This is a genomic window from Nonomuraea sp. NPDC049695, assembly GCF_040674955.1.
GTDB lineage: Bacteria > Actinomycetota > Actinomycetes > Streptosporangiales > Streptosporangiaceae > Nonomuraea > Nonomuraea helvata.
On the sequence record NZ_JBFANV010000076.1, the window covers coordinates 1 to 50363 of the forward strand.

Annotated in this window: 27 protein-coding genes and 1 pseudogene; 13 read left to right on the forward strand and 15 right to left on the reverse strand. The window is 70.3% G+C overall.

Translation table 11 applies throughout. The features are described from left to right. Positions 1-96: 96 nt before the first annotated feature. Entirely contained in the window at positions 97-2067 is a 1971-nt protein-coding gene (locus tag AB0J64_RS42850; RefSeq protein WP_364041139.1) for a right-handed parallel beta-helix repeat-containing protein, read from the reverse strand. 350 nt (positions 2068-2417) lie between these two features. Between AB0J64_RS42850 and AB0J64_RS42855 the strand changes: the two genes are divergently transcribed. Next, positions 2418-3206, forward strand: coding sequence for a hypothetical protein (locus AB0J64_RS42855; protein ID WP_364041141.1), 789 nt, complete (start codon positions 2418-2420; stop codon positions 3204-3206). A gap of 46 nt (positions 3207-3252) precedes the next feature. Here AB0J64_RS42855 and AB0J64_RS42860 read toward each other — a convergent pair whose 3' ends face one another. The 9 genes from AB0J64_RS42860 to AB0J64_RS42900 all read right to left on the reverse strand — a co-directional run bounded on the left by AB0J64_RS42860 (position 3253) and on the right by AB0J64_RS42900 (position 14261). Beyond that, positions 3253-4965 (reverse strand): right-handed parallel beta-helix repeat-containing protein, encoded by a 1713-nt coding sequence (locus AB0J64_RS42860; RefSeq protein WP_364041143.1) that lies wholly within the window; start codon positions 4963-4965, stop codon positions 3253-3255. Between the two features lie 13 nt (positions 4966-4978). Beyond that, a complete protein-coding gene (locus AB0J64_RS42865) occupies positions 4979-5170 on the reverse strand; it encodes a hypothetical protein (protein ID WP_364041145.1) in 192 nt (63 codons plus the stop codon). After that, positions 5167-6948, reverse strand: a complete 1782-nt coding sequence (locus AB0J64_RS42870) for an alpha-galactosidase (RefSeq protein WP_364041147.1) — start codon at positions 6946-6948, stop codon at positions 5167-5169. Before AB0J64_RS42870 ends, AB0J64_RS42865 begins: the two co-directional genes overlap by 4 nt. Beyond that, positions 6945-7808 (reverse strand): carbohydrate ABC transporter permease, encoded by an 864-nt coding sequence (locus AB0J64_RS42875; RefSeq protein ID WP_364041189.1) that lies wholly within the window; start codon positions 7806-7808, stop codon positions 6945-6947. Before AB0J64_RS42875 ends, AB0J64_RS42870 begins: the two co-directional genes overlap by 4 nt. After that, positions 7798-8859, reverse strand: a complete 1062-nt coding sequence (locus AB0J64_RS42880) for a sugar ABC transporter permease (protein ID WP_364041149.1) — start codon at positions 8857-8859, stop codon at positions 7798-7800. The genes AB0J64_RS42875 and AB0J64_RS42880 overlap by 11 nt, the downstream gene beginning before the upstream one ends. A gap of 36 nt (positions 8860-8895) precedes the next feature. Beyond that, complete coding sequence (locus tag AB0J64_RS42885) at positions 8896-10146, reverse strand: extracellular solute-binding protein (protein ID WP_364041151.1); 1251 nt, start codon at positions 10144-10146, stop codon at positions 8896-8898. Positions 10147-10169: 23 nt separating this feature from the next. Next, a complete protein-coding gene (locus tag AB0J64_RS42890) occupies positions 10170-11345 on the reverse strand; it encodes a hypothetical protein (protein WP_364041153.1) in 1176 nt (391 codons plus the stop codon). Between the two features lie 532 nt (positions 11346-11877). Beyond that, entirely contained in the window at positions 11878-12873 is a 996-nt protein-coding gene (locus AB0J64_RS42895; RefSeq protein ID WP_364041155.1) for a LacI family DNA-binding transcriptional regulator, read from the reverse strand. 551 nt (positions 12874-13424) lie between these two features. Then, positions 13425-14261 (reverse strand): helix-turn-helix transcriptional regulator, encoded by an 837-nt coding sequence (locus AB0J64_RS42900; protein ID WP_364041157.1) that lies wholly within the window; start codon positions 14259-14261, stop codon positions 13425-13427. Between the two features lie 128 nt (positions 14262-14389). Between AB0J64_RS42900 and AB0J64_RS42905 the strand changes: the two genes are divergently transcribed. Beyond that, complete coding sequence (locus AB0J64_RS42905; RefSeq protein ID WP_364041159.1) at positions 14390-15604, forward strand: MFS transporter; 1215 nt, start codon at positions 14390-14392, stop codon at positions 15602-15604. 849 nt (positions 15605-16453) lie between these two features. Here the strand turns inward: AB0J64_RS42905 and AB0J64_RS42910 are convergent. Further along, positions 16454-17083: pseudogene (locus tag AB0J64_RS42910) on the reverse strand (hypothetical protein). A 234-nt stretch (positions 17084-17317) separates the two neighbouring features. Between AB0J64_RS42910 and AB0J64_RS42915 the strand changes: the two are divergent. The 6 genes from AB0J64_RS42915 to AB0J64_RS42940 all read left to right on the forward strand — a co-directional run bounded on the left by AB0J64_RS42915 (position 17318) and on the right by AB0J64_RS42940 (position 24363). Next, the gene (locus tag AB0J64_RS42915) at positions 17318-18700 is read left to right on the forward strand and encodes a PLP-dependent aminotransferase family protein (protein ID WP_364041161.1); all 1383 of its coding nucleotides are present in this window, start codon (positions 17318-17320) and stop codon (positions 18698-18700) included. A 501-nt stretch (positions 18701-19201) separates the two neighbouring features. Further along, positions 19202-20530: a class II 3-deoxy-7-phosphoheptulonate synthase gene (locus AB0J64_RS42920; RefSeq protein ID WP_364041163.1), complete on the forward strand. Its 1329-nt coding sequence runs from the start codon at positions 19202-19204 to the stop codon at positions 20528-20530. A gap of 26 nt (positions 20531-20556) precedes the next feature. After that, on the forward strand, positions 20557-21732 hold the full coding sequence (locus AB0J64_RS42925) for an FAD-binding oxidoreductase (RefSeq protein WP_364041191.1): 1176 nt from the start codon (positions 20557-20559) through the stop codon (positions 21730-21732). A 51-nt stretch (positions 21733-21783) separates the two neighbouring features. Beyond that, entirely contained in the window at positions 21784-22716 is a 933-nt protein-coding gene (locus AB0J64_RS42930) for a hypothetical protein (protein ID WP_364041165.1), read from the forward strand. A gap of 49 nt (positions 22717-22765) precedes the next feature. Next, positions 22766-23944, forward strand: coding sequence for a cytochrome P450 (locus tag AB0J64_RS42935; protein ID WP_364041167.1), 1179 nt, complete (start codon positions 22766-22768; stop codon positions 23942-23944). Between the two features lie 131 nt (positions 23945-24075). Further along, entirely contained in the window at positions 24076-24363 is a 288-nt protein-coding gene (locus AB0J64_RS42940; protein ID WP_364041169.1) for a hypothetical protein, read from the forward strand. A gap of 73 nt (positions 24364-24436) precedes the next feature. Here AB0J64_RS42940 and AB0J64_RS42945 read toward each other — a convergent pair whose 3' ends face one another. The 4 genes from AB0J64_RS42945 to AB0J64_RS42960 all read right to left on the reverse strand — a co-directional run bounded on the left by AB0J64_RS42945 (position 24437) and on the right by AB0J64_RS42960 (position 39144). Continuing rightward, the gene (locus AB0J64_RS42945) at positions 24437-24796 is read right to left on the reverse strand and encodes a hypothetical protein (protein ID WP_364041171.1); all 360 of its coding nucleotides are present in this window, start codon (positions 24794-24796) and stop codon (positions 24437-24439) included. A gap of 487 nt (positions 24797-25283) precedes the next feature. After that, positions 25284-26249, reverse strand: a complete 966-nt coding sequence (locus tag AB0J64_RS42950) for a pyridoxal-phosphate dependent enzyme (RefSeq protein WP_364041173.1) — start codon at positions 26247-26249, stop codon at positions 25284-25286. After that, a complete protein-coding gene (locus tag AB0J64_RS42955; protein ID WP_364041175.1) occupies positions 26246-34447 on the reverse strand; it encodes an amino acid adenylation domain-containing protein in 8202 nt (2733 codons plus the stop codon). The genes AB0J64_RS42950 and AB0J64_RS42955 overlap by 4 nt, the downstream gene beginning before the upstream one ends. Beyond that, the gene (locus tag AB0J64_RS42960) at positions 34444-39144 is read right to left on the reverse strand and encodes an amino acid adenylation domain-containing protein (RefSeq protein WP_364041177.1); all 4701 of its coding nucleotides are present in this window, start codon (positions 39142-39144) and stop codon (positions 34444-34446) included. The genes AB0J64_RS42955 and AB0J64_RS42960 overlap by 4 nt, the downstream gene beginning before the upstream one ends. A gap of 688 nt (positions 39145-39832) precedes the next feature. Here AB0J64_RS42960 and AB0J64_RS42965 point away from each other — a divergent pair. The 5 genes from AB0J64_RS42965 to AB0J64_RS42985 form a co-directional block, all read left to right on the forward strand. Continuing rightward, positions 39833-40114 carry a hypothetical protein gene (locus AB0J64_RS42965; protein ID WP_364041179.1) on the forward strand — a complete coding sequence of 94 codons (282 nt, stop codon included), beginning with the start codon at positions 39833-39835 and terminating at the stop codon, positions 40112-40114. Between the two features lie 183 nt (positions 40115-40297). Continuing rightward, on the forward strand, positions 40298-41935 hold the full coding sequence (locus tag AB0J64_RS42970) for a hypothetical protein (protein WP_364041181.1): 1638 nt from the start codon (positions 40298-40300) through the stop codon (positions 41933-41935). Positions 41936-41939: 4 nt separating this feature from the next. Further along, positions 41940-42341, forward strand: a complete 402-nt coding sequence (locus AB0J64_RS42975) for a transposase (protein ID WP_364041183.1) — start codon at positions 41940-41942, stop codon at positions 42339-42341. 101 nt (positions 42342-42442) lie between these two features. Continuing rightward, the gene (locus AB0J64_RS42980) at positions 42443-45343 is read left to right on the forward strand and encodes an AMP-binding protein (protein WP_364041185.1); all 2901 of its coding nucleotides are present in this window, start codon (positions 42443-42445) and stop codon (positions 45341-45343) included. After that, positions 45340-50363: SDR family NAD(P)-dependent oxidoreductase (locus AB0J64_RS42985; protein WP_364041187.1), on the forward strand; the 5024-nt coding region annotated here is incomplete at its 3' end. The genes AB0J64_RS42980 and AB0J64_RS42985, both read left to right, overlap by 4 nt.

Genomic DNA, 50363 nt, shown 5'->3' on the forward strand with positions numbered 1-50363 from the left:
GGACCGGCGCGACGGGGCCAGTCAGAAGACGAAACCCCCGAACCCGTAGGTTCGAGGGTTTCCGATGTCCTGAGACATCACATTCAGGTCTTCTGCTCAGGCATTCCCGGGACGGATTGCCACGTCATCGATCTGGAACGCCGGTCCGGCGGTGCTCGCGTTCCAGACAAAGGTCCAGTCGACGCGGGTCGCGCCCGCGGGCGCGGTGAACGTGCCGGCCGCCTCGGTCCAGGCGGTCTTCCTAGCCAGGGAGATGGCGTCGGTACGCAGCACCGTGCCGGACTCGTCGCGCCACCGCACATTCCACGTGACGGCAGGCATGGTCGCCACGGCCTCCCGGTACCACAGCGACACGTGGTAGCTCGTACCGGCGACCACACCGCTGTATCCGGGGTAGTTGTCAAGCGCCACCGCGCTGCCGGACGCCTGGGCGCTGGTCATCTGCAGCGAGCCTGTGCCACCATGCGCGCCGCCGGTCTGGTGCGCCACAGCGGCCCCGTACCACGGGGTGTAGGGCGAGGTCGTCGAGCCGGACTCGAAGTCCTGCTCGGCGATCGCCGGCGGGGCGGGGGTGCCACCGTCGAACGTGCTGCCGGCGTCCTGGCCGTACTGGGGGCCGACCCACAGACCGGGCACGATGCGATTGCCCATGTCGGTGACCCTGAACTGCCACGGTCCTGTGTAGGTGTTGTCGTGCCAGGAGTTGTGCGACCCGTGGACGATCGACTGCTGGATCACGGCGCCCTTGTACGGGGACCAGTCCGGGTACGTACCCCAGTTGGACAGCAGGGCCATGTGCCCGCAGTACTGCGTCGGGCAGCCGCCGTTGACGGCGCTGGGGTCGAAGGCGAACGTGTTGTGGTGGATGTCGACGTTCTTCGTCCACCAGCGGCAGTCGGTGTAGAGCGGCTCGCTGGCGATGGCAGGAGCCGAGCACTGTGAGGTCTTGGTCGGTCCGACGATCAGCGTGCAGTCGCCGGTCGTCGAGGCCGGGCTGTTGCAGAACCGGTCGGCGTTCGCCCACGCGGTGATCCCGCCCCAGTTGTTCTCGAGCACGTTGCCGGTGATCTCGATCTTGCTGGTCCGCGCTTTCACGCGGGGCTCACCATCCGCCTCGGACAGGTAGATCGCCGCTTCGGGGAACGGGTCGCCCTTCGCTGCCCGCTCGGCACCGGAGGCCCAGGCGTTGCCGCGGATGGTGTTGTTCCGGATCACGACGTTGTAGCTGATCTCGTAGAAGATCCCGAGCGAGTCGTTGTCCTCGATGAGGTTGCCCTCGATGAGGAAGTCGTTGTTGTTGGTGTCCGCCCAGACCCCCGGCCCGTGGTTGCCGTGGATCCAGTTGCCGGTCACGTCGGCGCCGTTCACCGCCCAGAACTTCATGCCACCGGTACATCCGCACCCAGGGATCTGGTGCTCCCAGTCCTCGGTGTTGTTGCCGGTGAACTCGTTGTCCGCCACTACCAGGCCGGTGATGGTGTTGCCGTTTTTGTACGCGTTCAGGCCGTACTGCCCGTTGTCCTTGAGGCAGTTGCCACGGATCTTGTTCGCGGCCCCGGCCATCAGCCCCGCGCCGGAGTTGTTGCGGATCGTGTTGTGCTCCACGACCCAGCCATCGCCGGAGTCGTGGTTGACGACACCCTGATCGTGTGGCGCGACGAACCCGGTGATGGTCAGGTAACGGATCGTGACGCCGGTCGCCTGCTGGGTGAACGCGAACAGGTTCAGCCCCTGCCCGTCCAGCACCGCGCCGGGCGCGCCGATGAACGTCGCGCCGTTGCCGGGCATGATCTGGGAATACGTGTCGGTGCCCAGCGTGTGCTTGCCGGTCTCGAAGTAGTACGTGGTGTTCGCTTTGCGTAAGTCTAAGCCGCTGTTGTCGCCCGCAGGGACCACGACCGCCCCGGAGGGCGGTGTGGTCGGGCCGTTCAGCGACGAGCTGCCGCAGACCGCCGCCGTTGCCGTCGTCGAATTGGTTGCCCGATCGACCGCGCCACTCGCCGGCGTCGCGCCGCCCATGACAACCGTGGCGAGGGCCACCAGCGCCATTGGCCAGGTTCTTCGCATGCCTGTTCTCCTCCAGCCTTGGCCGCACTCGACTGCCAGCCGTCGCCGCTGTAGCCAGAGCTTGCGCCTATCATCAAGATCAAACGCTGAGAGAGTACTGCAGGGCCGATACCGGCGTCCTGCTGATCAGGGACAGCGATGGACATCACTGTGGCTCTTCCGGTGACCCGGCCATGATCCGGGCCGGCCGTCCACGAAACCATCCCTGATGGGCCTCCAGCTGAAAGTTTCCCCAGCCACAGCCCCTCCACCAGCGCCGTTAGCGGCGGCCATCGCCGCGCACCCTCCCCCGATCGCCGGATGGCGTACCTTACTCCCGCTCACCCACATCCGCGTCAAAGGGAGTCGTCGTGCGTACATGGTTGGTCCGCGCCGTTGTGTCTTTCCTGATGGTGCCGCTGACGGCCGCTCCGGCGGCCTCCACCGCCTCGGCTCAGACGGACGCGCGTACGTGCGTGAAGGCGAACCTGCTGTTCTGCGAGGACTTCCAGGCCATGCCCGTCGGCGGCGCGAGCAGTCTCCGCTGGGGAATCGACACCAAGCATGGCACGCTCACCGTCGAGCGTGGCGGGCGGCGGGGGCAGAAGGTGCTGCGTGTGCACACCGAAGGCAATGGCCGCGCGTTCCTGAAGGTGGACGAGTTCGCCGCGCCGGGCAACAGCTTCTACGGTCGCGTACGGTTACGGGTCGGCGCGTTCCCGACCGCGCCGGACTGGGCGCACTACACGCTGGTCGAGGCGACCGGCGACGGGCCCGAGATCGTCCGCCCGCTCGGCGGCCAGTACGCCCCGCCGCCCCACGGCGGAGCCGCGTACTGGGGCGTCGGCGCCGACGGCGGCCCCACCGGGGACTGGACGAACTGGCAGACCACCGCGCCCTCCGTCGCCGGGACCTGGACATGTGTGGAGTGGCACATGGACGCCCGCGACAACCGGATCTCGTTGTGGTTCGACGGGGTGGCCAAGCCGGAGCTCACCGTGTCCACCCGGGAGCACGGCGGCAACCCGGTGGACTTCGTCTTCCCGCGGTTCGACACGATCAAGCTGGGCTGGCAGCTCTACCAGGAGAACCCGACCCCCGCCGGCTACGACATGTGGATCGATGACATCGCGCTGAGCAGCCAGCGAGTGGGCTGCTGACCTGCGGGCAGCGTCCGCCCGCTGCCGGGCTCCACCGGCAGAGCCGTCATCCGAGCTCGGTGACCCTCAACGTCGGCTCATCGATGTCCACGTCCGTGCACGACCGGAGGACGACGTCCCATCCCTCCGGCCCGGAGCGCACGATGCTGTTGTCCCTGAAGCGAATGCCCTGGGTGCTCTTGGCGTAGAGCGCCGGGACGTCACGGAGCACGAAACGATTTCTTTCGACGACGACGCCGCGGTGAACCGGGTGCGCGGAGTCGGTCCGCGCGTTCCGCGGATCGACGAAGACGGCCGGCCCACCCGGTTCGATGAACTCGTTCCCGCGGACGATCAGATCGCGTACCGGCCCGGACTCCCACCATTCGTCGGCGTCGCCTGAGACGTAGACCGCGGCCATTCCCGGGCGTTCGAACCGGTTGTCCTCGATGAGCACCGGACGCCGCGTGGTCACGAGCACGGCGCGCGTGGGCACGTCCCGGAAGACGTTGCGGGCGATGTGCACGGCCGGCGTCCGGGTCACGTTCTCCACCGCGGCCCGCCCGGTGAGGTCGCCGGGAAGCTCGGAGCCGACGGTCAGGACGATGACCCTGAGCGGGTGGGCGCGGTCCCGCCCGCTCGGCTGCCGTACACGCTCCACCGTCGCGGTCGCGATCGCCTGGAGCGTCTCCCGCTCCACGATCTCGATCAGGTCGCCGGGCGAGAACTGCGGGAGCCCGGCCGTCTCCGGATGCGCGTACTCGAGCACCAGCGTGCGGCGATCAGGCTGATCGGCGATGCGGAGGTAGGTGCCGTGCACATTGATCGGGTCGTCGTGCGGCCCGTCAAAGAGGCAGTCGCGAACGGCCGCGACTCCCGAGCATCCGGAGAACTGGACGAAGTCGGCGAAACCCGCCGAGTGCCGCCCGCTGCCCGGTGGGCTTCGGAACTCGCAGCCCTCGATCGTGACGTCACGGCTCGCCTGCGCCACGACGCCGAAGCCGTGCAGGAACCGGAAACGCAGCCCGGACAGCGTCACGCCGGAGCTGTCGAGCACGAGCGCGCCGGGATGATCACGTGTCGTCAGGCGCATCTCATAGACGACACCGAGGTCGGCCGGTTCCTCACTGTGGTCGTAGTCGATCCGGAGCTCGCGGTCCCCCACCGCCTTGATCGACCAGACGTCGTCGAAGAGCGGGTTCGGGCTGCGCCACGTCCGGCCGGACGGATCATGGATCTGCGTGTACTCGAGCGCATCACGGCCCTCCCAGGCGACGGCGCCCGAGCCGAGGGCCTCACCGTGCCAGCGGATCGAGTGTCCTTCGACGGAGAACAGCGTGACCTCGGGCACCCGGATCACCCGGTATGCCCGCCCCGCCTCGACGCCCGCGTCCACGACCGTGGCGTCGACGACCGTCGGCACCGCGAAATCGAACTCGAGTCCCTCGACGCGCACCCGCCGCGAGTCGATGACGGCGAAGGTCGTCTGGAGCCCATGAAGGAGGATGCGAGCGCCCTCCCCCGAGATGACGAGATCGTCTATCGCCTCGACGAGTACGGCGATCGTCTTCTCGCGGTACCGCGGATCGTCCCCCACGGTGTTGGAGACGTAAAGCTCACGACGTTGTGCGCCGTCCGGCCAGAAGTGATAGTCCCCCGGAGGGAAACGGAGGACCACCGGCCCCGCCACGGCGCCGGCGGCCAGGAGGGCCGCCGCGACCGCGGGCGCGGCATCGGAGCGGCTGCCGGGAGCCGCCCCGAAGTCGGTGACGTCCAGCATCGCCGGCACCGGGCTAGACCCCCTCGCCGGCGAGATCGAGCACAAGCCGTGTGTGCGCGGCACGGCACTGCGCCCGCGGGCGCACGGCGGCCTCGATGCGCAGGCTTCCCTCGGGTACGGTCAGACGCAACCTGTTGCCGTTCTCCTGCGGGACGACGTACGGGGTCTGCGCCTCTGTGAACGTCGTCGCGGAGATCTCCGTCATGTCGAGGGCATCGATGAAAGGGCCCGGCGCAACCGGGCGAGCCCGCCGGAGGGAATGGCCAGCGCGTGGGGCCCGGAGGCCAGGACGATGTCCCCGTCGACGACCCGCCGCCCCCTGGCGTCCCAGATCTCCAGGCCGGCGCTGACCTCGTCCCCCTCGTTCAGCAGGATCGGGGAGCTGTCGTCGGCATTCGCGACCAGCAGTTCCGTCCAGTCGCCGGCCGGAATCAGGATGGCGTGCGGCGCGTACCTCGCGACGAAGTGCCGGCCGCCGTCGTGAACGCGGGCCACCGGGTACATCAGTTCGGGGCGCTCAGGCACCAGCCGGCCGTGCAGCAGCAGGTCGCGGTGCTCGCGCCAGACACCGAGCCAGAACGTGAGCGCCTCGGACTGGCCACCTGGAAGCCGCGTCAGGTCCACGGAAACCTGCGGCACGCCCAGCAGTGCGTTGATCAGATGATGGGCCACCCGCTCAGGGCTGTCACCCTCGGCCCACATGATCGGGTCGCTGTGGATCGGCGTGCCCGGCCGGCTCAGGCGGAGGTCGAGAATGCCGACGCGGTTCTGGACCGCGTTCAGCGGGCAGTCGCCGACGCGGATCATCGAGGCGTGGCGGGCGGGCTCCGGATGCACGTACGGCTCGCGGAACTCGATCAACGGCTCGACTCCGAGCCCGCGCAGCCTGTCGACGATCTCGGACACGGTGTCGACGGCCGCGGCCACGGACCCCGGCGCCCCCTGGTCCTGGAACTCCTCCAGGAAATCGAGCTTCAGGCCGTCGGCCGCCGTCCGCGCGATGATCTCCTCCATCCGCCCGACCAGGTAGGCGCGAGTGAAGGGGTCTCGCGGGTCGAGAACCTCCGCCTCCAGCTCGGGTCTGTCGCGCAGCGTCGAGAGCCCCAGGTCGCGGCTCTTCGCCCGATAGCCCAGGAACGGTGTGCCGATCCACCACACGGTGCGCAGCCCTCGGGCGCGTAACGCTTGGACCAGGCCGGCCGCATCGGGGAACTTGTCCTCCGCGACCTCCCAGTCGCCGCACGATCCGTATCCCCTGCCGTGCGAGTTCGTCTGCCAGCCGTCATCGACGATCACGGTGCCGAACCCCATCGCGGCCGCGCGATCGGCCTGCGCGAGTACGGTGGCGGCCGTGACGTGCTGGTGCGCGAAGTACCAGGTGCACAGGACCGGGTCCTCGGCCCCCGGCGCCCCGCGATGGCCTGCCTCCCCCTGGAGCCAGCGCCCCGCCTCGGGAACGGCTTCCGCGAAGGTGCGGCCGGACACGTCCAGGAGCAGCCGCACGTCACCCGTCGTGCCAGAGCCGCCGACGGCGATCTTGATCACAAAGTCGGCGGTCTCCTCCACCAGACCGGCCAGCACCTGGGTCTCGCTACGGCCGGTGTCGGCCGCGTAGACCAGACGGGCGACGTCGCGCGAGCCGAGCAGAGCCCCGAGCGGAATGCCCCGCAGGGCGGTCACGTCGACCGCCTCCCCCCACGATGGCGGGATCGTCGCGTGCGGCACGGTGCTGCCCGGGCGCCACCACGCGCCCGCATCGGTCGCGGGGATCGTCACGGTGAGACTGAGCGGCTCGCCCAGCGTGCTGAACACGACCTCGAAGACTCCGCCCCGCAGTTCGCGCACGTCACCCGGCCGCGTCGCCCGCAGCAGGAGCCCTGCGCAGGAGTGATCGGCGCCCAGGGGGACAGGCGCCTCAGGCTCCGAGTGGGTCCACCCCGGTAGCCAGGAGGCACCCGTGGCGGGCATTTCGATTTCCGTCATTTGATCCCCGTGAATGATATGCCGCCGATGATGTGACGCTGCGCGAAGAAGAAAAGAAGAACGCACGGAAAGGTCACCACCAGGGTGGTGGCCATCAGCAGTGGAGTGTCCGTGCCGTGCACGGACTGGAAACCTGCCAAGGCGAGCGGAAGCGTCTTCCACCGATCCGTCGAAAGGTAGATCGCGGCCTGGAAGAAGTTGTTCCAGTAGGACATGAACTGCAACACCGCGGTCGCGATGACGATGGGCCGGGAGAGCGGCAGGTAAATCGAGAACCAGATGCGGAACCAGCCTGCGCCGTCGATGAGGGCGGCGTCCGTCAGCGCGTCCGGCAATCGCAGATAGAACTGCCGGTACAGGAAGATGAAGAACGAGGAGCCGAAAAAGGTGGGGACGATGATCGGCCACAGCGTGTCGATCATGTCGAGGTTCTTGAAAAGAATGAACTGCGGAACGATCGTCACCTCCCCGGGAAGCAACATCGTCGACAGCACGATCGCGAACAGCACCCCGGAGCCCCGGACCCGGATCCGCGCGAACGCGAACCCGATGAGCGACGACGAGAAGACCACCGCGACGACCGGGACGAGCGTGCTCAGCAACGAGTTGCGCAGGTAGGTCCAGAACGGGAACGAGCCGAGACCGTCGGAGAAGTTGGACCACTGCCACTGGACGGGCCAGAGCGACACCCCTGCCTGCGACACGCCCGCCTGCGTCCGCAGCGCGGTCGCGATCATCCAGAGGAAGGGGTAGACGAAGACGACGGACCCGACCACGAGCAGCGTGACCGCGAAGACCCTCGGCCCGAGCGGCCGGGGTCGCGCCCCTTCCGCCCTCACCGCTCCCGCGCTAGCTGACATGGACACGCCGCCTCCGCTCCCTCGGCCGTTGCGATTCGTAGTAGACCCAGAAGGCGCTCCCCCGGAACACCAGCGCCGTGAGCACCATGATCATGCCGAACAGGATCCAGGCCAGCGCGGATGCGTATCCCATCTGGAAGAAGGAGAACGCGTTCTGGTACAGGTACAGGACGTAGAAGAGGAGCGAGTCGGACGGGCCGCCCCCGTTGTGCGTGACCACGTAGCCCTGGGTGAAGGTCTGCATCGCACCGATGAGACCCGTGACCACGTTGAAGAAGATGACGGGGCTCACCTGGGGAAGCGTGATGTGCCACAACGAGTGCCGGCGCCCGGCGCCGTCGATCTCGGCCGCCTCATAGAGGCTCTTCGGCACGTCCTGCAGCCCGGCGAGATAGATGATCATGTTCCCGCCGACCGTCCAGAGGCTCATGAGAATCACCGCGGGCAGAGCCCAGTCGGCGTCGAAGAGCCACTTGGGTCCCTCGACGCCGAACAGGCGGAGCAGCCCGTTGACGAGGCCGTAACTGGGGTTGAAGACCCAGATGAACAGCACGGCCTGGGCCACTCCCGTCACGAGCGAAGGCAGGTACCAGATGGTCCGGAACACGTTGACCCCGCGGACCCGGACGTTCATCAGGAGCGCGACACCCAGGGAGAGCACCGTCTGCAGGGGGACGCTCACGACGGCGTACGTCAGAGTGACCTTGATCGCCTGACCGAGCGCGGGGTCCGAGAGCGCTTGCTTGTAGTTGGCGAGCCCCGTGAACTTCGCCGGATCGATCAGGTCCCAGTCCATGAATGACAGGACCAGGGAGTACACCATCGGCCCACCGGTGAAGATCAAGAAGCCGACGATCCACGGAGAGACGAAGAGCCAGAACGCGGCGGTGTTCCGCGAGATCCAGCGCGCCCGGAGGGCGCCCCACAGACCGGCGCCGATGAGGCCGAACACGATGGCCAAGATGATGACCAGGGAGAGGATGGGCCTGAGCCCCTCGTCGACGTGCAGCCGTTCGAGGAGTCCCGCAAGCCCGTCCACGATGCCTGACATGCCGCGATCCCCTCTACGCAATCCGCTCGGCGACCGTCACTGCGCCGCGTCCAGCAACTTCTGGCACTCGGCCTGGAGCTGCGGCAGCACGACGGCCGGATCCTCGGTGCCGGAGCCGATCGCGGTGCGCGAGTTCAGGTCTTTCGAGAAGGCGCTCTCGATCCGCACCTTGTCCTTGACGGCGGGCGTGGTCACCGCGTTCGTGACGGCGTCGATGAAGGCCTGCAGGTTCACCTTCGGGGCGATGGCTTTGAAGGCGTCGAGCGATCCCTGGATGACGGGGATGCCGAGCGCGGACGTCGTCGTCGCCAGCAGGTTCTGCGCGTCGGGGGTCGAGCTCATGAACTTCGTGAACGTCTTCGCCGCGGCGGTCTCCGCCTCGCTCGCGTCCTTCGAGATGCCCAGGCTGTCGACCTCCATGGGCTCGCCCTTGCCGGGCATCGGCACGATGAGGAACTTCGAGGTGTCCAGCGCGGCGATCTTGGCGATGTTCCACGGACCGAAGTCGGGCAGCATCGCGACCTTGCCGTCGGCGAGCCACTGGAACATGTCCTGACCCTGGGCGTCGGCCTGGTTGGGCGCGAAGCCGCCGCTCTTCACGGCGTCCACCACGGTCCGGGCGGCGCGGATCCCGTCGGGGTTGCCCATCGTGCACTGCTTGCCGTCCGCGCTGTAGTACGAGCCGCCCTCCGCGATCAGCCAGCCGTCGTACCACAGGGGCGCGGAGCCGTAGACCTTCTTCGAGTCCGATCCCGACGTCAGCTTCTTGGCCGCGGACACGAAGTCCGCGGTCGTCATCGGCGTCGTGCCGGACGGGACGGCGATGCCGGCCTTGTCGAAGGCGTCCTTGCCGACGGCCATGACCTTGCTCTTCGCCACGAAGGGCACCGCGTGGTCGGCCCCGCCGAACGTCCCCGCCTTCTGGACGGCCGGCGAGTAGTAGACGCTCTTGTCGACCTCGACCTGCTTGAAAGCGTTGGCGAAGCTCGGCAGTGAGGTGTCGGAGATCTCCGCCACGGTCGGGGCGTCGCCGCCGGCGATCGACGTCTGGAGCTTCTGCTCGTAGTCGCTCTGGATCCAGTTGGGCTCGACCTTGATCGTCGGGTTGGCCTTCTCGAACGCCGCGATCATCGCCTTCATGGTGGCGGCCTCGTCGGTGGTCCCCCAGAAGGCATAGCTGATCGTGGTAGTCCCGGCCGAGCCTCCCCCAGCACCGGTCTCACTGCTACACGCGGCGAGCGCGAGGAACGAGGCGGCGGTGACGGCGGCGAGTGCCTTTCGGTGCAAGGGGGGTCTCCTTTTTCAGTGATCTATCGCTGCGCGCGGAGCACGACGACGCTGCCGTCGGCACCTGCGCGTACGCGTGAACCGTTCGGCACGTCAACCGTGGTGACGTGCCCGTTGTCCCAGGTGGACGTCCAGGTCACGCCCGGTCCGCCGGTCACCTCGAACTCGGTGGCCTCCCTGGCCTCGTGCCGCAGCCTGACGACGGAACCACCGACCGGAACTTCTCCGACCTCGATCCACTCCCCGGCCGGAAGATGCGAGCGGGTGTGGACGACGCCCTCCTGGGCGCCCGGCTCCAGCCCGGTCAGGCCGACCGCGACGTGGGCGACGTGCGTGAAGGGGACCTCCGGATAGTCCGCCCTGGAGCCCGCCAGGTATCGCATCCACCGCAACGCCTCGTCGTCCCACCCGTACCGGAAGAACGCCTCAGGAAGGTAGGTGAAAGCCTCGATATTGGACGGCGGCGTCGCCGCGAGGCCGGATCGGAGGAAGCCGAGATGCGCGCTCGAGCGCTGGTCGTCGCGCATGATCCCCTTGAGCGCGGGGAACCAGGTGCTCTCCAGCCGGAACCCGCCGGTCGGCCCATCGGCGGTGAAGCCCGCAGCGTAGTGCTGGTCGCCGGGCAACCACCATGATGTGGAGAAGTGCTCATCCAGGTGCTCGGCCCGCGCACGATTCCACGCGGCGAACTCCTCGTCGAGCACCGTACCGGTGACGGAGCCGAGCGCCAGGTGCGCCGCCCATTGGCTCGCGATCCCGTCGGCGGCGACCAGGAGGTGCGGTGGCCGCTCCACCTCGTTGTAGGTCGCCGTCCCGCGGAAGATGTCCCCGCTGCCGCCTTCGCCCGCGACACCCGTCCCGAGGGGATCATGGGCGTCGACGAACGACGTCATCGTGTTGCGCACGAACGCCGCGATCTCCGGAGCGAGCAGGAATCGGTCGTCCGCCGTCCAGCGATATTGCTCGACCGCCTTCTCGACGAGTTCGAACGGCGCCGGGACCTCTCGTACGAAGTCGTCATCCGAGTGGTAGTCGATGGCGGCCGGCGTGCCGTCGAACTCGAACGCCCACAACGGATACCAGCCGCGGGCGGCGTTCGACGATCCGGCGAAATGCCGGAGCATCGAAAGGTTCTCCGCGTCCAGTCCCAGCAGATGCGCGCCGAGCATTTGGTGGGCGAGGTCTCTCGAATAGAACATCGGCCGGTCCGTCAAACCGGCCCAGTAACTCGGGAGATATCTCGGATCCCGTCCGGTCTGAACCCACTCATGCGAACGATGTGACGCCCAAATGAAAGATTCGACAAGATCGTGCATGCTCGAATCAACCTGAAGGTGCCATGGTGGGTGATTTTGATCGGCCCGTTTGGCGCGCTTCGCAGGCGGTGACTGCCTCGTCATGAAAACCGAGTGTTACATACACGTCATAAACACGTCAACAGCAAGGCAAAACAGGGCGTCACAAGACGGCAACACGCTCAAGGAGCCCGCGTCACGGGCGACAGGGCGGGCCGATCGTGGTCCCGGCACGAGTCACACAGCCCGCCAGGGCGGCAGGCAGCCCCCATCGTCCGGGCAACCAGCAGCGGAGGACACATCCCGCGAGCAGGTACGATCGCCGCCGATGCCATCACGCTGGCGGCATCGGGCGAATCCGGTGCATCCGGGGCATCCGGTGAATCAGGCGATCAGCGAGCGGCAGCGGATCAGCCTGTTGAGCCGCGATCGGCGACTATGCGCGTGGGGCGGCCGTCGAGCCGCGAATGATCAGCTCGGGGTCGAACATCAGCTCCCCCGCCGGCACCGGCCGCCTGTTGACCAGATGCACCATGGTGGCGGAGATCGCCTGCGCGATCCGCTCGATCGGCTGCCGGACCGTCGTCAGGGGCGGATCGACGAATCCCATGATCTGGGAGTCGTCGTATCCGACGACGGACACGTCGCCGGGCACGGACAGACCGCGGCGCCCTGCCGTACGGATCGCCCCTAGGGCCATGTAGTCGCTCGCGGCGACGATCGCGGTCGCACCCTGGTCGAGCAGGGTCTCGGCGGCCGACATTCCACCCTCGACGCTGTACACCTGGCGCGCGACGAGTCGCCGGGGGTCATTCACGCCATGTGAGCTCATCGCCTCGACGAAACCGTCGAGGCGCCGCTCGCTGGGCCGGTTGCCCACCGGGCCGACGATCATGCCGATGTCGCGGTGACCGAGGTTCCACAGGTGGTCGACGGCCAGCGCCGCCGCCACTTTGTCATTCGTGGAGAAGCTGGGGGCCGGGACGCCCTCGATCGCGCCGTTCATCGAGACGATCGGGATCTGGCGTTCCATCAGCAGCCGGTACGGCGCCGGGTCCGCGCCGATCAGGGTGTTACTCGCCGAGGCGAAGACCGCGCCCGCGATGCCCAGATCCATGGTGGAGGTGATGAAGTCGATCTCCTGCAACCCGCCCACCGTCGTGGAGCACACGACGGCCTTGAACCCCTGGGGTGCCAACGCCGACTCGATCAGCTCGCAGAGCCGTCCGAAGAAGGGCTGGGCGAGGCCCGGGGTCAGGACGATGACGAGCTGGCTCTGTCCTCCGCGGTCGTATCCCAGCTCGCGGATCGCGTCCTCCACGACACGGCGCGTGCTGGCGGCAACCACACCCCGACGGTTGAGCACACGGCTGACGGTCGCTTCGCTGACCCCGGCACGAGCGGCGACGTCACTGATTCCGACCTTGGCCATAGCTCCCTTTTGATCGATACCGACGACGCGTGATGTCACTATACGGCCAGACCTACTGCGCAGGCAGTTCGGTCACACCGCGGCGATGATGTCAATCCTGGACCTGCCGTGACGGCGTGCCCGCTGACCAGGCAGAGATGCTGTTGGCCGGCCGAGGGCCGTTTCCGTGGCACGGCGGCGGTCGCAACGGGTGGCCGGACTCCGGACGGCGATGCCGAGGAGCAACGCCGGGACGGGTGGCGGGTCGACCCTATCGGCGCCTACATCAGGGCGCCACCGCCTGTTCCCCCTGTACCGGTCCATCGAGTTGCGCGGGCTTCGCCGGGGCCAGGCTCGTGGAGACCGATCCCTTCAAGCCATCCGGCCCCGCAATCGCCACCTTTCGCGGCGAAGCGGGGCCTCTGCTCTTCCCGCAGCAGCCGAGGACAGCGAATGGATCATGGCGTGTGCAGGGTTGGACACGCGAGCACGCACGGAGCACGGCGGCGTCCTACGGGCGCACCGTGGCTCCTCTTTCTTCGTGCGAGGAGAGTGCCGCGCTCGCCGTGTTGTCACGAGATGGACCGGAGCCGGCCGTGGGATTGGCGCCGGAGCTGGTCGATGGCCTGGGCCGTCTGGTCGTCGGCCGGGAGAAAGACGACGATTTGCTGGGCCTCCGCGGGCAGCTCAAGCGTCTCACGAAGCAGTCGCAGCTGGTGCCCGGCCGGGTGGTTGAGCCGGAGAACGCCACGTCGCGGCAGCACATGACGCTTCAGGCGGCGGGTGAAGTCAGGCCCGGCGATGGGTGTGAGCTCCGCGGTGAGCCACTCGAGATTCTCGAGAGATGGTGCCTGCCACAGGTCGAAGGCCTGCTCGTCCGCGATGTCGTCCCAGTCGACGAAGAACGTCCGGGCGCGGGGGTCGGTGAACAGGAAGCGGTTGAGGTTCGGACGGGCGGCGTCGAGCAGTCCGGTTCCGCTGGTGACCAGCTGGTAGCCGCTGGTGTGGGCGAGGACGTCGCCCAGCCGGTTGGTCACGATGGCGACGCCGGGTTCGAGGAGGTGGAGTGTCTGCAGGACGGACGGTCGTACGCGTCGGGACGGCGGCACGGGCCGGATGTGGACGGAGCACTCGTCGCGGGTGATCTTCGCGAGATAGCGCAGGTGGTTGCGCTCCGAAGGGCTGAGGCGGAGCGCGTCGGCGAGGGCGTTGATGACCGCCGGCGATGGATTGCGGTCGCGGCCCTGCTCGATGCGGGTGAGGTATTCGACGCTGATGCCGGCCCACGTGGCGAGCTCCAGTCGGCGCAGACCCGGTGACCGGCGGCGGCCGCGGTCCGGCAGTCCACGGGATTCCGGCTGGATGCTGTCGCGCTTGGCCCGGATGAAATTCCCCAGTGGTGTCCCCACGCCGACAGGGTACCGGGCCGTCCATTGACAGCACAGTGCCGCATCGCGCGGTGCGGAGGGTGGCCCTCCGGGGGCTAGCCTGAGCACGGCCTGGCTGTCGGCCACGGTGCGGCTTGATCGTGGTGTGCATGGAAAATACGTCGAGGCGGCGTTCCGGTCAGGCGTTGCTGATATGGGGGCTGCTTGTGGTGGCAGCGAACCTGCGGGCGAGTCTGACCGGCGTCGGGCCGTTGCTGGATCAGGTGCAGGCTGATCTGGGTCTGGCCCCGGCCGTGGCGGGCCTGCTGAACACACTGCCATTGCTGACGTTCGTGGTGCTGTCCCCACTGGTGCCTCAACTGGCCGCGCGGTGGGGAGCCGAGCGGCTCCTCGGGGGTGCGCTCGTGGTGCTGACGCTGGGGATCGCGCTCCGGTGGGTGCCGACGGCAGTCGGTCTGTTCGCGGGAACCGTGCTGATCGGGGCGGGCATCGCCGTGGGCAACGTGCTGCTGCCAAGCCTCATCAAGCGGGATTTCCCCACCAAGGTGGGATTGCTGACCAGCGCCTATGCCACTGTGATGGGCGGTGTCGCCGCAGTGGCGTCCGGGGTGGCGGTGCCGATCAGTGAGGTCGCCCCCGGCGGTTGGTATACCGCGCTGGGTTGCTGGGGCTTGTTCGCGCTGGTGGCTGTCCTGCTGTGGCTTCCTCAGATGCGGGCTCCGCGGCGTGCCGCGCAGGCGATTCGCAGCCAACGGTTGCCGTGGGGTTCTGGGCTGGCGTGGGCGGTCACGGCGTTCATGGGACTGCAGTCGCTGGGCTTCTATGTCGTGGTGACGTGGCTGCCCCAGGTTTTCCAGGACAACGGCATGAGTGCGGCCACCGCGGGATGGCTGCTCTTCCTGTTCCAGGCGGTCGCGGTGCTGACCAGCCTGGCGGTGCCCGGCGCGATGCGGTGGGCGGGTAACCAGCGCGCGCTGGCGACGATCTGCTCGGCAGTCATGCTCCTCGGCTACCTTGGACTTTTCGTGGCGCCGGGACTGGCGTTGCTCTGGAGTGTTGTCCTCGGGTTGGGCGGCGGAGCCTGCCTCGTGCTCGCGTTGGCCTTCATCAGCCTGCGCGCCCAGGACGCGAGCGTGGCGGGCGCGTTGTCGGCGATGGCGCAGTCGATCGGTTACCTCCTGGCCGCCGTGGGGCCGGTGGTTTTCGGGCTGCTGCACACGGTGAGTTCCGGCTGGAAAGCACCGATCATGTTGATGTGCGTGGCCGCGGCCGGCCAGACGATCGTCGCACTGGTGGCCGGCGCGGGCACGGTGCGCTCAGCCTCCGGCCAGATGGCTGAGCGCGTCCCGACTCCCGGGCACTGATCCATCCGGGCAGGGAAACTGGGTACGCCATGAACTCGGGGCAGGGCGTTGTCAGATAAGCATGCTCACCAAGATCATCGATGGAGCTCACACAAACCCGCGGGCGCGAATGGCCGAGGTGAACCTGGAGGCTCTTCGGCGTCGGGCCGAGCCGCGTGTACCCGGACGGCACCCGGCGGCGTCCGGCTGATCGCGGACGTGAAGCACGTCCGGCAGCCGGATCATCGGGGTGAACGTACGGGATCCGGCCACGTCCCGTATCGATCGGCACACCCGTGCCCGGCTGGCCGTCTGGACACCGGGCGATGTGGTCATCGCCGAACATGGCGTACGGGGCCCGGCCGATGTCGAAGCGTACGCCATGGCCGGCGCCGGCGCGGCTCCTCGTCGGGTCGGCGCTTGTCATCGACGCTCGGCCCGCCGATGCGGTGGCCGCGATGCTGGAGCAGCGCGGCGGAAGAACGTGACGCGACCGGGCGCGAGGACTACCGGACGGTGGTGGCCGACGCGTTCGTGAGCGAGCCACCGGACCACACCGGCCACTTCGCACGATCCGGCGGGCTGGTCGTGCCCGAGGCCATGCCGGCCGCGCTGTCCGAGCCGAGGACCGCCGCCGCGGACGAGGCCGGGATGGCGTTCGTGCGTCACCTGCTCCACTCCACGGGCCTGACGGCGGTGGCCGGGTTCGCCGGGGATCTCGCCGACGGCCTCCGTTCACCCGATCGGTGGTGTCATGCTCTCGGCCAGTTCGGTGGTCACCATGACTTACAGGTTGAGGATCACCGCGGTGGACAGCAGGACGGTGTCAGGGACGGTGCCGCGTGTGCCCGCGACGATCCCCGGTGTGATCTACGCGTTGTGTGCCGGCCGGTGGCCGCGCGGGGAATCCGGCGCAGCCGATGGAATGCCGAGATCACTCGGGTCGGATGTCTCCTGGGGCAGGGTCCCGGCGCGCACAGTCCGCACCCGGGACGTGGTGGTGACCGTCAGTTCGCCGAGCCCGTCATCACCATGGAAGACGAGCACGGAGCGCCCACGACGGGCCAGAACTCCGGCGACGATCGGAGCCATCCGGGCGACGCCGGCGGCGGCCGTGCCAAGGGCCGCGGGCGTCAACGGGCCGATGAAGATCGTCGGCACGCCGAGTTGTCCGCGTGCCGCGGCAGCGTGGCGCATCGCGGAGATCTAGAGGGCGAGACCCATCTCGGCGAGCACCCGCCGCACCGCCGCCGGCCGAAGATCGACGGCAATGCTCGGCTCCTTGAGCAGGTCCGCCGAACCGTACGCCGAGGACGCGGAGCGGTTGCCGCGCTTGACCACCCGCGCGTCCGCCACCGCGGCGACGATCGCCGAAACGGTGGAGATGGGTGCGCTGATGCCGACGATGTCCAGCAGCGGTCGGTCGGCACCGGCCCTGACCCTGGTTGTCCGTGAGCGCCGAGAGAATCTCCGCCCATCGGTCTCCGAGTCGTGTCGAATGTGCGGTTTCCTGGCCGGTCAGCGCCGCTCCATCACAGTTTCTTCGCTGTTCTTTCGCTGTTCTTTCGCTGTTCTTTTGCGTCAAGGTTCCAGCCGGCAATGGCGCCGGACGAGTCCATTTCACGCCCCGTGGCGCTCAAGAGGTGAGCGCCCAGGGAAAGTCAACACGGAAGGAAAATCGCGGGGCTCCGTGCGGAATACGCGCTGAACGGAAAGTAAGCGCCGGGGGGAAGAATGTTACCGATCACCATCGACCGGAAGTCGCGGCTGCCCATGACCGCGCAGATCCAGTCAGCCATCCGCGGACGGATACAGGACGGCACCCTGCATCCAGGTGTCCGGTTGCCATCGAGCCGCGATCTCGCCGAAGACCTCGGGGTCTCCCGCAGCGTCGTGGTCCAGGCCTATGGACAGTTGATCGCCGAAGGCTATCTCCGGGCCACTCAGGGGTCGGGCACCAGGGTGGCGACCCATCTGCCTCGTCTTGGCCGAGCCGCACTCGAGCCGATCAGAAGCGCGGAAGCCCGTTTCGACCTGCGGGTCGACGCGACAAGCACGGTGTTGTTCCCCTCACGTGAATGGCTGCAGGCCTACGAGCACGTGGGGCTCTCGATCGGTGAGCCCGGTCCGCAGCGGCACCCCCTCGGCGTCCCCGAGCTCCGAGCCGAACTCGCGGCATACCTTGGCCGTTCGCGGGGAGTCCTGGCCACCGCCGCGGAGGTCGCCGTCACCGCGGACTTCGACCACACCGTCGGCGTGGTGTGCCACGTCCTGCGCGAGCTCGGGGTCGACCACATCGCCGTGGAGAACCCCGGCGCGCCCTGGCAGGCCAGGCTCGCCGAACATGCCGGCCTGGCCGTGACCGGTGTCCCCGTGGACGGCGAGGGCATCGACGTCGACGTGCTCGAGCGGTCGGGGGCGCGCGCTGTGCTGGTCACACCGGTGTCGCAGGTGCCGACAGGGGTCGCGCTGTCACCGGACCGACGGGAGGCGCTGCTGCGCTGGGCCGCCGACGTGGACGGCTGGGTGATCGAATACGACCGGGACGGGCATCTGTGGATCGGCCCCGGCAGTGGCCCGCTCGCCCTCCAACGGCATCGTCCGGAACGGGTGATCTACGTCGGGGCGACGGGGGCCCTGCTCGGTCCCTGCATACGGCTCGGCTGGGCGGTGGCGCCGGCCTTGGTGGTGGACCGGCTGGGCCGGATGCAATTGGGCGCCCCGGACCCGCTCACCCAGCTGACATTCACCCACTTCGTCTCGTCAGGCGTGCTGGACCAGCACGTTCGACAGGTCCGGAGCGTCTTCCGGGCACGGCGCTCCGCGCTGCGGGACGCCGTCGAGCAGCACCTGCCGGGCGCCAGGATGAGCGGCGTGCCTGCCGGTACGCACGCGTACATCCAATGGCCCTACGGAGTCGACGACGTCCGGCTGGCCGCTGCCGCGCGGGCGAGGTCGGTTCTCGTGCATCCCGGCAGGCACTTCCAGCTCGGCCGTCGGCCGTCCGCCCCCGGGGTGGTCGTCGGCTACGGCGCGGTGCGCAGCGGCCGGCTCCCGGAGGCCATCGGTGTGCTCGCCGCCGCGATGCGCCAGGTCACCGGGTTGCTCGCGTCGTGAAACGTCATTGTGACGATGCTCTCCGGAGGGAACCGCACGCCCCCGGTGCGCAGGCCCGGTGACGCGGCCCCATCAGGTGGGCGGCCCCCATCGTGGCCAGGATTCCGTCCCGTTCCCCCTTCGCCTCTGACAGGGTGACCGGCTCCACGTGGAATACCGGCGGTCGCCCGGCGACGGCGCGCGGTGGCTGATCGTACGGACGCGCACACAGCACGTCCTGGATGTGCGGTCGGCGGCTTCGTCCGCGCCCGTCGGGCCGCGGCGCGTGGCGCCCCGGTCGCCGGCACAGCTCCGTTTCGCACCAAGAGCGCGTTCGCGGTGGTACGCGCGGGCACCGTGACGTCCAGTAATTACGCCATTCCGGAGATCGCACAACTCCTTTGTCGAGTGCAAAGACAATTAAACTCCGCCATAGTTGACCAGACCAGTTGATGCCCGACTGACCGGACCACTCGGCACATTCATTGCCAGCCGGTGAGACATTGTGATGACCTGCCGTCCGTGACGAATTCCGAATTACTCGTCTCCTGGCGTGACGCGCCCGCGACGCATCAGCCGGAGTGGCCGGACCGTGCAGCCCTGGGGGACGTGCTGGCCAGGCTCTCCGCCGCGCCGGGTCTGGTCACGCCGAGCACATGCGACAGCCTGCGCTCCCGCCTGGCGGCGGTGGCCGACGGCGAGGCGTTCGCCTTGCAGGGCGGCGACTGCGCGGAGACGTTCGACGGTGTGACTCCGGACGCCATCCGCAACAAGACCAAGACCTTGCTGCAGATGGCTGTGATCTTCACCTATGCGATGGCGAGGCCGGTCGTGAAGATCGGCCGGATGGCGGGGCAGTACGCCAAACCGCGCTCCAGCCGCAGCGAGACCCGGGATGGCGTGACGCTCCCGGTGTATCTGGGCGACGCGGTGAACGGCTTCGACTTCGACCCGGCGGCACGCGTGCCGGACCCGGCTCGGCTGTGGCGGATGTACGAGGCTTCGCGCTTCACCTTGGACGTCGTGGCAGGCCACGCGCGCGACGGGTATGCGGGCCTGGATCAGTTGCACCGGTGGAACAGGGACTTCGTGGCGAGCTCGCCGGCAGGCGCCCGTTACGAGGAGTTGGCCTACGAGATCGACCACGCGCTGCGGTTCATGGGCGCCTGCGGGGTCCAACTCGACGAGCTGCGTTCGGTCGAGATCTTCGCCAGCCACGAGGGTCTGCTGCTGGACTACGAGGACGCGCTCACCCGCGTCGATCCCGACAGCGGGCTGACGTACGCCACCAGCGGCCACATGCTCTGGATCGGCGAGCGCACGCGCGCGTTGGACGGCGCGCACGTCGCCTACTGCCGGAGCGTCGCGAACCCCATCGGGGTCAAGCTCGGCCCGACGACGACGCCGGCCGAGGTCCGCTCCTATGTGGACATCCTCGATCCCGAGCGGCAGCCGGGGCGGTTGACCTTCATCACCAGAATGGGCGTGCGGCAGATCCGCGACCGGCTGCCGGAGCTGATCCGTGCCGCCCAGGAGGCCGGCGGGAAGCCGGCCTGGATCAGCGATCCCATGCACGGCAACACCTTCCTCGCGCCGAGTGGCCACAAAACCCGGCGCCTCGCCGACATTCTCGAAGAGGTGCGCGGATTCTTCGACGTCCATCGCGCGCTCGGCACCCATCCCGGCGGCATCCACGTCGAGTTCACCGGCGAGGACGTGACCGAGTGCATCGGTGGCGGCGCCGAGATCCTGGCCAACGACCTGCACCACCGCTACGAGTCCGCGTGCGACCCGAGACTCAACCGCAGCCAGTCTCTCGACCTGGCCTTCGACATCGCCGAGCTCCTGTGACCGTGAACCGGCGCGGGCCGGATTCGATGCCGCGATCGTGCTCCGCCGCAAGACATGGAGGGACAGTGAAAACCGTAGGTGTCGTGGGGACCGGCGTCATCGGAGCGTGCGTGGCCTTCTCCCTCGCGCAACGCGGAGTGCATGTTCATTGCGTGGAGCGCAGGCAACCAGGGGGCTTGACCACGGATGTCAGCTTCGCGCGATTGAGTGCCTACCAGCAACCGACATATCCGCGCTTCGAACTGAGCCACACCGGGATGATCGAACACGCACACTTCGCCAGGCAGTTCGCTTCCGCACCCTGGTGGCATCCCACCGGCAGTTTGGCGTGGAGCACTGACGCCGCCGGCGCGGGCGGCGCCGGCACCGGCGAGTCGTTCGTGGAGGTCGTCGATCGACTCAGCGCTTGGGGTTACCGTACGATCTGGCGCGACGCGGCCCAGGTGAACCGGGAGTGGGAGCCGGGCATCGCGTTCCCGCACGCTCGAACACCGGTGGTGCGCTTCCCTGACGAGGGTTGGATCGACGGGCCGAAACTGGTCTCCGTACTGATCGACACCGCGCAGCAGTCCGGCCATCTGAGGTTGTGGAACAGCGCGGTCGAGGAGATCGAGGTCCACGACGACCGGGTCGTAGCGCTCCGGCTGCAGAACCAGGACCGCATCAAGGTCGACGCCGTCGTCAATGCCGCAGGTCCGGAGGCCGTCACGGTGGCCGCGAAGCTCGGAGCTCCCATGCTCGGGGCAGTCGCGACGCGCAGCAGCCTCGTGATCGACCTCGCGACCGACGGTGATGCGGTGAAGCATGTCCTGCGCGGGGCAGAGGCGCACGTCAGGTCGGCGGGGCCGGGCCGCGTGCGGGTGCGATCCGACCAGGTCGATGCCGGTCTTCCCGCCGGAATCCGGTCCGAGCCCGGCGACGAGATCGTCAAGGACCTGTTGGAGCGGGCGTACCGTACGGTTCCGGCGTTGACGTCGTCCACCGTCGAGCGGACCCGCATCGGCACCGCGGTGTTCCCGGCGGACGGCCTCCCCAGCGTCGGCGCATTGTCCGGCGTCTGTGGCTACTACGAGGCGTTCGCCAACAGTGGCATCACTCTCGCTCCGTTCATCGGACGGACCCTGGCAACGCAGATCGTCACGGGGGAGATCCACCCCCTGTGGGCTCGCTGCTCGCCCGATCGTCTGCGGGCGGCGTCGTAAGGATTCTCGAGAAAGTAAGGCACGTCATCGCTTACATCAACTGGGGGATAGGTGTCTGCATATCCAGAGCTCAGGGAACTCATCACGAGGTACATCTCCGAGGAGCCCTCGGAGATCCAGAAGATGCGAACCGGAACGCTTCCCGACCTGCCCGGCTCGTACGATCAGTACTTCACCGCGTGGGATTTCGCGAACAGCATCGTCCGCGACTATTCCATGAATCTCTACCAGCTGGTGAGAATGGCGACGGACGAGAGTCTGTCCATCGATAACGTGCTCACGGTCTTCCGTACGTTGGATCCCATCTACAGCACCTTTCTCGGCTACAACGGCTTCCCGACGATGGCGGAGTACGCCATCAAGGTCGGGGAGCCCGCTGACGACCGCCGAGAGCTTGTGGACAGGCTGTCGACGTTCACCGAATACGCGAACCGGTTGACGGCCTGGTCGCATCATTACTTCCCGTGGCATGTCGGCGAGCACTATCGGTACGCCAGGAGCGATGTCGCGATGCGACCGAAGTACACGCCCGCACCGATCGTCACCGAGGACGATCCGCTCCGGCGCATTCCCATCAAGCTCACGTGGCAACCACTGGGGGTGGAGGTCACCGCCGAGCTTGCTTACGATCTCAACGAGCAGCTCTGCGTGGACTTCGTCAAGTCGCTGCCGTTCACGGTGCTGCAGGACCACGCGGTCGTCAGTGGCGAGTCCATGTACGCCTGGGCGCCGCTGGTGAGCGTGGCGCCGACGCCGGTACGGGAACGCATCTGCGACGCACCGGTCGGCAGGCTCCGGTTCAGCCAGGCGACGGGCAACAAACTCATCGTCCAGTACGGCCCCACCTCGGAGACGCTCAGCAGTCCCGTTCTGGGCAAGGTGGTCGACGATCACACCGGCAGGCTCGCCGAGGTCGGCAAGGCCGTGTGGGAGAGCACGTTTCGCACGAAGGAACACATCTGGCTCTCGGTCGAGCTCCTGTAGTGACCACCACATGTCAGGACGCGCGGCCGGCCGGAGAAAAGGTGAAGGCATGACGAGCACATCAAGCAAGCCGACCAGGGATCTGCTCTTTCCCGAGCTGAGCGACTCGATCGAGGAGCGGATCAGCTGGTTTCAGCAGATGCAGAAGAATGAGCCATTACGCTTCCGTCCGGAGTACAACCTCTGGGAGGTGTTCCGGTACGAAGACGTCAATCACGTGCTCAAGAATCCCGACACCTTCTCGGTGACCAACAAGACCCACATGGGTCTGCCGTTCTCCTTCGGCAGGGCCGACATACCGGAGCATCGCTTCCTGCGAGGCTTCGTCGCGCGATCGTTCGTGCCGGGCAACATCGAGAGCCGGGCGCCGGCATTCACGTCGATGGTCGACTCGCTGCTGGCGCCCGTCCTGACCGCCGGCAGGATGGAGATACTCGGCGAGTTCTGTTATCCGCTCATGGAACGCGTCGTCGGGGACATGTTCGGGTTGCGCATCACGGGCGCCGGCCGTTTTCGGGAGTGGTCCGACCAGATGTTCGGCCAGCTGATCGGGGTTCGTTCTCCGGATCACGCCGACGTGGTCGAGCTGTTCACGGAGCAGCTCAACGAGCGCAAGCGCAACCCGAGCGACGATCTGATGAGCGCCCTGCTCGCGGAGCGGAGCAAGGATGGACGATTGGCGGAGGAGAAAATCGTCCACATGTGCCTGGATCTGGCAACCGCGGGCAATGCCCCGCTCTCCCTCATGCTGGCCTACGCCATTGCTCGTTTCTGCTTGGATCCGGAGCTCTACCAGACGCTGCGGCGCGACCCCTCGCTCATTCCGGGAGCCATCGAGGAGATCCTTCGCTACGACTTCTCGTGGTTCAACCTGTGGCGCACGGCTCGGAACGACACCGTGCTGGATGGACGCGAGATCAAGGCGGGTCAGTACGTGGTGGTCTGGGACTCGTCGGCCAACTTCGACGAGAACTACTTCCCGCACGCGGAGCGATTCGACATCAGGCGCTCCCCGAACCCTCACCTGACCTTCGGGCAGGGCATGTACATCTGCCTTGGCCTGCCCCTGGTGCGGGTGTTGGGGCGGATTGTGCTGGAGCGGCTTGTCTCCTCATTCTCCGATGTCCGCTTCGATTCGGAGAGGCCCATGCGATCTCTGAATCAAATGAAGGACTATATCGTGTCACTTGATGTGGTCCTGACACCGTCGAACGCCACCGTTTCCTGACGTTCAGGCTGTCGGCCGCGCGCGCCCCACGGCAGGCGAAGTTCCCGGCCTCACCTCGCCTTCCAGGAACAGGACCCCGAGACACCTCGGGGTCCTTTCGCCGTTCCGGATGGCCCCGGAACCGCCGCGGTGTGGCGACCCTAGGACAGCTCCGCCTGCGGGCGACCGAGCCGAAGCGCGACTTCGCCGACACGTTCCTGCGCCGCAACGGCATCGACGACATGCTGATGGCGGCCACGCTGGGCCCGTTCCTGAGCCCGTACTTCAACGCGAACCCCGTACCGACCCCCCTGCGGAACCTCACCTCAGCCGAGCGCGACGTAGCCGAACCGGTGCTGCTCGGGCTGGGCCATGAGCACATCGCACGGCGGCTGAACGTCTGCGAGAGCGCGACGCGAGAAACACCTCCCCGAGCTTGATCGCCGATCCGGCCTCCAAGGAGCACGGCGAGCACTGGATGCTCAAATGACGTTCACCCATGCGGGATGACGATCATCGATCATCACCCCGTAGGGCGTCCTGCTCGCGGTCGCCCGATCCGTCGTCGAGATGCTCGCCCACTTCATGGTCGCTTGTGCGACAGGTGCCCTGCCGCCGAGCGCGGCCTGGGCGAGTTAACCGATCTGTGCGTGGCTGGTGCACGAAGTCGTTGATCGAGCGGAGGTTGAGCTGTCTGCCGACGTTGTGACCGGGCTCGTTGGCGGTGGCCTCTTTGGGTGCGTGACCGTCGAACGCGATTTCCAGACGCCAGCCATCACGCTGCAGGATGACCGTAGGGCCGGAGGATCGCGGGACGGTCTGCACATCCCAGCCGTGTCGGTTTGCCCGGTGGGCAAGTGCGTGTGGATTCACCGATTCGTACTCCTTGTTCGAACGGGGTTCCAGCGGAGTTGGTCTACGGGCCGTCACGGGACAGATGCGATGGGTAGGCGGTTGGTCGATCCCTTCTATCGAGGGGACGAGTGGAAGTCCGGTTTCGGTTCCATGGCGACCTTTGAGCAGATCGACAGCGGCCGCTTCCCTGCCGAGGTGTCGACCCTGAGACCGACACCCGGGCGCGGATGATCTCGTTCTCCGCCTCGCTGCACCACGCCAGGCCGAAGGCGAAGGCGGTCTCGTCCGCATGCCAGGTGGGGATGGACCGCCGGTAGGGCGGCCGGATCGTGCTGGTGGGTGACGCGGGACACTGCGCCGCGCCGAGGTCCGGCATGGCCGCCTCCCAGGCCCGCCGTCGCGATGTTCGGCGGCTGAGGCCTCCTGCGCGAGCCCCCTCAGGGAGCCCCGTGGGTGAGGCGGCCGAACACCGCGACGGCGCTGAACGTGCCGGCCCTGAACGAGGTCAGGGTTCGCCGACGAGTGAGCACTGCTTCGAGGCGCCGGGGCGGAGCGCCGCGTTGCCGCCGGACAGGACGGCCACCACCGGCCCGGCCGGCAGCGCGTCGCGGTGGGCGAGCCAGGCCGCGGTGGCCACCGCGCCGCTGGGCTCGGCGTGCTCACCCAACTCCCGCCAGAGCAGGTCGGCGGCGGCCTCGATGCCGTCCTCCGTCACGGTCACCATGTCGTCCACGTACCGGCGGATGTGCTCCCAGGCCAGGGCGCCCAGGACCGGGGCCCGCAGGCCGTCGGCCCGGGTGCGGTACGTCCGCTCGACCGGCCAGGCAGTGCGCCTGCCGGAGCGGAAGCTGGCCACGCCGTCGGCGGCCAGCTCGGGCTCCACGCCGATCACTCTGATCGCCGGGTCGGCGGCCTTGGCCGCGACCGCGATCCCGGCCAGCAGGCCGCCGTTGCAGACGGGCACCAGGATCGTCCGGACGCCGGGCAGGTCCTCAGTGATCTCGGACCCGGTGCTGCCGTGCCCGGCGACGACGTCGAAGTCGTCGGAGCGGACCACCGTGGCCCCCAGCCGGTCCGCCAGGGCCAGGCAGGTGACCTCCCGCAGCGCCGGCGGCACGATGACCACCTCGGCGCCCAGCTCGCGGGCGGCCACGACCTTCAGCTCCGGCGCGGTGTCGGGCAGGACCACGGTCGCGCGTAGGCCATGCCGGGCGGCGGCGTACGCGATGGCCTGGGCGTGGTTGCCCGACGACTGCGCGATGACGTGCCCGACACCGCGCTCGGCCAGCCGTCCGACGGCGTTCACCGCGCCCCGCACCTTGAACGAGCGGGTCGGCTGCCGGTTCTCGGCCTTGACCCAGAGCTGTTCCCCGGACGAGGACGAGGGCAGGGACAGCAGTGGCGTGCGCTCGACGAACGGCGCGATCCGGGCCGAGGCGGCGGCCACGTCCGCCATCGTGACGAGGCTCATCCGGCCAGCACCTTGTCCTGGATGGCGTCGAGGTCGGCCTCGGCCTCGGACGGCGGCGCGGCGTCGGGCACCAGGTCCTCCAGGTGGTGCAGGGTGCGGTAACGCAGCCCGAGCACCCCCCAGACCACCATGAGCACCCCGCTGACCAGCAACACCAGCGCGGCGCCCCGGCCGGGTCCGGAGGTGTGCTGCTGGGCCAGGTCGGCGAGGGGGCCGGCGGTCAGGAAGCCCAGCGGCTGCATGGCCGCGGCCAGCATGAGGTTGACGGCCAGCACCCGGCCCTGGAGCTCCGGTCCCACCTTGACCTGGATGATCGAGAGCCAGTGTGCGTTGGTGACGCTCATGCAGGCCAGCCGGAGGAACAAGGCGGACGCGATCAGCCACACCGCCGGCCAGGCACCCATCAACACCATGCTGAGCCCCGACCCGATCACGAAGCCGACCATTCCGGTGGCCCGGCGCCGGGTCCCGCCCCACACCAGCACCACCGCGGTGCCCACGGCCGCGCCGAGGCCGCCGGCCGCGGTCACCACGCCCAGGCTGGTCTCGGAGCCGATGGCCAGCACGACCGGCGTGATCAGTACCCACATCAGCGCGGTGCCGAAGTTGACCACCGAGAAGTAGGCCGCCATCACCAGCAAGGGCCGGCGCCGGAGGATGAACCGCCAGCCGCCGGTCAGCGCCCTCCGGAACGTCTCCTCCTGCCGGTGGAACAGCCGGTCGGGGAACCGGACCGCCAGCAGGGTCACCACTCCCACGGCGAACGTGGCCACGTCGATGGCCACCACCGCGTCCAGCCCCAACATGCCGATCAGTGCGCCGCCGGCGAGCGGGGCCACCACGGTCCCGACGCCGAATCCCAGGTTGGCCAGGGCGTTGGCCTGTGGCAGGTACGGCTTGGGCACCAGTTGGGCGATCGCGGCCAGGTAGGCGGGCTGTTGGAAGGCGGTGACCAGTGAGGTGACGCCGACGATGAGACACACGTTCCACAACGCCAACTGGTCGGTGGTCAGCAGCACGACCAACGCCGCCATGGCGAGCCCGGAGATCGCGTCGCAGGCCAGCATGATCTTGCGCCGGTCCACCCGGTCGGCCACGGCGCCGCCCAGCGGCGTGAGCAGCACGGCCGGGATCTGGGCCAGCATCACGATCAGAGCCAGGTCCATGATCCGGCCGCTGCTCTGGTAGGCCCAGACTCCGAGGGCGAACGAGCTCAGCGCCGTGCCCACCGCCGAGACGAACTGCCCGCCCGCGACGGTGTAGAAGGGGCGCAGACCGGTCCGTTCGGCCGGGCGCACCGGCTCGGGCAGCCGCCCGGACGCCCAGCGCCTCAGGTGCTCGGTCACCAGGGCGGCCAGCGGCTCGGCCTGGTGCCGCAGGAAGTAGTGGCCGGCGCGGGGCAGCACGGCCACCTCCGCGCGGGGCGCGAAGACTCCCCACTCGGCGTACCGCTCCTCGTACAGCTCGGTGGTCCGGTCCCGCTCGCCCACCACGCACAGCAGCGGAGCACGCAGCGGCGGCCCGTCGGCGGCCAGCTCGCGGCCGAACCACTCCCGCGCCTCCGTGGCATCGTGGCGCATCGCCCGCACCGCGGCCCGCTGAGCTGCCTCCCCCATGTCGTCCAACAGGCCGCCGGTGGCGCGCAGCGCGTCGAGGAACATCCGGTCGGAGACCCAACGGTCACCGCGGAAGAGCCGCTGTGCCAGGCCGGGGAGCCGGGCGTTGGGGAAGCTGGCGGCCGCGATCACGCCCAGGATCGGCACGCCGTCGGCCTCCAGCCTGCGGGCCAGGGCCACCGCCGGGGCGGAGCCCACGCAGTGGCCGTAGATCGCGATCGGGCCGGAAGCCGTGCCGGCCACCTCTGCGGCGAGAGCGTCCACCAGCTCGTCGAGCGGCATCGGCGACTCGTCCGGCCGGGCCGGGTCGTGGCCCGGCAGCTCCACCGCCAGCACCTCCACCCGCTCGCCGAGGGCACGGGCCAGCGGCTGGTAGACCGCCGCGGATCCGCCGCCGTACGGCACGCACACCAGGGTGAACTCGCTGGTACGGCCGCCGCCCAGCCGGTGCAGCAGTGTGCCGCCACCGTCCAGGGACGTGCGGTCCAGGAACGCGGCCAGCTCGGTGACCGTGGGCCGGGTGAACAGGTCGATGACCCGCAGCCCGTGGCCGATCTCCTTGACCGCGCGCACCGCGGCGAAGGAGTCGCCGCCGAGGGCGAAGAAGTCGTCGTGCGCCCCGACCTCGGCCACGTCCAGGACCCGGGACCACACCCCGGCCACCAGCTCCTCCGCGGGCGTGGTGAGCGGCACGAACGTGGCGGTCTCCGGCTGGGGCTCGGGCAGGGCGGCTCGGTCCACCTTCCCGTTCGGGTTGAGCGGGAGCCGGTCGAGGACGACGATCTGGGCGGGGACCATGTAGTCGGGCAGCCGCTCTCGCAGCGCGGACCGCACCGCCGACGTGTCCACGGTGGACGGTGTCACCCAGGCGGCGAGCTGGCGGGCCTTGCCTTCGCCCACGGGCAGCACCACGGCCTCGGCGATCTGGGGCAGGGCGCGCAGCGCGGTGACGACCTCGCCCAGCTCGACCCGGTAGCCGCGCACCTTGACCTGGTCGTCCACCCGGCCGCGGAACTCCACCTGCCCACCGGGTGTGACCCGGAGCAGGTCACCGCTGCGGTAGCAGCGCCCCTGTCCGGTCAGAGGGTCGGGCACGAATCGCTCCGCGGTCAGCTCCGGCAGGCCTATGTAGCCGCGGGTGACCCCCCGGCCGCCGACCACCAGCTCGCCGGGGACGCCGACCGGCACCGGGCGCATGCTCGCGTCCACGAGGTGCCCGTACACGCCCGGCAGCGGACGGCCCAGCGGCACGATCCCGGTCCGATGCTCGACGGGGATCTCCTCGGTGTCGCAGACCAGGCAGATCATCGTGGATTCGGTGTGCCCGTAGTGGCTCTGGATCCGCAGTCCCGGCCGCGCGGCGCGGGCCCGCTCGACCAGGTCCCACGGGCATGCCTCCCCGGCGAGGATCAGCAGCTTGTCCGGCAGGACCGCGGTCAGGTCGCCGCCGGAGGCGAGCAGTTCCAGATGGCTGGGCACGCACTTGACCACGTCGATGTGGTGCGCGCTCAGGTAGCCGGCGAACGCGGAGGGATCCATCGCGGTCTCCCTCGGCACCAGGTGAACCACTCCGCCCGTGGTCAGGGCGCCGAACACGCAGGTGAGACCGAAGTCGGCGGCGGGGGTGGAGACCACCGCGTACGACCCGCCGGGCACGTCGATCCTCGGCAGCATGCCGCTCAGGTAACTCATCACGCTGCGGTGCTCGGCGGCCACGGCCTTGGGCGTGCCGGTGGACCCGGAGGTGAAGATCACGTGGTGCAGGTGTTCGGGCCGCACGTCGGTCTCCGGCCGGGTGTCCGGCAGGGAGGGGAGCCGGTCGAGCGTCAGCACCTGGTGATCCGGCCCGATGAGGCCGGCGAACTCGGTGGTCGTCACCACGGCCCGCACCCCGGCGGCGTCGAGCATGGCGGCGATCCGCGCGGCCGGATAGGCCGGGTCCATGGGCAGGTAGCCGCCGCCCGACTTCTGGATCCCGAACAGGGCGCAGGCCAGGTCGGCGCCCGGCTCAAGGAGCACGCCGACGGGCTGGTCGGCGCCCACCCCGGCGGCCAGCAGCCAGTGCGCGATCCGGTTGGCGTCGCTCTCCAGCTCCGCGTACGTCAGGCCGCGGTCCGCGCCCACGACGGCGGGGGCGTCGGGGGTGGCGTCCACCCACCGCTCGATCAGCCGGTGCACCGGGCCGTCCGCCTCGGCCGGCAGGGGTTCCCCTGCCAGGATGGGGCCGGTGACCGGCTCCAGCGGCACGGCGCCCACGGGCGCGGCCAGGTCGGCCAGCATCCCGTCCAGCAGCGTCAGGTACCACCGGATGAGGCGGTCGGCGGTGGGCGCCTCGAACAGGTCGGTGCGGTAGGAGAGCCCGCCGCGCAGCGGCCGTCCGGGCCCACTGTCGATCACGTGCCAGTTCAGGTCGAACTTCGCGGTGTGTTCGGTCAGGGGGACTTCGGTCGCCTGCAGGCCGGGCCACTCCGCCCAGCCCGGGTCAGGGTAGTAGTTCAGCATCACCTGGAACAGCGGGGTCGCGGACAGGTTCCGCTCCGGCCGCAGCCGGTCCACCACCCGATCGAACGGCGCGCCGGCGTGCGAGAAGGCGCCGAGCGCGGCCTCCCTGACCCGGCCCAACAGCTCGTGGCCCGTCGGGTCGCCGCCCAGTTCTGTGCGGACCACCACGGTGTTGAGGAAGCAGCCGACCACACCCTCGGTGTCGGGGTGGTCCCGGCCGGCGACCGGCACGCCGACCGCGATGTCGGTGCCGGCCGACAGCCGGGCCAGCAGCGTCTGCAGGGCCGCCAGCAGCACGATGAACGGCGTCGCCCGGTAGGCGGTGGCCACCGCTCGTACCCGGTCGCTCAGCTCGGCCGGCAGCTCCAGGTGCACCGAGGCGCCGCCCGGGTCGGCCACCGCGGGGCGCGGCCGGTCCGTGGGCAGGTCCAGGACCGGAGGCAGGCCGCTCAGGTGCCCGGCCCACCAGTCCAGGTCGTCCAGGGCGGGAACCGGGGCCACCTCGGCATACTGGGCCGGGGGCGGCTCCGGTGACGGGCGCAGGCCCAGCCGGGCGGCGTACAGGGCGGACAGGTCCGACAGCAGCAGGCCGCGGGTCCAGGCGTCGGTGGCGATGTGGTGGAAGGTGAGCGAGAGCACGTGCTCCTGCTCGCCGGCCACGAGCAGCACCGCCCTCATGGGCGGCTCCCGGTCCAGTGCGAACGGCGTGGCCAGGTGCGCGGCCACCGCGCTCTCGAAGTCCGACGGTGCGGCGTCCACCACGGACACCGGGACCTCCGTGGCCGGCCGTACCCGCAGGACCGGCTCGGGACCGGAGTCGTCGATCACGCTGCGCAGCACTGTGTGCCGCTCGGCCAGGTCACGGACCGCGCCCAGCAGCGCCTCCCGCTGGAGCGGGCCGCGCAGCCGCAGCGGCAGCGGCACGTTGTACGCGCTGCTCTCCGGCTCCAGTTGCGCCAGGAACCACAGCCGCGCCTGCGTGCCGGACAGCTTGGCCGGCCCGTCGGGCCGTTCCCGTCGTGTCACGGTCGCCTCGGCGAGGCGAGGTAAGGCGGCGGCCAGGTCGGCGAGCACCGGATGCTCGAACAGCAGCCGCACCGGGATCGGCGCGCCCACCCGCTCCCGCAGCCGGCCGATCACGCGGGTCGCGGCGAAGGAGTGGCCGCCCAGGGCGAAGAAGTCGTCGTCCGCCCACACCTCCGCCAGCTCCAGCACCTCGGCCCAGACCTCGGCGACCAGGTGCTCCTGCGGCGTGCCCAGCGGCACCCGCACCGCCGGGCCGGCCTCGGGGACGGGCAGCGCCGCCCGGTCCACCTTGCCGTTCGGGGTGAGCGGCAGCGCGTCGAGCGCGGCGATCGCGGGCGGCACCATGTAGTCGGGCAGCCGCTCCCGCAGTGCGGCCCGCACCCGGGCCGTGTCCACGGTGGAGGGTGTCACCCAGGCGGCCAGGCGCCGCTGCGCACCGGCGCCGACCGGCTGCACGAAAGCCTCCGATACCTCCGGAAGGCCCCGCAGCGCCGCGACGACCTCGCCGAGCTCCACCCGGAACCCACGCACCTTCACCTGGTCGTCGAGCCGCCCCAGGAACTCCACCAGCCCGTCCGGGCTCACTCGCACCCGGTCCCCGGTGCGGTACCAGCCGTCCACGAACCGCTGCGCGGTCAGGTCGGGCCGGCCCAGATAACCGCGGGACAGGCTCGGGCCGCCGATCCACAGCTCGCCCGGCACGCCGGCCGGCAGGGGTCTACCGGCGGGGTCCACCACCCGGAGTCTCGCGTTGGCCAGCGGGCGGCCCAGTGGCGCCACACCGGGTGCGACCTCCGTCATGTCGCAGGTCATCACCGCCACGGTCGTCTCGGCGGGCCCGTAATGGATCTGCGCCGTCAGGTCCGGCCGCGCGGTCCGTACCCGCTCCGCCAGATCCGCCGGTACGGCCTCACCGGCCAGGATCAGCAGCTTCCGGGGCAGAGCGTCCATTCCCAGCAGTTCCAGCTGACTGGGCACCATCTTGACCACGTCCACCGGATGCGCGGCCAGATAGGCGGCGAACGCCGCCGGGTCGGTGGCCGTCTCGTGGTCGATCAGGTGCAAGGTGGCGCCCGACGTCAGCGCGCACAGCACGGGGGTCAGCCCCAGGTCGGCCGCGGAGGTGGACACCAGGGCATAGGAGCCCATACCCGGGGGGATCCGCTCGCCGACCGCGCCCAGGTAGTGCGTGATGTGCCGGTGCTCGACCGCGACGCCCTTGGGCTCGCCGGTGGAGCCCGAGGTGTAGATCACGTACGCCAGGTGGTCCGGCTGGACGGTCACGTCCGTGCGGTGCTCCGGCTCGGCCGCGGCGGCGGCGATCTCGGCCTCGGTGAGCACGGTCCGGACGCCGGCGGCGGTCACGACTGCCTCGATCCGCCGCGCCGGGTACACCGGATCCAGCGGCAGATAGGCCGCACCGGCCTTGAGCACCCCCAGCAGGGCGACGGCCAACTCCGGCCGCCGCTCCAGCAGAACGCCGACGGGCTCCTGCGGCTGGACCCCGCGGGCCAGCAGCCAGTGCGCCACCTGGTTGGCCCGCCGGTCCAGCTCCGCGTACGTGAGCCCGGGACAGCCGGGAGAGGCGACCGCCACCGTGTCCGGGGCGGCGTCGGCCGCCCGCTCGACCAGGACGTGCAGCGGCACGTCCGTCGCGAGGTCCCTGGCCGGGCCGAGCAGGTCGGGGCCCGCGGGCAACCGGACCGGCGCGCCCGGATCGGCGAGCATCCCGTCGAGCAGCACCAGGTACCACTCCACCAGCCGCCCGGCGGTGGCCTCGTCGTACAGGTCCGTCCGGTAGCGCAGCTCCCCGGCGAAGCGGGTCCCCTCGTCGGCGAGCGTGAGGTTGAGGTCGAACTTGGCCGTCGGCGAGGGCAGCGGCTCGGGCCGCACCTCCACGCCGGGCAGGCTCAACGGCGCGATCGCGTCGTACACGTTCAGCATCACCTGGAACAGCGGGGTGACCGACAGGCTCCGCTCCGGGTGCAGCCGCTCCACGATCTGCTCGAACGGTGTCCTGGCGTGCGCGAAGGCGTCCAGCGCTGTCGTGCGGGCCCGGTCGAGCAGCTCGGCGCCGGTGGGATCGCCCGAGGTGTCGGTGCGCATCACCAGGGTGTTGACGAAGAAGCCCACCACGCGCTCGGCGTCGGGGTGGTGGCGGCCGACGTGCGGCACGCCGACGGCGATGTCGTCGCAGCCCGACAGACGGCTCAGCAGTGCCTGCAGCCCGGCCAGGAAGACCATGAACGGCGTCGCGCCCGCCACCGCGCGCACCTTCGCGGACAGGGACTCGGGTACCTCGACCGGGATCGTGGCCCCCTCCCACGCGGAGACGGCCGGGCGGGGCCGGGCCGCGGGAAGGTCCAGCACCGGCGGCAGGCCGGCCAGGCGCCGGGTCCACCAGTCGAGGTCGGCGTCCGCCCGCCCGGCTTCTTGCCGGTCCGCCTCCCAGGCGGCCACGTCCGCGTACTGCAGGGCCGGTGGCTCCGGCGACGGGGCCAGGCCGAGCCGGGCGGCGTACAGAGCCGCGAACTCCTCCAACAGCAGCCGTTCCGACCAGGCGTCGGTGGCGATGTGGTGCAACGTCAGCGCGAGCACCCACTCGTCGCCGCCGAGCCGGAAGAGCGCGGCCCGCATGGGCGGCTCGGCGTCCAGCCGGAACGGCCGCCAGGCGTGGGCGGCGAGCTCCCCGGCCAGCGACTCGGGCTCCACGTCCACCACGGGGACCGGTACGGGTCCTGCCGGGCGCACCCTGCCTCCGTCGATGACGCCGCGCAGAATCCAGTGCCGCTCGGCCAGGTCGGCGAGCGCGCCGGTGAGGGCGGCGGCGTCCACCGCGCCGGTCAGCCGCAGCGCCAGCGGCACGTTGTAGGCGGGGCTGTCCGGTTCGAGCTGCGCCAGGAACCACATCCGCTCCTGGGCCGGCGCCAGCGGCATGTCCGGCGCGGACAACGCCGGGATGGCGGAGGCGCCGGGAGCCTCGGCCGCGGCACGGGCCGCGGCGAAGCGGGACCGGACCAGTTCGGCGATCCGGTCCTGACTGACCTCGGTCATACGTCGTTTCCGCCCATCAGCTCGGCGATCAGTAGTTCTTCCAGTCCGGCGGCGAAGTCGGAGAGCACCGGCCGCTCGAACATCAATCGCACCGGGACCTCCAGCCCCAGCGTCTCCCTGAGCCGACTGGCCACGCGGGTCGCGGCGAAGGAGTGTCCGCCCAGGGCGAAGAAGTCGTCGTCGGCCCAGACGGTCTGCCGCTCCAGCACGGCGGCCCAGACGGTGGCCACCAGTTGCTCGGGCTCGGTGGCGGGCGCGATCCGCTCGGCCTCCGGGACCTCGGCCGGCTCGGTCAGCGCCGACCGGTCCACCTTGCCGTTGGACAGGGTGGGGAGGGCCGCCAGCGCGACCCACCGCCGGGGCACCATGTGGCCGGGCAGCCGCGACCGGAGGTGCCTCTCGATCGCCGACACGTCCGCCGTCGCCGGCGTGACATGGCCGACCAGGTGCGCCTGCTCGCCGGAGCCGGCGACGGTCACCGCCCCGTCGGCCACCTCGCGCAGCACCGCCTCGATCTCGCCCAGCTCGATCCGGTATCCGCGGACCTTCACCTGGTGGTCCCTGCGGCCGTGGGGCTCCAGCGTCCCGTCCGGCCGCCACCGGACCAGGTCCCCGGTCCGGTAACACCGGCCGCCGGAGACGAAGGGATCGTCGACGAACGCGGTCGCGGTCAGGTCCGGCCTGCCCCGGTAGCCCCGGGTCACGCCGGCGCCGCCCAGCAGCAGCTCGCCGATCGCGCCGGGCGGCACCAGTCGCAGCTCGGAGTCGACCACGTAGGCCCGTTCCCCCGGCATCGGCAGCCCGATCGGCACCGGGCCGGACTCGTGCGCGCGGACCCGGTGCTGGATCGAGGCGACCGTGGCCTCGGTGGGGCCGTAGGCGTTCCACAGCTCGCGGACCCGGGGCAGGATCTGCCCGGCCAGGCCCGCGTCGAGGGCCTCGCCGCCGATGATGGCCAGCAGTGCCGGGTCGCCGGCCCAGCCCGCGGCCAGGAGCATCCGGTACGTGGTGGGCACCAGTTCGATCACCGTGGCCTTGCTGGCAGCGATCCGCTCGGCCAGCGCGTGCCCGTCCACGGCCGTGGCCCGGTCCACCACCACGCAGGTGCCGCCGACGCTCAGGATGCTCCATAGCTCTGACGCGGAGATGTCGAAGGTCAGGGGCCCCACGACCGGCTGTACGTCCCGGGAGCCCAGGCCCAGCTCGGACGCCAGCCCGGCCACGTAGGCGGCCAGGTTGCCGTGGGTGACCTCCACGCCCTTGGGCTTGCCTGTGGAGCCCGAGGTGTAGAGCACGTAGGCCAGATCCTCTGCCCGTACGGCCGGCAGTTCCGTCAGGCCGTCGCGGGTGGCCGCCAGGTCGTCAGCGTCCAGTGTGGTGACGCCGGGCACGGTGGCGACACCGTGCCGGGTGAGCACCACACGCGCCCCGGCGTCCTCGGCGAGCCAGCGCAGCCGCTCGGTCGGGTGCTCCGGATCCAGCGGCAGATACGCCGCACCGGCACGCCACACCGCCAGCAGGGCCGCGGGCATCAGGTGATCCCGCGGCAGGCAGACCCCGACCACCTCGCCTGGCGCCACCCCGTGTCCCAGCAGCGCCGCCGCCACTCGGCCGGACCAGTCGTCAAGTTCGGCATAGCTGAGCGAGGTTCCGTCCGGGCCGACCACGGCCGTCCCGTCGGTGCGGGCTTCCAGCGCCTCCGGCACCGTCGGGAAAGCCTCCGGCAGCTCCGGCCCGGCCGCGGCGGCCAGCAGGGCGGCGCGTTCGTCCGGGGTGACCAGCTCGAACGCCGACAGCGGCCGGTCCGGGTCGACCAGCGCGCACCGCAGCAGCCACATCAGCCGCTCCAGGTAGGCCTCGGCGCGCGACGGATCGAGGTGAGCGGTGGCGTACTCCAGCTGCAGTTCGGAGCCGTCCACCGTCCGGTTGACCCGCACGCTGAGCTCGTGGACCGAGGCACCCGAGCCCAGGTCGGTGAGCAGCTCCAGGTTGCCCAGACGTACGGGCACCTCGGCGTGCTGCATGGCCAGCAGCACGGGGGCGCGGGGCAGGTCGGCGGGCGGCACTTCCTGATGGACCAGTGCCCGCGTGGTCGCAGTCGCGGCCTGCCGGACCAGGTCCCGGAAGGTCAGCGTGCCGGCCGGCCGAAGCCGTGCCGGTACCGTGTCCACCAGCGGGCCGATGACCTCGGTCAACTCCGGCCGGGCCCGCCGCGCCGCGACCACCCCGACCAGCGTGTCAGGCTCGCCGCTTGCCAGGGCCAGAGCGGCCAGGTACACCGCGTACGGGGTGGCGCCGCAGTCCCGGGCCAGCGTGGCCACGCCTGTCACGAACTCCTCGGGCAGCGGCCGGATCGCCCTGCCCGAGGTCAGCTCCGCGGGCACGGGGCCCGCCACCGGCGCGCCGGCCAGTTCGGCCCTCCAGAACTCCCGCAGTCGCGCCACATCAGGCTGTTGCCGCTGCTGCACGGCCACATCGCCGATCTGGACCGCCGGCTCGGCCACCGGCTCGCCGGCCAGTTCGGCGGCCAGCTCACCCATCAGGACCCCGACCGAGCCACCGTCGAAGGCCATGTGGTCCACCACGACCACCAGCTCGGCCTCCGCGTCGCCGAGCCAGCACAGGCCGGCCCGCACCAGCGGCACCTCGCTCGTCACGTCGAACACGTGCGCTGCCGCGGCCCTGGCCACCTTCTCCGGGTCCTCTCCCACGGCGTGCTCGACCAGGGGCACGACGGCCGGCGGATGCACCACGGCGTACGGCACGCCGTCCTCGTCGACGGCCACGGTGCTGCGCAGCACCTCGTGCCGGCGCACGACCGCATTCAGTGCCGAGCTCAACGGCGCGGCGTCGGGGAGGTCGCGCACGCGTAACCGGATTCCCAGCGTGGTGACCGGGCTGCCAGGGTGGAGCCGCCTCAAGGTCCAGAACTCGCGCTGCATGTCGGTGAGCGGATGCCGGGTCCGGCCACCTTGCCGTACCAGCTCGGGCCCGGCCTGGCGTAACCGGGTGGCCAGGCCCGCCGCGGTGGGAGCGGTCAGGAAGGCCGCCAGCGGCACGGTATGCCCCACCCTGCGGGACAGCTCGGTGACCACCCTGGCCGCGGCCAGGGAGTGCCCTCCCAGGTCGGTGAATTGATCGTGCACGCCGACCTGCGGCAGGCCGAGAACGTCGCCGATCACCTCGGCCGCCAGGCGCTCGTCGTCGGTGCGGGGCGCGACCATGGCCGCACCGGCCGACCGGAAGGCACCGAGCCTGGGCAGGGCCGCGCGGTCCACCTTGCCGTTGGGGGCGAGAGGAAGCTCCTCGGTCACGCCGATCCGGGTCGGCACCAGATGATCGGGCAGGCGGGCGCGCAGCCAGTCGCGTAGCTCCGGCTCCCCCACTCCGGAGGCCGCCACGTGGCCGGCCAAGTAGGCGACGCCGTCGTCGTCGCTCTCGGCCAGCACGGTGGCCCGGCGCACCGCGGGATGGCGGGCCAGCGCGGCCTCCACCTCGCCCAGCTCCACGCGGTAGCCGCGGATCTTGACCTGGTCGTCGGCCCGGCCGGCGAAGCGCAGCTCGCCCTCCACCCGGCGGACCAGGTCGCCGCTGCGGTAGACCCGGGAGCCGTCCGGCTCGGTGCGGAACGCCGACGACTCACGGCCCAGGTAGCCGCGCGTCACCACCGGGCCGCCGATCCACAGCTCTCCCGTCTCCCCGTCGGCGACGGGGTTGCCGGCAGTGTCGCGCACCGAGAACGTCGCGCCGGCGATCGGCTCGCCCAAGGGCGGCTCGCCCTCGTGGTCGCGGCCGATCTCGGCGGCGGCGCAGGTGGTGGTGCACTCGGTCGGGCCGTACAGGTTGAACACCCGGTGGACCCCCGGGTTGGCGTAGATCCGCCGCACCAGGGCGGCGGTCAGCGGCTCGCCGCCGCAGAGCACCGCGCGGACCCCTGCCGGCAGCGGCTCGCGCAGCAGTACCGCCAGCGCGGACGGGACCCCGTTGACCGCGGTGACCTCGTCCCGGGCCGGCAGGCTCGGCAGCGCCAGCAGGTTGTCGGCGAGGATCACGGTCCCGCCGGCGACCAGGGGCAGGAAGAGCTGGCTGATCGACGCGTCGAAGCAGACCGAGGCGGCGGCCAGCATGCCTGCCAGCTCCTCGGCGGTGTACGCCGCCGCCTCCCAGCGCAGCAGGTTGAGGGTGTTGCGGTGCTCCACGACCACGCCCTTGGGCGTACCGGTGGAGCCGGAGGTGTAGATGACGTACGCCGGGTCGTTCGGATCCCCGGGCACAGGCTGGAACCCGTCCCCCGGGATCACGTCCTCGAGGAGGACGGGCTCGGCGCCGGTCAGAGCGGCGATCTCGCGCAGCGCGGCTGAGGTGAGCACCACGTTCACGCCGGAGTCCTCCGCCATGAACCGCAACCGCTCGGCCGGGTAGGCGGGGTCCAGCGGCACGTAAGCCGCGCCCGCCTTCCACACCCCGATCAGCGAGGGGATCAGCCACTCGTCGCGGCTGAGACACACGCCGACGAGCCCGCCGCGTCCGACGCCGAGTGCGGCGAGGGTGCGGGCGATGTCGTCGGCTCTGCGGTCCAGCTCGGCATAGGTGAGCCGGCTGGTGCCCGCTACGACGGCGGTCCGTTCGGGGGTAGTCCTACTTTGGACCGCTATCGCTTCGTGGACGCGACTTACCGCGTCGAACGTCTCGGTCATGTCGACCGCTCCGTGCTGGCCATCAACGTTCTGCCTCAAGTGTTTGCGCGTGTCAGCCCATAAGTCACCACTTATGGACCTACTGACTGACTTGTCGGGTAAACCCTACTGATCGACCCTGGGCACCGAAGGCGCCTTGATCACGTTTTTGTCCCGTTCTGCGCACTTTTCGCATGTGCAGGTGACGTGGGGTGCCGGAAGCCGCTCATTCCGTAATCGCCCGGGTGGCCGCTCGTGGCCGTAGGACTTATTTCTCCGGCGCTTTTCGCGGAATCCCTGTCCGGCGAAACAGAGGGCGGGAAATGTGCTGATCCTGTGGTTCCCTTGGCCGCGTGCGTGGTGATCCCCCGGATCTCGTTCCGCTCGCCCCGGCGGTCGGATTCGGCGTCTCGGGTCACCGACAGAGATCATTCTCGGGGCGAGGAGCGTCGGTTTCGTCGGCGGATGCGTGTTCGGCGCGTACATCACGCCGCCCATCGCCTGGGCACCGATCGACGCAGACGCCATGCAGCCCTCGTCGCGTTGGTGATCGTCCTGGTGACGGCCCTGCTGCGGAAGCTCCTTCCGCCATCCTGGGCGCCGTGGTGCGTTCCTACGTGCGGCGGCAGCCGGCCAAGGTGGTGAACGCGGTGGGCGGCACAATAGCCGGGGTGCTCCCGTTCTCGTCATTTTCTGAATGGTGGGCAGCGTGCTGGTCGTCAGCTCATTCATAGCGGTCGTGGAAACAGATTCGCGGCTCATTGTCATCGGCACGGTGAACGGCGCCATGCCGGACGGCATGAGGGCCCGGCATAAACCGTTCAAGAAATTCATCGACCGGCCCGAATTCCCGCCCGTGCTCGACGCCATCCGGGGCGACGTCGTGGACGCGGAGCCACCCGGCCCGGCGGTGCTCGCCGGCGCCGGGCTCCCGCAGGCGCGTCCCGGTGCCGTACGTTCCGAACGCAAGACGGGTTCGTCCCGCACGTGAACCTCGCCTATGCCCACATCAGTGGGATGCCGCTTGCACCGATCCGGGACGTACGCGCCCGCCACGCAGCTGCGATGGCAGTACTTGATCACGGTTTGGCGTCGCGCGATCGGCCGATCTTGACGTTAAAGCACCCATAAGACGTTATTAGAACATCAGTTCGCATCCATGCAGGAGGTCCTCGTGCGCCACCCACTGCCTCGCCGATTAGCCGCTCACTGCGGCGCCGCCGGCCTGATCACCGGCCTGCTCACTGTCGCGGCCCCCGCCGCCTCGGCGGCCGACACCACGACCGACCTCGGGGTGACCTTCGACTCCTACACCGCCGACCTGGCCGTCGGCGGCGGCCGGGTGTTCGTCCCCGCCGACGACCGGATCATCGTGGCTGACACCGGCGGAAACCTCACCGGCGGCGTCGTCACCGGCCTGTCCGGCGTCCGCGAGCTGGCCATGAACGCGGACGACACCCGCCTGTACGCGGCGCTCACCGGCTCGAACGAGGTGGCCGAGATCGACACCGCGAGCCTCGCGGTCACCCGGCGGATCGACCTGTCGGCCTACCCGTGCCCGTCCACCCTGGCATTGCTGGGCGAGCGGCTGTGGGTGGGGCACGGGTGCGACAACGGCCCTGGCGGCGTCGTCGGCCTGGATCTGAGCGCGGCCACACCGGCGCCGGTGGCGGTCGGGGGCGAGCACCTGCGCGCTCCCGTGCTCGCGGCCGCCGGCGACACGCTCGTGGTCGGCCGGACCAGCCTGCACCACGCCGACATGCTGATCTACGACGTCGGCGGCGGCACCCCGGAGCTGCGCGGCACGATCGACGGCGAGGTGTGGCGCATGGACTACCTGCGCGACCTCGCCCTGACCTCCGACGGCACCACCCTGTTCTCCGCGGCCGACACCCCCGGTCACTTCACCAGGTACGACACCAGGACCCTGGCGGCGACCGGCACCTACGGCGACGGCTGGGACGGGTATCCGTCGGCCGTGGCGCTCGGCTGGGGCGGCGCCTACGTCGCCGCGGGACGCCAATGGGGCAGCACCGACCTCACGCTCTACGACGCCGCGACCGGCGCGACGATGTTCGCGGCCGACCAGCCGGACGCCGAACTGCTCCCGGACGGCGTCGCGTTCTCCGGCCCGGACGTCTTCGTGCTGCTGCGGAGCTCCACGAACCGGCTGCTGCTGTGGCGGGTGACGGGCGTCGCGCTGCCGGCATCCAATCTGACGGTGACGGCCCCGGCGCGCGCGTATGTCGGCTCGCCGGTCACCGTCGAGGGACGGCTCACCCGCACTGACGGCAAGACGCTCGAGCTCAAGCCGCTCGCGGTGACCCGGCGCCTGCTCGACGGAACGAAAGAACCGATCGCCGGCGTGACGACGCAGAAGAACGGCACGTTCACTTTCGAGGACACACCGCCGGACATCGGTGAGGTGACCTACTTGGTGTTCTGGGACGGCGACGACCGCTACCGCCGGAGCAGCGCCTCCGTCACCGTGACGGTCAGGCACAGATCCACTCTCACCATGGACGGACCGCAGTCAGGCGTCGTCGGCACGGCCATGGAGCTGACCGGCGTGCTGATGGCGGGTGGCAAGCCGCCCTCCCCGGGAGCCACGCTCACCGTGCAGCGCAGCGTGTACGTCGACAACGTCAGCGATGGAAGCGTCACGCTCCCGCCGGTGAGCGTGAACGCCGACGGCACGTACACGTTCACCGACACGCCCGCCATCGCCGGCAGGTACAGCTACCTCGCGTTGTGGTCAGGGGAGGCCACGGCCGGGCCGGCCAAGGCCACCCATCAGATCATCGTCGAGTGACCCGATGGCCGTGCCCGGCCATCGGACCGGGCACGGCCGTCAGCCCTTCATCCCACCTTCCGGCCTGCTCCGAGGAGCCTCCGGCTCCGGAGCGCGCAGAGCACAGTGGCCGCCGCCTCACCCTGCACCCAGGAGCGATCCGGAAACCCTCGACGCCGCCCGCACCGAACAGACCGCCCCCGCCTGGCACGACCGCCACGCCCTCCGATGCGGCATCGAGGCCGCCATCCACCAAGCCGTCACCGTCACCGTCACCGGCCTACGCCGCGCCCGCTATCGCGGCATCAAGAAAGTCCACCTCGAACACATCGTCTCCGCCATCGCGGTCAACCCTTATCTCGAACCGACGACTCCGGCGAAATCCCTGCGTAAACCCGGTGGAAAGAGGGCGACTTATCGAGCGTGACCGTAGGCCGACCGGCTCCGACCTTAGGGGCGGCTAGGGGTACATCTGGGGCGGAGCCCCGGCTTAGCCTGAACTCCGCCGCCTGAGGGAGATCGTCGATTATGTGGAATAACCGGCCGAGATACAACGGGACATTCATCCACGACTTTCTCGACCAAAGCGCCGCAGGGTTTCCCGAGTCGCCAGCGGTGAGGGACTCCACCGGGATCTGGACCTATCACGAACTGGATACGTTCAGCCACGCGGTGGACCACTGGCTGGACGGGTACGGCGTCGGCCCGGGCGCGCGAGTGGTGGTGCAGGCCCCCACCGACCGCCGGTTGGCCGCGCTGTTCTTCGGCGTCTCCCGCCGTGGTGCCGTCTTCGTGCCGCTCAACCCGGCGATGAAGAGCTTTCACCTGCGTTCGGTGCTCGAGAACGCCGACCCCGCGCTGGTGATCGTCGAATCCGCCGGCGGGAAACCCGACGCCGTGCGCGCCCTCACCGGCGCAGCGGTCCACGACTTCGAAACGGCCTGGGACGAGGTGACCGAGCTCGCGAGCCGAGGGGCGCGCGTGGCCGTACCGAGTGAGATCAACCCTGCGGACCTGGCCGCGCTGGTGTACACCTCCGGCAGTACGGCAGAGCCGAAAGCGGTGATCTGCCCCCACGCCCAGGTCTGCTTCGCCACCGTGGCGCTCGTCGAGGCGCTCGGCTACGGCCCGGACGACGTGGTCTTCTGCCGTTTCCCGATGTCCTGGGACTACGGGCTGTACAAGCTGCTGATGACCTGCGCCGTGGGCGCCGAACTGGTCTTCGCCGACGCCGGCGCCGACCTGCGGCTGGTCGACCAGCTCCGGAAGACCCGGGCGACCGTGGTACCGATCGTGCCCTCGCTGGCCAACATGATCATCGCCTCGGCGCAGCGGCAGAGTGAGCCCACCACCGGGGTGCGGTTGTTCACCAACACCGGCGCGGCGCTGCCCGCCGCCACCATCGACGCGCTGCGGACCCACTTCCCCGGCGCCCGGGTGGTCCGCCAGTTCGGGCAGACCGAGTGCAAGCGCATCTCCGTCATGCCTCCAGAGGAGGAGCGGGAGCGCCCGGACTCCGTCGGACGGCCGCTGGCCGGCACCGCCGTACACATCCTCGATCCCGACGGGAACCCGGTGCCCACCGGGACGACCGGGGAGATCGTGGTGACCGGCCCGCACGTGATGCCGGGGTACTGGCGCAACCCCGAGGTGACCGCGAAGACCTTCCGCCGCGACCCGCGGACCGGGGAGACGCGCCTGCACACCGGTGACTACGGCCACCTCGACGAGGACGGATACCTCTACTTCGACGGCCGCAGGGACGACATGTTCAAACGCAAGGGCATCCGGATGAGCACCGTGGAGATCGAGGCGGCGGCGCTCGACATCGCCGGGGTCCGGGCGGCCGCCGCGCTGCCCCCGGAAGGCGAGCACGATCTCGCGATCTTCGTCGAGGCCGCCGACGGGGCGGAGCTGGAACCCCACGCCGTCCTCCGCGAGCTGGCCGCCCGGCTGGAGCCGGCCAAGGTGCCCGCGGTCTGCCAAGTGGTCCCGGAGATCCCGAAGTCCGCGCACGGCAAGTACGCCCGCGACCGGCTGCGCCACATGCACGCACAGGAAGCACGTCCGGCCGCGCCCTCTCCCCAGCGGACGCTCCCGGACTCAGCGCCCGAGGACACGACTAGGCAGGCGGAGCCCCACCGGAAGCCGCCGGGAATCCCCCGTGAGGAACTGGTCCGCCGGTTCGGGTCCCCGCTCTACGTGTACGACCTGGACCGGGTCACGGCGGCGTACCGGGACCTGGCCGACTTCCTGCCGGAAGGCACGGCGATCTACTACGCGCTCAAGGCCAACCCGCACCCGGACGTGGCCCGCGCGCTGCGTACGGCCCCGGGCGGCGGCTGCCGTGCGGAGATCAGCTCCACCGGGGAGCTGGCCGCCGCGCTGGCCGCCGGTTTCACCGGCGCGGACTGCATGTACACCGGGCCCGGCAAGACCGCGGGGGAACTGGCCGAGGCGCTCGCCGCCGGGGTGCGGCTGTTCTCCGTGGAGTCGCTCACCGACCTCGAACACGTCGGCGCCGCGGCCAGCGCGCACGGCACCGTCGCGAAATGCCTGCTGCGCGTGAACAGCGCCACCGCGGCCGCCGCCACCAGCATCCGGATGACCGGCACCCCCTCCCAGTTCGGCAACGACATGGAGGAGCTGCCCGCGCAGGTGGCCGCGATGCGCGCGATTGCGGGCACCCGGATCATCGGCGCTCACTTCTTCCCGCTCAGCAACGCCGCGGACGAGGAAAGCCTGCTCGGCGAGTTCCAGCACACCGTGACGGTCGCCGCGGAGGTGCAGCGCATCCTGGGCGAACCGCTCGAGCTGGTGGATCTCGGCGGTGGGTTCTCCGCGCCGTACGGCGTGCCCGGTACGCGGCCCGGCTACCCGAACCTGCGCAAAGGCCTGGAAGAGGCGCTGGACCAGCACCTGCCGCAGTGGCGGGACGGCCAGCCGGGCATCGCCTGCGAGTCCGGCCGGTACCTGGTGTCCGACTGTGGCGAACTGCACTGCACCGTGGTCAACGTCAAGGAAAGCCGGGGCCGCACCTTCGCCATCCTGGATGCGGGGATCAACGCGTTCGGTGGCATGTCCGGGCTCGGCCGGCTGCTCCCGACCCAGGTCAAGCCCGCGCCACCGAACGGCGGCACGCCGCACGCCGCCGCGCCCGGCCGCCGGGCCGCGCTGGCCGGGCCCTTGTGCACACCCGGCGACCTGCTCGCCCGCGAGGTCGAACTGCCCGACCCGGCCCCCGGCGATCTGGTGACCATCCCGCACGCGGGCGCCTACGGCCTCACCGCCAGCCTGTCCCTGTTCCTCGGCCGCCCCGCGCCCACCGAAGTGGTGATCCGCGGGGACGAGATCGTCTCCGTCTCCCAGCTGCAACGCCAACGGGTCTACGACTCGCTGCTGAACCCCGACGACCCCCGGAGCGCATGATGGCATTTCCAGGCGACCACGGCGGCCCTTCCGAGGCCGGGCTCGACGGCCTCGACGAGCTGCCCGCCGCGGAGCAGCGCCGGGTGCTCCTGGAACTGGTGCTCCGGGAGACCAGGGAGGCGCTGCTCGGAGTGGAGGGCGGCGAGCTGGCCGAGGTGACCTCCAGCCGGCCGTTCCGCGAGCTCGGCCTCGACTCGCTGGCCGCAGTGGAGCTGCACGACCGGCTGGTCGCCACCACCGGCGTGCCGCTGCCGATGACCCTGGCCTTCGACTTCCCCACGCCTGAGCTGGTCGCCGACTACGTCCGCGCCGCCGTACTCGGTCTGCCCGTGCCGGAGCCCGCGACGGGCCGCGCGGACGCCCTGGACGCCACGCCGGACGCCGACGTCGACCCGGTCGTCATCGTCGGCATCGGGTGCCGGTTCCCCGGCGGCGTCGACTCCGCCGAGGGACTGTGGCGCATCTTCGCCGAGGAACGCGAGGTGCTCGGCGACTTTCCCACCGACCGCGGCTGGGATCTGGAGAACCTCTTCGACCCGAACCCGGACGCCCCGGGGAAGAGCTACGTGAGTCGCGGCGGCTTTCTGCCCGACGCGACCGGATTCGACGCGGATTTCTTCGGCATCAACCCGCGCGAGGCGCTGGCCATGGACCCGCAGCAGCGGGTGGTGCTGGAAACCTGCTGGGCCGCGCTGGAGCACGCGGGCATCGACCCCACGTCGCTGCGCGACCAGCCCGTCGGCTCGTTCTTCGGCGCCGAGGTACACGAGTACGGCGTGCGCGTACACGAGGCGCCGGAAGGCCTGGACGGCTACCTGATGACCGGCAACGCGCCGAGTGTGGTCACCGGCCGGCTCGCCTATCTGCTCGGCCTGTCCGGACCGGCGATCACGGTGGACACCGCGTGCTCCGGCGCTATCGTCTCGCTCCACCTGGCCTGCGCCTCGCTACGCTCAGGCGAGTCCTCTCTGGCCTTGGTCGGCGGGGTGGCGGTGATGGGCAGCCCGGGCATGTTCACCGCGTTCAGCCGGCAGCGGGGGCTGGCCCCGGACGGCCGGGTGAAGGCGTTCGCCGATGCCGCGGACGGCACCGCGTTCTCCGAGGGTGTCGGCGTGCTGGTGGTGGAGCGGCTGTCGGAGGCGCGCCGCCACGGGCACCGGGTGCTGGCCGTGGTGCGCGGCACCGCGATCAACCAGGACGGCAAGTCGAACGGGCTGACCGCGCCGAGCGGTCCCGCACAGCGCCGACTCGTCCGGGACGCACTGGCGGCCGCCCGGCTGGAGGCCGCGGACGTGGACGCGGTCGACGCGCACGGCACCGGCACCGGGCTGGGGGACCCGATCGAGGCGCACGCGCTGCTGGCCACCTACGGCCAGGACCGGCAGTCGCCGCTGTGGCTGGGCTCGGCCAAGTCCAACCTGGGTCACACCCAGGCGGCCGGCGGCATTGCCAGTGTGATCAAGATGGTCATGGCGATGCGGCACGAGCTGTTGCCCAAGACGCTGCACGTGGACGCGCCGTCGTCGAAGGTGGACTGGTCCGGTGGCGCGGTGGAGCTGCTGACCGAGGCCCGGCGGTGGCCGCGGACCGAGGGCCGGCCGCGCCGGGCGGGGGTGTCGTCGTTCGGCATCTCCGGCACCAACGCTCATGTGATCTTGGAAGAGCCGCCCGTTGAGGAGCCGTCGGTCGTCGGTACCGCTGTGCCCTCTGTTGAGGAAGTGTTGGCCGGAACGGGGTCGGCAGAGCGGGACAGCATCACGGCCACAGCGGCCGAGGGCGACCCTGCGGCTGCACCGGTGCCTGTGCCCGTGGTGGTGTCGGCCAAGAGTGAGGCGGCGTTGCGGGCGCAGGCCGATCGGCTGGCCGGGTTCATGGCCGAGCACGACGACGCTGGTCCGGTGGAGGTGGCGGCCGGGCTGGCCCGCCGGGCCGCCCTGGAGCATCGGGCGGTGCTGCCGGCGGCGGACCGGGAGGGTCTGCTGGCCGGACTGCGGGCGCTGGCTGCCGGGGAGCTGGAGCCGTCCTTGGTGCAAGGTCGGGTGCGGCCGGGTCGGGTGGCGGTGCTGTTCTCCGGTCAGGGTGCCCAGCGCTCTGGGATGGGCCGGGAGTTGTATGCGGCCTTCCCGGTGTTCGCCCATGCCTTTGACGAGGCGTGTGCGCTGCTGGAAGCCGAACTCACCACAGACGTGGTGACCGACCTGGCCGGTGGGTTGAGCCTGCGGGAGATCATCCTCGGCGAGGCCGGTGGGGTGCTGGATCAGACAGTGTTCGCGCAGGCCGGGCTGTTCGCGGTGGAGACGGCGTTGTACCGACTCCTGGAATCGTTCGGGGTCCGGCCTGATTTTGTGGCCGGGCATTCGCTGGGTGAGATCACCGCGGCGCATGTGGCCGGGGTGCTGGAGCTGGCCGATGCGTGCCGGTTGGTGGCTGCTCGTGGCCGGTTGATGCAGGCGCTGCCCGCCGGAGGCGCGATGGCCGCGATCGGCTGCGGCGAGGATGCCCTCGCTCCGGTGCTGGCCGGATACGACCAGGTGGCCGTGGCCGCGGTCAACGCACCTGGCGCGGTGGTGATCTCGGGTGCGTCCGACCAGGTAGCCGAGGTCATCGACTGGGCGCGCCAGCACGGACATCGGACCCGGCAGCTGCGGGTGTCGCACGCCTTCCACTCGCCGTTGATGGAGCCGATGCTGGCCGAGTTCGAGCAGGTCGTGGCGGGGTTGACGCTGCGGCGTCCGGAGTTGGCGCTGGTGTCCAACGTCTCGGGAGAGCTGGCCGGCGAGGAGATCACCCAGCCCGGCTACTGGGTCGAGCACGTGCGGCGGCCGGTCCGCTTCGCCGACACCGTCACCACCCTGCGCGGGCACGGAGTCACCTGTTACATCGAGGCCGGCCCGGACGCCCAGCTCACCCCCATGATCGAGCAAACCCTCGCCCACCACACCGACAGAACCGGCGGTGTGGACGGCGACCACGCCGAGGTTCGCGGTGCCGATGGCGGCCGCGTGGACAGCTACGACGGCGGCCGCGGAGACGCAGAGCCTGCCTCGGTGGTAGCCCTGCTGCGCCGCGATCGGGGTGAGACCACCCAACTGGCGGCCGGGCTGGGCCGAGCCTGGACGTGTGGCATGGCCGTGGATTGGACCGCCTGGCCGACCGGGCCGGCCGGTGCCCGTACCAGTGATCTGGATTTGCCCACCTACGCCTTCCAGCATCGCCGCTACTGGCTGCAGTCGGCTCCGGCCGGTGACCCGGTCGCCCTTGGTCTGGGCGCCGCCGATCATCCGATCTTGGGTGCGGTGGTGGAGCAGCCTGACGGCGGCGCTATTCTGACCGGCCGGTTGTCGGCCGCCGGGCAGTCCTGGCTGGCCGATCATGCCATCAACGCCACTCCGATTCTGCCCGGCACCGCCTTCGTCGAGCTGGCCCTGCGTGCCGGTGACCAGGTCGGCTGCCCGGCCATCGACGAACTCACCCTGCAGGCCCCCCTGCCCATCCCCGACACCGACCATCACAGCACCGGCGACACCGGCGGCGGCGTCGCCGTACAGGTCACAGTCACCGCACCCGACGAAGACGGCCGGCGTCAGATCGGCATCCACTCCAAGGACGACCACGGGCACTGGACCCAGCACGCCACGGGCACCCTCACCCCCACCCCCACCATGCCCGCCGACCTGCGCCACGCCTGGCCCCCGCCGGACGCCGAACCGCTGGACACCACCGGCCTGTACGACCGCCTGGTCGACCAGGGCTACGGCTACGGGCCGGCCTTCCACGGTCTCACCCGCGCCTGGAAACACGGCGACGGCCTCTACGCCGAGGTGGCCCTGCCCGAAGAAGCCGGACAGACCACCCGATACGGCCTACATCCCGCCCTCTTCGACGCGACGACGCACGTGGTACTGCTGGCCGGGGAGAACGCCGGGGAGGGCGGCCCGCTCATCCCGTTCAACTGGCGTGGCGTCACCCTGCACGCCATCGGCGCGACCGCGCTGCGAGTACGGCTGCACCCGGAGCCGGATGGTGGGTTCCGGCTGGACCTGGCCGACCCCACGGGTCGGCCGGTGGCCACCGTGGAGACGGTGGCATCCCGGCCGGTGGCCGAGACGAATCCGTCGGCGCCGACCGCGGCATCGGTGGCGCGCTGGGTCACTGAGGTGGTGTGGCGACCGCTGACCGAGGCCTCCACCGCCGACAACGAGGGAGAGCCGGCGCTGCGTGACGGCACCGCCGTGGTGGACGCCACCGGCGGCGTCGGCGACGACCCCGGTGACCTGCCGGACAGGGTACGGCGCCACGTTGCGGCAGTGCTGGCGGAGCTTCAGGACCGGCTGGCCGAGGAGAACCCGCGCCCCGTGCTGGTGACCACCCGGGGCGCGGTGGCTGTGAGCGACGGAGAGACGCCGGACCCAGCGGGCGCGGCGGTCTGGGGACTGGTGCGCGCGGCCCAGCAGGAACACCCCGGCCGGATCACGCTGGTCGACCTGGAGCCGGTACGGGCGAGAGGACACGCCGCTGCTAATGATGAGACTGCCGCACAGCCGGACCTGAGCACCTTGCGAAGCCTGGCGCTGCCCGGCGACGAGCCAGAAGTGGCCATCCGCAGCGACCGGCCATGGGTACCCCGGCTGGAGCGGGCCCGCCTCGGCGAGGAGCCCATGGCGGCTTGGCCGACCGATGGGACCACGCTGATCACCGGCGGTACTGGTGGTCTGGGTGCGTTGGTGGCCCGGCATTTGGTGGCCGAGCATGGGGTGCGGCATCTGCTGCTGGTCTCGCGCCGGGGCCTGGACGCGCCCGGGGCGGCCGAGCTGCGCGACGAGCTGTCCGGGCAGGGGGCCGAGGTCACTGTCGCCGCCTGTGATGTGGCTGATCGGGATGCCCTGACCGTATTGCTGGAGCAGATCCCCGGCACTCGTCCTTTGCGTGCGGTGGTGCATGCGGCGGGGTTGGTGGATGACGGGGTGATCGCGTCGTTGTCGGCTGGGCGGGTGGAGGCGGTGCTGCGGCCGAAGGTGGA

What these genes read in the sequence shown, in the direction of transcription:
- AB0J64_RS42850 (WP_364041139.1), bottom strand. Translation starts at nt 2,067, where the DNA reads ATGCGAAGAACCTGGCCAATGGCGCTGGTGGCCCTCGCCACGGTTGTC.
- AB0J64_RS42860 (WP_364041143.1), bottom strand. Translation starts at nt 4,965, where the DNA reads ATGCTGGACGTCACCGACTTCGGGGCGGCTCCCGGCAGCCGCTCCGAT.
- AB0J64_RS42865 (WP_364041145.1), bottom strand. Translation starts at nt 5,170, where the DNA reads ATGACGGAGATCTCCGCGACGACGTTCACAGAGGCGCAGACCCCGTAC.
- AB0J64_RS42870 (WP_364041147.1), bottom strand. Translation starts at nt 6,948, where the DNA reads ATGACGGAAATCGAAATGCCCGCCACGGGTGCCTCCTGGCTACCGGGG.
- AB0J64_RS42875 (WP_364041189.1), bottom strand. Translation starts at nt 7,808, where the DNA reads ATGTCAGCTAGCGCGGGAGCGGTGAGGGCGGAAGGGGCGCGACCCCGG.
- AB0J64_RS42880 (WP_364041149.1), bottom strand. Translation starts at nt 8,859, where the DNA reads ATGTCAGGCATCGTGGACGGGCTTGCGGGACTCCTCGAACGGCTGCAC.
- AB0J64_RS42890 (WP_364041153.1), bottom strand. Translation starts at nt 11,345, where the DNA reads ATGTTCTATTCGAGAGACCTCGCCCACCAAATGCTCGGCGCGCATCTG.
- AB0J64_RS42895 (WP_364041155.1), bottom strand. Translation starts at nt 12,873, where the DNA reads ATGGCCAAGGTCGGAATCAGTGACGTCGCCGCTCGTGCCGGGGTCAGC.
- AB0J64_RS42905 (WP_364041159.1), top strand. Translation starts at nt 14,390, where the DNA reads ATGGAAAATACGTCGAGGCGGCGTTCCGGTCAGGCGTTGCTGATATGG.
- AB0J64_RS42915 (WP_364041161.1), top strand. Translation starts at nt 17,318, where the DNA reads ATGTTACCGATCACCATCGACCGGAAGTCGCGGCTGCCCATGACCGCG.
- AB0J64_RS42925 (WP_364041191.1), top strand. Translation starts at nt 20,557, where the DNA reads ATGCCGCGATCGTGCTCCGCCGCAAGACATGGAGGGACAGTGAAAACC.
- AB0J64_RS42935 (WP_364041167.1), top strand. Translation starts at nt 22,766, where the DNA reads ATGACGAGCACATCAAGCAAGCCGACCAGGGATCTGCTCTTTCCCGAG.
- AB0J64_RS42950 (WP_364041173.1), bottom strand. Translation starts at nt 26,249, where the DNA reads ATGAGCCTCGTCACGATGGCGGACGTGGCCGCCGCCTCGGCCCGGATC.
- AB0J64_RS42955 (WP_364041175.1), bottom strand. Translation starts at nt 34,447, where the DNA reads ATGACCGAGGTCAGTCAGGACCGGATCGCCGAACTGGTCCGGTCCCGC.
- AB0J64_RS42960 (WP_364041177.1), bottom strand. Translation starts at nt 39,144, where the DNA reads ATGACCGAGACGTTCGACGCGGTAAGTCGCGTCCACGAAGCGATAGCG.
- AB0J64_RS42975 (WP_364041183.1), top strand. Translation starts at nt 41,940, where the DNA reads ATGGCCGTGCCCGGCCATCGGACCGGGCACGGCCGTCAGCCCTTCATC.
- AB0J64_RS42980 (WP_364041185.1), top strand. Translation starts at nt 42,443, where the DNA reads ATGTGGAATAACCGGCCGAGATACAACGGGACATTCATCCACGACTTT.